This is a genomic window from Dorea sp. AM10-31, from assembly GCF_003435815.1.
Taxonomy (GTDB): Bacteria; Bacillota; Clostridia; order Lachnospirales; family Lachnospiraceae; genus Dorea_D; species Dorea_D hominis.
Genome location: NZ_QTUV01000002.1, coordinates 519043 through 576713, shown reverse-complemented (window position 1 = coordinate 576713; position 57671 = coordinate 519043). Strand labels below are relative to the sequence as shown.

Sequence of the window (57671 nt, the reverse complement as noted above, 5' to 3'; positions counted from 1 at the left end):
TTCTTTTTCAGAAGCTCCGGTGTGTTTAATTCATACGGACATTTCTTCCTGCACTGTCCGCAGTTCAGGCAGTTTTCAATTTTGCGCATCTCTTCCTGCATTTCCGGTGTCAGCCAGGCTTCGGATGGCGCACGGCGGAGCATCAAAGACATTCTGGCGCAATTGTTGATCTGGATACCGGCAGGACATGGCATACAATATCCACAGCCGCGGCAGAATTCTCCGGTCAATACTTTCTGCTCTTTTTCAATGTAAGCGGCCAGATCCGGTGTCATGGATGGCGTCTGCTCCATGTAGCTGAGCCATTCTTCCAGTTCGTCCTCTTTCTGGATTCCCCAGATTGGAAGCGCATTATCGTATTGCCTCATATAAGCCATGGCTACTTCGGAGCGGTTGATCAGACCGCCGGCAAGTCCCTTCATAGCGATAAATCCCATATTTTTTTCTTTACAGGCGTTCACCAGTGCGATTTCCCTTTTAGAAGAAAGATAACTGAACGGATACTGCAAAGTCTCGTACAGACCGCTTTCGACGATTTCTTCTGCTACACCCAGCTTATGTGCAGTAATTCCGATATGGCGGATCGTACCTTCTTCTTTTGCTTTTTGTAGGCATTCATACATTCCAGTGCCATCTCCTGGACGGTAACACTGTGGTACACAATGGAGCTGATAAATGTCAATATAGTCTGTACGGAGATTTTTTAAGGAAGTTTCCAGCTCTTTCCAGAAATCGTCCGGTGTCTTGGAGGCTGTTTTAGTGGCGATGTATACCTTGGCTCGCATACCATTAAAGGCTTCCCCAACCTTGATCTCACTGTCGCTGTAGGCTCTTGCCGTGTCGAAGAAACGCATGCCACCCTCATAGGCTCTGCGCAGCAATTTCACAGCATAGTCCTGACAGACGCGCTGGATTGGTAAAGCACCGAACGCATTCTGTGGAACAGTAATACCTGTTTTTCCTAATGTAACTTGTTTCATAGATTTTCCTCCTCATTATGGATTATCAAAGTGGAATTTATATTAAGTAATTATAATATAACACTTTTCTTTGATAGTTACATCTGAAAAAATTTCAAAAAATTGCACTCACTCTTGATAATGGAAGTCGATTTTTGTCCTGTCTTGTGTATCTCGAAAGTGGCTGCTTTACAGGCTTTCCGTTGCATCGGTTTTATAAAAATATATGGGCGAAAATATGGTGAGAGGTGAGAATATAGCGAATTGACAACATAGCATATATCGGGTACTATCAAATAACGCAATGCGTTATTTAGGTGGGAGAGTTTTATCATGAGTAGAGGAAAAGAAGTAAAAAAATTAAGAGAAAAAATGGGAATGAACAGACGTGAATTTAGTGACTACTATGGTATTCCGTATCGTACCGTTCAAGATTGGGAAGCAGAGAAAAGAGAACTTCCGGATTATCTGTTACGTTTATTAAAGTATAGAGCAGAGATAGAGCGTCGAATCAATAGTGAAGATAATTAAAAAGTGGTACTGATGATTTCTAGTCCAAGAATTAGTTCAAGGAAGGGTTATCAGGCATTATAGTAGTTTATGTATATTTTTTTACCATAAACATAACGCAATGCGTCAGGATGGAAAGGAGGATATTTAGTGGATAAGAAAATAAGCGTAATATCAGATTTGGATGGAAAGAAAATTGTTGTAATCAGTGATATTCGTTTTAAAGGAAAGAGGAATATCAATTGGGAAGAAGTTGAGCAGTATTTAAAAGAATACATAGGAGATTGCTATGAAGTAGTCGAAACCTCGGATCAAGTCTATATTGGTTCAGATTTTCCAGGAGAATTAAAAGGATCTGGAGATACCAAAAGATTATATGGAGCGAATGCGAAAGCAAAGGCTAATGCTACCCAGGGAATTCCTATGCTTCTTCAATGTGCTACGAATAAACGATGGCAGGAAAACTTTAAAGGAAAGCATAACGTTGATGCAAAGTTTGGCTGGTATAGATTTACGACAAGGTTTGCACTTCCAGTATATAACAATGATACTGGAGATCTTGAACGGTTTAATATATTCAGGATAGAAATGTTGATACGACATGCTGCAGACGGAAATTTATATCTGTATGACATGGTGAACATAAAAAAAGAAACGAGCACCCCGCTTGAGCAATAGCTGTACGGTAACAAACCCATTTCTTGATTATATGATACATTGAACAGTATTAAATGTCAACGAAAAAGCATAAGAAATTTCAATGAAAAGCCAGCCCAGCTATTCATCGGAAAGACCATGACAAATTCATCTTTGGTGAGTTTGCTATATTTGATTCCTAATTGTTTCAGGAACATGGCAACTTGGGCTTCTTCAGCAGATCCTTCAAAATGATTGGCTTGATCCAAAGCATTTTTTACAACATCGGCTCCGGTAGTATCAGCAGTTGTAATCCATTAGTTATGGACACGTTTGATGAGGCTGTTCGTCAGGAGCCAGATGCACACCCATTAGTTCATTCTGATCGAGGCTTTCAATATACAAGCGCACAGTTTTATACTAGATTAAAAAAACATCATATGAAGCAGAGTATGTCTAGAGTTGCCCACTGTATTGACAATGGACCAATGGAAGGGTTTTGGGGAATTCTAAAACGTATTATAAACAGCGTTTTAATGACAGAAGCTCTTTGATTACTGCGATAGCTAATTACATAGATTACTACAACAACCAACGACTTCAAAGGAAACTGCATGTAATGACACCAATGAAATATCATGAGCAATATACAAAAGCAGCATAAAATATCGCCAGCCATAACATGGCTGACGATACAAAAATTTATTATTGTCCTCTTGACGGGGAGCACACCAACTTGCAGAGCGTTATTTTTACCATTTTGCATGGCTTGTAGTGTTCACAAAATCTTCACAAAATAATTAGCACTCACCTCTTGACAGTGCTAATAGTAAATGTTATAGTACAACTAGAACAAAGGAAGAGGGGTAAAAAAGAAAGAACTTCTTAGAAATCCGGAATCCTGGATGTTCCAGATAACAACACATCAGATATTCCAGACGAATATTTCATATGTGCTTAATAATATTTATAAAGTATTGGAAGGAGATATGACTTATGATGATGCCTAGTATTTTTGGAGAAAACTTATTTGATGATTTTATGAATGATTTTACATTCCCGAAATTCCCGGATGTAGAGAAAGAACTCTATGGTAAACATGCAAAGAACTTAATGAAGACAGATGTAAAAGATACCAAAGAGGGTTATGAAGTAGATATTGATCTTCCTGGATTTAAGAAAGATGAGATCCAGATGGAACTGAAAGAAGGAGTTTTAACAGTCAGCGCAGCTAAAGGACTGGATAAGGATGAAGAGAAGAAGGATGGAACTTACATCAGAAAAGAACGTTATGCAGGAAGCATGAGCAGAAGCTTTTATGTAGGTAAACATGTAACGGAAGAAGATATCCATCCGAAATATGAGAATGGTATTCTTTCCTTCAGCGTTCCAAAAGAGGAAGCAAAACCGGCAGAAGAGAAAAAACATTATATCAGCATTGAGGGATAACAACAGAGCTGCAATGTAAAATTCGTATTACCTCGCGGGCATGATCCCGCGGGGTAATCTTCATATAGATGGTTTTCATAAAATGTTAAAACAAGATTACAATACACTCTGTGTGGGGTGTAAATAACAGCAATAAAGAAAAACGGGAGGGATTTTATGGCGGCGAAAAGAGATTATTACGATGTTCTTGGAGTTGCGCGTAACGCAGATACTGGAACAATAAAAAAAGCTTACCGTAAACTGGCGAAAAAGTACCACCCGGATACGAATGCAGGAAATGAGCAGGCAGCGGAGAAATTTAAGGAAGCTACCGAAGCATATAATATATTAAGTGATAAAGAAAAAAGAAAAATGTATGACCAGTATGGACATGCAGCATTTGACGGATCTATGGGAGCTGACGGTGCTTATGGAAATGGTAGTGCATCTGGTGGCGGCACTTACCGTTATGCAGGACCGGATGGTACATTTCATGAATATCATTTCGAAGGAAATGGAGATATGGATGATTTTCTAAAGCAGATGTTCGGTGGTGCGTTTCATGGTTTCGGCGGCGCACACAGTTCATTTGGAGGTTTCGGCAGACAAACAGGAAACCAGGGAGGAAATTCCTACAGAAATTATGGAAGGAGTTTTCAACAGGATGGTGCAGATGTGGAAGCGGATATTACAGTTTCCTTTGATGATGCGGCTTTCGGATGTGAAAAGCTGATCCATGTGACAGATGGAAGCGGAGAACGGAAGTCTCTGAAAGTGAAGATACCTGCCGGAATTGATACCGGACAGAGCATCCGGCTCCGTGGCAAAGGCAGTCCGGGATATGGCGGTGGAAAAGACGGTGATCTGTTCTTGAAAGTGACTGTCAGCATGAAACCGGGATATGAACGTAAAGGAAAAGACGTATACAGTACTGTTCAGATTCCATTTACAACAGCTGTGCTGGGAGGAGAAACAATCGTGCAGACGCTGACCGGTAAGGTTATGTGTAAAATCGCACCGGGTACACAGTCTGGAACGAAGATCAGACTTCGTGGCAAAGGAATCGTATCTATGAAAGATAAAAATATACGGGGAGATCAATATATAACTGTTCGAATCCAGGTACCGAAAAATCTGAGCGAAGATGCAAAGAGAAAATTAAAGGCTTTTGAAGAAGCCTGTGAAAAAAAAGGAAGAGGCGCTGCGTAAGTGCCTTTTTCTTTTTTTGTTGCCTGTATTGTTGACGGTCTGTCGTTCGCGCTTTATAATAAAAGGGTTAAGAAAAATACACTTTCCGTATGGAAATGTGTGAATGATATAGCGTAAGGAGAACAAGAATGAGCAAAATTATTTTAACAGGTGACCGTCCGACCGGTCGGCTTCACGTAGGACATTATGTAGGATCCCTGAAAGAGCGTGTAAAACTGCAGAATTCCGGTAAGTTTGACGAGATTTATATTATGATCGCGGATGCACAGGCACTGACAGATAATGCAGAGCATCCGGAGAAGGTACGCCAGAATATTATGAATGTAGCGCTGGATTATCTTGCTTGCGGAATCGATCCGGAGAAAGCGAATATTTTCATTCAGTCTATGGTTCCGGAACTGACAGAATTTACATTTTATTATATGAATCTTGTTACTGTATCCCGTGTACAGAGAAACCCTACAGTAAAAGCTGAGATCCAGCAACGTAATTTTGAAGCAAGTATTCCGGTTGGATTTTTTTGCTATCCGATCAGTCAGGCGGCAGATATTACCGCTTTCCGTGCAACAGCCGTTCCGGTTGGAGAAGACCAGCTTCCGATGTTAGAACAGTGCAAGGAAATCGTACACAAGTTCAACAGTGTATATGGCGAGACACTTACAGAGCCTGAGATCATTCTTCCGTCTAATAAAGCATGTCTGCGTTTGCCGGGTATTGATGGTAAAGCGAAGATGAGCAAGTCTCTTGGAAACTGCATTTATCTGTCTGATGAGCCGGAAGACATTAAGAAGAAAGTTATGTCCATGTTTACAGATCCGAATCATCTGCGTGTGGAAGATCCGGGACAGGTAGAAGGCAATCCGGTATTTATTTATCTGGATGCATTCTGTAAGGATGAGTATTTCGCAGAATTTTTACCGGATTATGCAAATCTGGATGAATTAAAGGCACATTATCAGCGTGGTGGTCTTGGTGATGTGAAAGTTAAGAAATTCCTGAATAATGTTATGCAGGCAGAACTGGAGCCAATCCGTGCAAGAAGAAAAGACTGGGAAAGCAGAAAGACAGATGTTTATGATATTCTGAAAGCCGGAACAGAAGTTGCCCGTGCAAAAGCAGCCCAGACACTGCATGATGTGAAAGATGCAATGCATATCAATTACTTTGACGATGCAGATTTGTTAAAATAATTGATATTCAAGGAATCTGCCAGAGATAGTTTCTGCCAGAGATTGTGATAATTATAATAATAGTAAAAAATAAAACGGCAGTTCGTGGATAGATATAATTGAGATGTTTTCAAAGATCTGATTCCATAAACTGCCGTTTTGCTGTAATAACTTTGTTATTACAGCAGAGATATCCTACCAGATTCCAAGTATATGCTGCATGCCAAGACTTGCAAGAGCAATTCCAACCCAGCAGCAGAAACCGAGCAGAAGTGGTTTTCCACCGGTTTTGATGAGCTTGATAATATTTGTATTCAGACCGACTGCGCTCATGGCTAGAACGATAAAGAATTTACTCAGTGTTTTCAGTGGAGTGAATACATCTGCGGAGATACCGCAGGAAGTCGCAATTGTTGTAATGACAGAAGCAAGTACAAAATAAAGAATGAACATTGGAAAGATTTTTTTCAGCTCTACTTTTTTGCCTTCAGCTTTCTGACTTCGTGTGCGGATGAATGCAAGTGCCAGAGTGATCGGAATGATCGCAAGTGTACGTGTTAGTTTAACGGTAACGGCTTTATCCAGTGTCGCAGAACCCAGGTGGTACAGAGAATCCCATGTAGATGCCGTTGCTGTTACAGAAGAGGTGTCGTTGACAGCCGTTCCGGCAAAGATTCCAAATGATTCGCCGCTTGTTGTGGAAAAGCCAAGAATTCCGCCCAGCGTTGGAAACAGTAAAGCTGCAATCATATTGAAAAAGAAGATTACAGAGATTGCCTGTGCGACTTCGTCATCATCTGCATCAATGACCGGTGCTGTAGCTGCAATTGCAGAACCACCACAGATGGAGGATCCGACGCCAACCAGAGTAGAGATGTTGCCTGGAATATGCATGATTTTATGCAATACATAGGCAAGAATCAGAGAAGTTGCGATTGTGGTTACAATGATCGGAAGTGATTGCTTCCCGGTTTCCAGAATAACAGTCAGGTTCAGCCCGAACCCAAGAAGGATGACAGCATACTGTAATACTTTCTTTGATACAAAAGTAACCCCGCTTTGGAAAGCGGATTTGTCTTTGATAAATAATGTCAGGATCATGCCGGCAAGAATACCGAATACCGGTCCGCCGATAATTGGAAAATGTTGTCCCAGTATCCAGCAGGGAATAGCGATGCAGAGGCATAATAAGATCCCTTTCACATTTTTCTTTAAAAACTCCATTTGATATACTCCTTTAGATTTTGTTATATTTCCGTCAGATATGATAGCACACAATGAAAAAAATGAAAAGAAAAACAGAACAGGGAGATTAGTTCGTAATATTTAAGCAAGCCAGTCACCGAGCCATACAATAATAGCAGTACAGATCAAAGTTTAGATCAATCGGAAAATTATTTCAAAACAGCTAGTGTATAAAAATCATTGCAGTGGTGAGAAAGCTTTGCTAGAATGTTGAAAGATGAAAAGGAGAACATGATGGCAAAGTATTACCTTGCCCCGATGGAGGGGATCACGACCTATATTTTCAGGAACGCGTATCATAAGTATTTTCGAAAAATGGATAAATATTATACACCTTTCTTCGTACCGCATAGTAAGCGCGGGCTGAATTTGAAAGAACAGGAAGAGATTCTGCCTGCGCATAATGCAGGACTTTTTGTTGTTCCACAGATTTTAAGCAACAATGGAAATGACTGTGTACAGACGATTGAAAAACTGAAACGATATGGATACGAAGAGATCAATCTGAATTTTGGCTGTCCGTCAAGGACGGTTGCATCAAAATACCGTGGCTCCGGATTCCTTGCAAAGACGGAAGAGCTGGATCGATTTCTGGATACCGTATTTTCGAATGAAAAAGATGTGAAAATCTCTGTGAAAACGAGGCTTGGAAGAGATGAACCAGAAGAATTTGAACAGATTCTTTCTATATATAATCAGTATCCGCTGGAAGAGTTGATCATTCATCCGCGAGTACAGAAGGATTACTATATGCATGAGGTAAGACTTTCCTGGTATGCATATGCTGAAGAACATAGCAGACACAGTCTTTGCTATAACGGAGAACTGAATACTGTAAAAAATATCCAGGAGATGCAGCAGAGATTTCCACAGACAGACTGCTGGATGATCGGACGAGGAATGATTGCTAATCCGGGACTTTTGATGGAACTGGAAGCAGAGAAATTAAAAAATGAAAAGAAAATACAAAGCTATGGTGGCTTTTCGATAGAAAAAGAGCGTATGGCAGCATTTCTGGAAGATATCTGCATTCATTATGAAGAAGCAAGTCCGAAAGAAATATATGTATTATTTAAAATGAAAGAAATCTGGACTTACTTGATGCGGTATTATCCAGATCATCTGGAAAAAATAAGAAAAATCAAGAAAACACAGACAATAGAGGAGTATAAGCGAGAAGTGCAAGAAATTTTCGCTTTACTTCGTTAAATAAATACCATATAATAAATAAAAAGTTTATTTGTAAATACAGACAGACTGTCTGAAATTGCAAAGAGAAGAAAGGGGCTTTTAATATGGAAGACCAGAAAAAACGCGTATATGATGCGCTTGATAAATTGAAAATTAAATATGAAGTTGTGGAACATGAACCGGTGCATACAATGGAAGATATGGATAGGCTAGGACTTCCCGAAAAAGGAACTTTATGTAAGAATCTTTTTCTGAGAGACTCTAAAGGAAAGAGACATTTCCTTGTTACCTGTGATGAGAAGAAGAAAGTAGATTTAAAATCTCTTGGAAGACAGCTCGGAGCAGGCAATTTAAGTTTTGCATCCGAAGAACGTCTGGAAAAATATCTGGGAGTAAAACAGGGAAGTGTGACACCGTTTGGACTGATGAATGATACCGATCACGCAGTAGAATTTTTCATTGATAAAGATCTCAGTAAATGCAAAAGCATGGGAATCCATCCGCTGGAGAATACAGCGACAGTATTTTTATCATTTAAGGATCTGGACAAATTCCTGTGGGATCTGGATGTGGATGTTGTAAAAGTACGATTATAAGAGAATTATAAAATATAAAGATATTTAATAGTTTTTTAATTGCATGTTCGTTGTGTTCGAAGTAGAATAGTACAGTGACAGAAGAAAGTGAGGAATACTATGGATCATTATCAATACAACGGACAACAGACACCCCCGGTGAATCGCAACAGTTACGGGAACCAGATCTGGTATATCTGGGGACCGATCGTAGTGAAAATAGTGATCGGTATGATTGTATCCGGTGTGGCATCGGCAGCGATCGGGGCAGCATATATGATCAGACATTATGGACTGTCGGCACAGATGACAGATTATGCACAGCAGATTGCAAACATATATCAGAAGGATTATGTACAGATTTTAAAAGCGGTGACAAAGGAAGCAGCAAGGCTTTCTTCCTATGTAGAAGGTGTGGCGGCATTTGTAACAATTCCGGTGTTGCTTATCATGTTCCACAAAGACAGGATCAGGGAGAAACTTACCGGATTTACACCGAATAAGAAAGCGCCGCTGTGGAAATACAGTGCAGTAGCGCTCTTAAGTGCAACATTATGCGTAGGAGTGAACAACTTGCTTATTATAGGCAACATTACAACTGTCAGCGAGGAGTATCAGACAGTAATGCAGGGATTCTATTCCGCACCGCTTCTGATACAGGGCATATCACTTGGCATATTAGTTCCAATCTGTGAGGAACTGGTATTTCGTGGACTCGTTTTTCAGAGGCTGCGTATGCGGAGCGGATTTTTATCTGCGGCATTGTATTCAGCAGTGATCTTCAGCTTGCTGCATGGCAATATGGTTCAGATGATATATGCACTTTTCCTTGGAGTGGTATATGCTTATATGTATGAAAAATACGGTTCTGTGAAAGCACCGATATTTGCACATATGGTTGCAAATCTGATTTCCGTATTTGCAACACATTACAACTGGTTTGAGTGGATGGCAAAAAATCCGATGCGGATTGGCATTATTACTGTTTTATGTGGAACGATCGGTTCCAGCATGTATGTATGGATGCAGCGGATCGATGAAAAGCCGGATCATCCGAATAAACCGGAACAGACTTTGCATCAGGAAAATCTGACTTCTCAAGAGTAGAGAAGTCAGATTTTTTGTATATATACGAGCAATTATCTGAATATCTGACAATTTAAGAAAAAAAGAGGTTTACAAGCTGGAAAAATTGTAGTATAGTAGGACAAAAATAAGAAAGGAAAGAAAAGGTATGTATGAGCAGAAGCAGAATCTGCATACCGGTTTGTATCGCACAGAGTTTGAACATGATAACTGTGGTATCGGTGCAATCGTTAATATCAAGGGCAGGAAATCCCATAACACGGTAGCAGATGCACTTAAGATTGTAGAAAATTTAGAACATAGAGCTGGCAAGGATGCCGAAGGTAAAACAGGTGATGGAGTTGGAATTCTATTACAGATTTCACATAAGTTTTTCTCCAAAGTCTGTGAACCTCTCGGCATCCTTTTACGTTCTGAGAGAGATTATGGTGTGGGAATGTTTTTCTTCCCGCAGGATGAACTGAAAAGAGAACAGGCAAAGAAGATTTTTGAAGTTATTGTCAGAAAGGAAGGAATGAATTTCCTGGGATGGAGACAGGTACCGGTAAAAGAGGAAGTACTTGGAAGCCGTGCAGCAGCTTGTATGCCATGCATTATGCAGGGATTTATTGAAAGACCGGAGCATATTGCGCAGGGAATTGATTTTGACAGACGTTTGTATGTTGTAAGAAGAGTCTTTGAGCAGAGCAGTGATGATACTTATGTAGCGTCTCTTTCAAGTAGGACAATTGCGTATAAGGGTATGTTCCTTGTCGGACAGCTTCGCTCTTTTTTTGCGGATCTGCAGGATAAAGACTATGAATCTGCAATTGCACTGGTACATTCCAGATTCAGTACAAACACAAATCCGAGCTGGGAGAGAGCACATCCGAACCGGTTCATCGTACATAATGGAGAGATCAATACAATTCGTGGTAATGCGGATAAGATGCGTGCCAGAGAAGAAAACATGGAATCTGAGTGCCTGAAAGGAGAATTGCATAAAGTTCTTCCGGCGATCAATACATCCGGATCCGATTCCGCGATGCTTGATAATGCCATCGAATTTATGGTAATGAGCGGAATGGAACTGCCACTGGCAGTGATGATCGCGATTCCGGAGCCATGGGCAAATACAAAAAATCTGTCACAGAAGAAAAAAGATTTCTATCAGTATTATGCAACAATGATGGAGCCATGGGACGGACCGGCATCTATTCTGTTCAGTGACGGCGACTGCATGGGAGCAGTACTGGACCGGAATGGATTACGTCCTTCCAGATATTATATTACGGAAGACGATACGTTGATCCTATCTTCTGAAGTAGGTGTACTTGATATTGATCCGTCTAAGATCATTGTTAAAGAGCGTCTGCATCCGGGCAAGATGCTTCTTGTGGATACAATAAAAGGTAAAGTGATTGATGACGATGAACTGAAAGAATCTTATGCAAGAAGACAGCCGTATGGAGAATGGCTGGACAGCAATTTGATCGAGTTAAAAGATTTAAAAATACCGAATCAGAAAATTGAGACATATTCAGAGGAGGAACTCGGAAGATTACAGAAAGCATTCGGTTACTCTTATGAAGATGTGAAGACTTCTATTTTAAATATGGCGAAAAATGGAACAGAAAGCACTGGAGCCATGGGAATGGATGCCCCACTTGCCGTTCTTTCACAGAAATCTCAGAATCTGTTCGGATATTTTAAACAGTTATTTGCACAGGTTACTAATCCACCGATTGATGCAATCCGTGAAGAAGTCGTAACATCTACAACCGTATATATTGGTGAGGATGGCAACCTGTTGGAAGAAAAAGCAGAAAACTGTAAAATGTTAAAGGTAAATAATCCAATTCTTACCGATACAGACCTGCTGAAAATTAAAAATATGAAAACAGAAGGTTTCCAGGTTACAGAGATCCCGATCACTTATTATAAAAATTCCAGTCTGGAAAAGGCGATGGATTACTTATTTATCGAAGTAGATCGTGCAATCCGTGAAGGAACCAATATTCTGATTCTTTCCGACCGTGGTGTGGACGAATATCATGTGGCAATGCCGTCACTTCTTGCATTGTCAGGACTTCAGCAGCATCTGGTACGGACAAAGAAGAGAACTTCCGTGGCTATTATTCTGGAAACAGGAGAACCGAGAGAAGTCCATCATTTTGCAACACTGCTTGGCTATGGTGCATGTGCGATCAATCCGTATCTTGCACATGAGACAATACGCCAGCTTATTGATACTGATATGTTGCAGAAAGATTATTATGCTGCAGTTGACGATTATAACCATGCGGTTATCAGCGGAATTGTAAAGATTGCCTCCAAGATGGGAATTTCCACCATTCAGTCTTATCAGGGTGCAAAAATCTTTGAAGCGATCGGTTTGAAAGAGTGTTTTATTGATAAATATTTTACAGATACGGTCAGCCGTGTCGGAGGAATCGGAATTGAAGAAATATCGGAAGATTACAGTGCGAGACATTCCCGTGCATTTGATCCGCTTGGACTGGAAGTGGAGCTGACACTGGATAGTGTCGGGCATCATAAATCCAAGAGCGGTGGCGAAGAACATCTGTACAATCCGCAGACAATCCACATGCTGCAACAGTCAACCAGACGTGGTGATTATGAAATGTTCCGGAAATATACGGAGATGGTCAATGCAGAAGGAGAAAAGATCAATTTGCGTGGACAACTCGACTTCAATTACCCGGAAGAAGGCGTTCCGATTGAAGAAGTTGAGAGCGTAGATGATATCGTAACAAGATTTAAGACAGGAGCAATGTCTTACGGTTCTATTTCCAAAGAGGCGCATGAGACACTGGCAATAGCTATGAATCAGCTCCATGGAAAATCAAACAGTGGTGAAGGTGGCGAAGAAATTGAACGTCTGGATACAAACCGTTGTTCTGCAATCAAGCAGGTAGCGTCTGGAAGATTTGGCGTAACATCCCGTTATCTAGTCAGCGCAAATGAAATCCAGATTAAAATGGCACAGGGCGCAAAACCGGGCGAAGGTGGACATCTTCCGGGAGGAAAAGTATATCCGTGGATCGCAAAGACCAGACATTCAACGCCGGGGGTAAGCCTGATTTCACCACCGCCACATCATGATATTTATTCTATCGAAGATCTGGCACAGTTGATCTACGATTGTAAAAATGCAAATAAAGATGCAAGAATTTCAGTAAAACTTGTATCCGAAGCCGGTGTTGGAACAGTCGCAGCCGGTGTTGCAAAAGCCGGTGCAGGTCTGATCCTGATCTCCGGATATGACGGAGGAACAGGTGCGGCGCCAAGAAGTTCGATTCATAATGCTGGACTTCCGTGGGAACTGGGACTTGCAGAAACGCATCAGACATTGATCGCCAATGGGTTAAGAGAGCGTGTGCGGATCGAGACAGATGGAAAATTAATGAGTGGGCGTGATGTTGCAATCGCAGCTATTTTAGGGGCAGAAGAATTTGGATTTGCCACAGCACCGCTGGTCACAATGGGATGCGTTATGATGCGTGTCTGCAATCTGGATACCTGCCCGGTAGGAGTAGCAACCCAGAATCCAGAGCTTCGTAAACGTTTTACCGGGAAACCGGAATATGTTGTGAACTTTATGCGTTTTATGGCGCAGAATCTGAGGGAATACATGGCAAAATTGGGTGTCCGTTCGATTGACGAACTGGTAGGAAGAACAGAACTCCTCAAAGTAAAAGATGTACCGGTGTCTGAACGTGCAGAAACCCTGGATTTAAGTAAAATTCTTTATAATCCGTATGATAAAAAGACAGTGCCAATGACCTTTAATCCAAAGAAAGTTTTCAATTTTGAGCTGGAAAAAACACTGGACGAGAAGGTACTTATAAAAGAATTACTTCCGGCACTGGAGAAAAAACAAAAACGGGTTCTCGAAATTGACGTTGCGAATACCAATCGAACATTTGGTACTATTTTCGGATCGGAGATTACAAGACGTTATCCGGAAGGACTGGATGAAGACAGCTATGTGATCAAGTGCAAAGGCGCAGGCGGTCAGTCTTTTGGCGCATTTATTCCAAAAGGACTGACACTGGAACTTACAGGTGACAGCAATGATTATTTTGGCAAAGGATTATCCGGCGGTAAACTGATCGTATATCCGCCGACAGGAGTGAAATACAAACACGAAGATAATATCATTATTGGAAACGTTGCACTTTACGGAGCCACAAGTGGTAAAGCATACATCAATGGTATGGCAGGCGAGCGTTTTGCAGTCCGCAATTCCGGTGCGACAGCAGTTGTGGAAGGTGTAGGCGACCATGGCTGTGAATATATGACCGGAGGACGTGTAGCAGTTCTTGGGAAAACTGGTAAAAACTTCGCGGCAGGTATGAGTGGCGGAGTTGCTTATGTGCTGGATGAAGATAATGACCTCTATCTGAGTGTAAATAAACAGCTTGTAAATATTGAACATGTTACAGCAAAGATGGATGTAGAAGAACTGAAAACAATGATTGAAGAACATGTTGCTTATACGAATTCAGAAATTGGTAAAAAAATTCTGGAACATTTCACAGATTATCTTCCAAAATTCAAAAAGATCATTCCTGCTGACTATGAGAAGATGATGACAACGATCCTCCAGTTAGAAGAGCAGGGAATGAGCAGTGAACAGGCAAAAATCGAAGCTTTTTACATGATCAAAGAAGGAAGATAAGGAGGCGCACAAAATGGGAAAAGCAACAGGATTTATGGAATATGACAGACAGGATAAGAAAGCAGAGGCGCCAAAGGAGCGAATCCGGAATTTTAAAGAGTTTTATAAACCATTATCGGAAGAAGAACAGAAAATTCAGGGAGCAAGATGTATGTCCTGTGGTGTACCATTCTGTCAGTTCGGTCAGATGATCATGGGAATGGCGAGTGGATGCCCGTTACATAATCTGATTCCGGAGTGGAATGATCTTTTGTATCACGGGAACTGGGAAGAAGCGTACTATAGATTAAAGAAAACAAATAATTTCCCGGAATTTACATCAAGAGTATGTCCGGCGCTTTGCGAGGCAGCCTGCACATGTGGATTGAACGGAGACGCAGTAGCGACAAAATCTAATGAATATGGCATCATAGAACATGCGTATAAAATGGGATATGCGGATGCAAGACTGGTGAAAGTACGCACCGGAAAAAAAGTTGCAATTGTTGGTTCCGGACCGTCCGGACTGGCGGCAGCAGATCTTCTGAACCGTCGCGGACATCATGTCACTGTTTTTGAAAGGGAAGACAAAGTTGGAGGACTTCTCCGCTATGGAATTCCGAATATGAAATTGGAAAAACAGATTATCGATCGGAAGATAAAGATTATGGAAGAGGAAGGTGTGATTTTTCAGACAAGTTGCAATATCGGAAAAGATAAACGGGCTTCTTCTATATTGAAGGAGTTTGACCGTGTAATCTTATGCTGTGGTGCGTCCAACCCAAGAGATATCAAAGTTCCGGGAAGAAAAGCCGATGGTATTTATTTTGCAGTGGATTTTCTTAAATCTACGACGAAAGCACTCTGGGCAAATCCTGAACATGAATTAAAAGAAGGCACTTATATTTCAGCCAAAGGAAGAAAAGTTATGGTTATCGGCGGTGGAGATACCGGAAATGACTGTGTTGGAACATCCATGCGCCATGGTGCGGCATCTGTTTTACAACTGGAAATGATGCCGAAAGCACCGGATCAGAGAACAGAGATGAATCCGTGGCCGGAGTGGCCGAGAGTCTGCAAGACCGATTATGGGCAGCAGGAGGCAGCAGCAGTATTCGGACAGGATCCGCGAGTATACCAGACAACCGTAAAAGAATTTGTCAAAGATAAAAACGGACGTGTCTGCAAGGCAATTCTGGTAAAGCTTGAATCAAAACAGGATGCAAAAACCGGAAGACGTATGATGGTGGAAATACCAGGCAGCGAATATGAGGTGGAGACCGATCTGGTGCTGATCGCAGCAGGATTTCTGGGAAGTGAATCTTATATTACGAAAGCATTTGGCGTAGAAGTAAATGCGAGAACGAATGTAAGTACGAATCCGGGAGAATATAAGACCAGTGCAGAACATGTATTTACAGCAGGCGATATGCACCGCGGACAATCACTTGTCGTATGGGCGATCCGTGAAGGAAGAGAAGTGGCTGAGGCTGTTGATAAGAGCCTGATGGGATATACAAATCTGAATATCCAGTAGGAGTGTATTCGATCTTCTTTTCAGATAAGAGTTCTGGTAAATGTTACAAAATTATTAAAAGTTATTGCAAAATTGTTTTTTATAGAGTATAATCGTCCCTAGATAGTGATACTATGTCAAATTGGAATTAAAGAAATGTAAAGAAAAAGGATGATATAATGAAAAAATTTGGAGTGAAACTATTATCAGTTGTAGTGACCAGTTCGATGATCGTGACACCTGTAATGGCAGCACCTTCGGTAAAAGATTTAAAACAGAATAAAAAGGCAGCACAGAAACAGGTTGATTCATTGCAGACACAGTTGACAGGCATTATTGAGAAAATCAATAATCTGGAAGATGAGCTGGTTGTAACAGGTGAGAAGATCGAGACAACATCAAAGGATCTGACGCAGGCTAAGAAAGATGAGAAGAAACAGTACGAGGATATGAAGCTTCGTATTAAGTATATGTATGAAGAGGGCGACAGTACATTTTTCGAGACACTGGTAAGCTCTACGAACTTCTCTGATATGGTAAACAAAGCCGAGTATGTTACGAATGTACATAATTATGACAGAAAGAAACTGGCTGAGTATGTTGCTACAAAGAAGAAAGTTGCAACTCTGAAGACGAACCTTGAGAAAGAACAGAAGAGTCTGGAGAAGAAGCAGACACAGTTCGAAACAAAACAGGATGATCTTGATAAAGTGCTGACTTCCAAGAAGTCAGAAGTTGCAGATTTGGATTCCGAGATTCAGAAAGCGGCTGAAGCGGCAGCGAAAGCAGCCGAAGCAAAACAGCGTCAGGAAGCAGCTGCAGCAGCGGCGGCTCAGAAGACAAGCGGCAGCAACAAGAACAATACAAGCAATAATAACAGTAACAGCGGTAATAAGAACAACGGTGGAAGCGGCAATAGCGGAAACAGCAACAGTGGCAACAAGAATAACGGTGGAAGCAACAATAATGGCGGAAGCAACAATAATGGCGGAAGCAATAACAGTGGTAATAATAGCGGTGGTAACAGCGGTGGACATTATTCTTCAGGAAGCGCAGTTGTAAGCCGTGCGTACGGAAAGCTTGGGTGCCCATATGTATGGGGCGCGTGCGGACCGAACACATTTGACTGTTCCGGTTTCGTAAGTTATTGTCTGACAGGACGGTATGCACGTATCGGTACATCAGGTACATTTGCAGGATGGCCACGTGTAAGCAATCCAAAGCCGGGAGACGTATGTGTACGTTCTGGCCATGTAGGAATTTATATTGGTGGAGGACAGATGATCCATGCACCACATACAGGAGACGTTGTTAAGGTATCCAGTGTACAGTCCGGAATGTGGTATGTACGCAGACCTTAAAGAGTCTGGATTGTAATATATATGAACATGTATAATAGAAAATGCTCATCACAACAGTTGTGGTGAGCATTTCTTTTGGCAGTAACTATTTGAAAAGTTTAATGCTTATGTTATAATATGGAAAGCTTGTGACAGAAGAAAGGAGCGCATCAATGAAGGCATATACGAATTTTGCAGAAGTTTATGATACATTCATGGATAATGTTCCATACGAAGAATGGGCAGAATATTTGCTGAAGGTATTAGAACAATATGGGATTAAAGACGGACTGGTACTGGAACTGGGATGTGGGACCGGAACAATGACTGAGATCCTGAATGACAGAGGATATGATATGATCGGTGTGGATAATTCCGAAGATATGTTGGAAATTGCGCTGGATAAAAGAGTAGAAAGTGGAAAAGATATCCTTTATCTGTTGCAGGATATGCGTGAGTTTGAATTATATGGAACGGTCCGCGCAGTTGTGAGTGTATGTGACAGTGTGAACTATATTACAGAGGAGAGCGAACTGGAAGAAGTTTTCCGGCTGGTAAATAATTATCTCGATCCAGGCGGAATTTTCGTGTTTGATTTTAATACAGAATACAAATATCAGAAGATCCTTGCGGATAATGTATTTGCAGAAGACCGGGATGAATGCAGTTTTATCTGGGATAATTATTATGATGAGGAAGACCGGATTAATGAATATGAACTGTCTTTATTTGTAAGAAGTGCAGAGGATCCGGAATTGTATCGCAAATATCAGGAAGTACATTATCAGAAAGCATATACATTGGAGAAGATAAAGACACTGCTTGAAAAAGCAGGACTGTCATATCTGGGCGCTTATGATGCATATACGCAGGATGCACCGCTTTATACAAGCCAGAGGATCTGTGTTGTAGCACAGGAATGTCAGAAGATGGTAAGATGATTCCATGAACGTGGAATGTCAGAGGATAATAAGAAAATCAAACGAGAAGGTAAGTTTAGAAGATAAGATTAGAAAAGGATGTTAAGTATGAAAGATTATATTGTAAGAGCAACAGCAGCAAACGGACAGGTACGTGCTTTTGCTGCAATTACGAGAGAGATAGTAGAAGAAGCCAGACAGCACCATGGAACAAGTCCGGTTGCGACAGCAGCGCTTGGACGTCTGCTGACAGCAGGTACGATGATGGGAAGTATGATGAAGAATGAGACAGACATGCTGACATTACAGGTACGCGGAGACGGACCAATCGGTGGGATTACCGTAACAGCAGACAGCAAGGGAGATGTAAAAGGATATGTTGAGAATCCGGATGTGATGCTTCCACCAAAGAATGGTAAACTGGATGTTGGCGGAGCAGTAGGTATCGGACTTTTGCAGGTTATTAAAGACATGGGACTGAAAGAACCATACTCCGGACAGACGATTCTGGTGAGCAGTGAGATCGCAGAAGATCTGACTTATTATTTTGCAAATTCGGAACAGGTACCGTCTTCAGTAGGTCTGGGAGTATTGATGAAAAAGGACAATACAGTTAAGACTGCAGGTGGATTTATTATCCAGATGATGCCATTTGCAGAGGATGCAACAATAAGCCAGATTGAAGAGAACTTAAAACATGTGACTTCCGTGACAGAACTTCTGGACAAAGGCTATACTCCGGAACAGCTGTTAGAAGAACTGCTTGGCAATGTCGGTCTGGAAATTACGGATACAATGCCGACACGATTTTATTGCAACTGTTCCAAGGAGCGTGTGGAGCAGGCTGTGGCAAGTGTAGGTAAAAAAGATATTCAGGAAATGATCAATGATGGCAAACCAATTGAAGTCAAATGTCATTTTTGTAATACCGCTTATCATTACAGTGTAGAGGAACTGAAAAATATTTTAAAGAGAAGTAAGTAAAGGCAGGCGAAAGAAAATGAAACATGGATTCGTGAAAGTTGCAGCAGCGACACCGGATATCCGGGTTGCAGATGTAGAGTATAATACAGAGCAGATCTGTCGACTGATCGATGAGACAGCAGAAGAGGAAGCAAAAGTAGTTGTATTTCCGGAATTATGTATTACCGGATATACGTGTGGAGATTTATTTACACAGGATCTGTTGCTGGAAAATGCAAAGAAAGGATTGCAGAAGATTGCGACACATACCGGTAATAAGGATGGTATATTCTTTATCGGAATGCCGTTAGCTGTAGACGGTGAGTTGTATAATGTTGCGGCGGCAGTGAACCATGGACATATTCTTGGATTTACGACGAAGACATTTCTGCCGAATTACGGTGAATTTTATGAGATGCGCCAGTTCTGCGCGGGTCCGAAGGAAGCAAGAATGATTTCTTTTGACGGTAAGATGATTCCGTTTGGACCACAGATCCTTTTTGTGGCAGAAGAGATGCAGTCGCTTGTGATTGCTGCAGAGATCTGTGAGGATGTATGGAGTACGGTTCCGCCAAGCATCCAGGCAGCAAGAGAAGGTGCCGTCCTGATCGTGAACTGCTCAGCAAGTGATGAGACGATCGGAAAGGCAACATACAGAAAGAATCTGATCGAGGGGCAGTCTGCAAGACTTTTGTGCGGTTATATTTATGCCAATGCCGGAGAAGGCGAATCTACGACAGATGTTGTGTTTGGCGGACATAATATTATCGCTGAGAACGGAACAACTCTTGCAATGGGACAACGTTTTGTAAATAATGTTATTTATACAGAGATAGATATAAAACGTCTGCTCAGTGAGAGACGGAAGAATACGACATTCCAGCTTGTGGAAGACAGAAAGCTTATGCGTGTTCCGTTTGATATGAAGATACAGGAGACAAAGCTTACGAGAACATTTTATTCCAGACCGTTTGTGCCGGGAGAAGAGGGCGAGAGAGCCAGAAGATGTGAAGAAATCCTTACCATTCAGGCGATGGGACTTAAGAAACGCCTGGCACATACACATGCAAAGAGTGCAGTAGTAGGTATTTCCGGAGGATTGGATTCGACACTGGCACTTCTTGTGACAGCGAAGGCATTTGATGCACTTGGCATGGACAGAAGTGGAATTACAGCGGTCACAATGCCATGCTTTGGTACAACAGACAGGACTTATCAGAATGCATGTAAGATGTCGAAGAAGCTTGGAGCGACACTTAAGGAAGTACCGATCGCAGCTTCGGTAGAACAGCATTTTAAAGATATCGGGCATGATCCGGAGGATCACAGTGTTACTTATGAGAATTCACAGGCACGTGAGCGTACACAGGTGTTGATGGATATTGCCAATGCGGCAGGAGGCATGGTAATAGGAACTGGAGATATGTCGGAGCTTGCTCTTGGATGGGCAACATATAATGGCGATCATATGTCCATGTATGGTGTCAACGCTTCCGTTCCAAAGACGTTAGTTCGTCATCTGGTTCATTATTATGCAGATACCTGTGAGGATCAGGAACTTAAAGAGATTCTGTATGATGTATTAGACACACCGGTAAGCCCGGAACTTCTGCCACCAAAAGACGGCGAGATTTCACAGAAAACAGAAGACCTGGTAGGTCCTTACGAACTGCATGATTTCTATCTTTATTATATGCTTCGGTTCGGATACGAACCGTCAAAAATCTACAGGATCGCCAAAGAAGCCTTTGCAGGAGAGTATGATAATGAGACGATTTATAAATGGCTTCGTACCTTCTGCTGGAGATTCTTTGCACAGCAGTTTAAGCGTTCTTGCCTGCCAGACGGACCGAAAGTTGGTACGGTTGCATTATCACCGAGAGGTGACTGGAGAATGCCAAGTGATGCGTGCGTAGCCGGATGGCTTAAAAATCTCGATGAGATGGAATAAACACATAGAGAAATATAATAAAAAAGGTTTCATTCACAGTTGTGAGCGAAACCTTTTTTGTACCTTATATAATGAGTCAGTCTATTCGATTGTAATTAGGAAACTGAATTTCATTAAAGAGCGTGGAGATGAGATTATAACTGGATATTCTTGAAGAGATCTCCAAGGCTTGTTCCAATCTCTTCCGCTTTTGGAATCTCGACTTTTTCAACCGGCTCTTCTTCAACTTCTTCCAGCGCTTTCATGCTGAGACTGATCTTACCATCTTTGATACCGATTACTTTGACCTGAACTTCATCCCCGACATTCAGGACATCTTTTGGAGATTTGATACGTTTCTGACTGATCTGAGAAATGTGAACCAATCCGGAAAGACCGTCCTCAAGCTGGATAAATGCACCGTAAGTCTGTAAACTGTCTACGGTACCTGTCATAACAGCGCCAACCTGCAGATTTGAAATCTTCTCTTCTTTTGCTTTGCGTTCTTTTTCTTTCAGAAGTTCGCGGGCAGAGAGGACTAATTTATTTTCAGCCTGGTCAACGTCAATGACTTGGACTTCAATATCTTTCAGAAGATAAGATTCCAGATCGTCAATGTAAGATAAAGATAATCTGGAAGCCGGAATGAATCCGCGCAGTCCTTCTACCATAGCAATTGCTCCACCGTTGACGATCCCCTCAATCTTAACAGGTAGTATAGTTTTCTTCTCGAGATATCTTTTTACGACATTCCAAGGATTGGCATCGTCAAAATGATCTTCCAGATCTGCCATTGTTAAGTTGTTGTCTTCTTTCATTAATTCTTCACTCATAGTTTTTTTGTTCCTTCCTGACATGATTTTGATAAACGTTTTTTCTATATGGCGATAGAAACTGTATACAGTATAACATAAAAATGACCGTTGTTTCAAAAAATGTGCAAGGATTTTGCGTCTGTATGCAAGAAATAGTTGACGAAACGAAAAAAAAATGGCAATCTAACTAGTGAACTTATGAAAAATATATGATATAAAAAGAAGCAAGGAATGCGCTAAAAATATCATAAAATATAATATTAACGAAAGTTTGGAGAGAGATAGATGGGAAAAAAGACTGGAAAAGTGTATGTGGTCGGACATAAGAATCCGGATACCGATTCCATTTGTTCCGCAATTGCATATGCAGAGTTGAAAAAGAAACTGACAGGGGATGAGTATGTTGCAAAACGTGCAGGTCAGGTGAACGAAGAAACACAGTATATATTGTCTAAATTTAATGTGAAAGCGCCGGATCTTTTGAAAAATGTCAAATTACAGGCGAAAGATCTTGATATTCATAAGATTGAAGGGGTTGCACCGAATGTTTCAATTAAAGATACATGGGCAAAGATGAAAGAAAATAATATCAAGACGGTTCCGGTATTGAAGGAAGACGAACTGGTAGGAGTGATCTCTACCGGAGATATTGCGACATCTTATATGGATGTTTATGACAGTAACATTTTGGCAAGAGCAAGGACGCAGTATAGGAATATTATCCGTACATTGGATGGTACATTACTTACGGGAAATGAACATGGACATTTTACCAAAGGAAAAGTAACGATCGGAGCATCGGATCCGAATTTGATGAAGGAGTTTATCGAACGGGATGATCTGGTAATCCTTGGAAACCGTGATGAAGCACAGGAGTGTGCGATCAATATTGATGCGAGCTGTATTGTTGTATGTCAGAACGCGAAAGTTTCTTCGGAGATGCTCCGCAGAGCAGAAGAACAGAGTATTGTGATTATCAGTACACCGCATGATACATTTACAACAGCCCGTCTGATCAATCAGAGTATACCGGTGAAGTTTTTTATGAGTAAAGGACCTCTGGTTGCATTTCATATGAATGATTATGTAGATGAGATTAAGGAAGTTATGACGAAGACAAAATTCCGTGATTTTCCGATCCTTGACAGACATGGCAGATTCCGTGGATTCATTTCCAGACGTCGTTTTATGGATGCAAGCAAGAAGAAAGTGATCCTTGTAGATCACAATGAGAAATCACAGGCTGTAGATGGGCTGGAAGAAGCAGAGATTGTAGAGATCATTGACCATCACAGACTGGGCAATATTGAGACAACAGGACCGGTATTTTTCCGGAATCAGCCGGTAGGCTGTACGGCGACGATCGTTTATCAGATGTACAGAGAGGAAGAAATCTCCATTTCACCGAAGATTGCAGGTCTTCTCTGTTCAGCGATTATTTCCGATACATTGCTGTTCCGTTCACCGACCTGCACATCCATTGATGAGAAAGCGGCGGCGAAACTTGCAAAGATCGCCGGAGTCGATATGGAAGAGCTTGCGAAAGAAATGTTTAATGCAGGTAGCAGCATGAAAGGCAAGACGCCGGAAGAGATCTGCTTCCAGGATTTCAAACAGTTTACGGTAAATGACGTCGTATTTGGTGTCGGACAGATCAATTCCATGAGCGGAGAAGAACTTAAGGAGATCAAAGAAGTGCTGGAACCGCATCTGGAACAGGTGCTGGAGAAGCAGAATCTCCATATGATCTACTATATGCTGACAGATATTTTGAATGAGTCAACAGAATTACTCTGTTGTGGAGCAAATGCAAAAGCACATATTACAGCAGCATTTGATCTGCCGGAGGATACACAGGATATTATCCTTCCGGGAGTTGTTTCCAGAAAGAAACAGCTGATCCCGGCACTGGTGGAGACATTACAACAATAAGATATATAGAAATGATCTGATACAGGAGGAGAAGATGGCAAAACAGATATGGAAACCGGGCAATATGGTTTACCCGCTTCCGGCAGTTATGGTTAGTACAGCAGATAAGAACGGAGAAGACAATATTATTACCGTTGCATGGACGGGAACGATCTGTACGAATCCGGCTATGCTCTATATATCCGTGCGTCCGGAGCGCTATTCTTATCATATGATTAAAGAAAGCGGAGAATTTGTTGTAAATCTGACGACGGAGGAACTGGCAAGGGCAACAGACTGGTGTGGTGTTCGTTCCGGCAGGGATGTAGATAAATGGAAAGAGATGGGACTTACCCGTGGCAAAAGCGAGACATTACAATATTCACCGTGTATTAAAGAAAGCCCGGTGAATATTGAGTGTAAGGTGGATCAGATACTGGAACTCGGTTCACATCACATGTTCACGGCGAAAGTACAGGCTGTTCAGGTAGATGACAGATATATGCAGGAGAATGGAAAATTTGATCTTGCCTCCAGCAGACTGCTGACATATTCCCATGGAGAGTATTATTCGCTGGGAAAGAAGCTTGGAACATTTGGCTATAGTGTGAAGAAGAAAAATAGAATAAAATAATATAATAAAAACAGATCCTTCTATCAGAGGGATCTGTTTTTACGTATGCTTCTAAAATTAAGCAAGGTCTTCACCTGTGAGCATCTTGTATGCCTGCAGATATTTCTCGATCGTTTTGTCAACGATCTCCTGAGGGAGTGTCCAGTCGTTGTTCGGATTTGCTTTCAGCCAGTCACGGGCAAACTGTTTGTCGAAAGACGGCTGCCCATGTCCCGGCTCATAACCGTCTGCCGGCCAGAAGCGGGAGCTGTCCGGTGTGAGCATCTCATCACCGATAACAAGGCTACCATTCTCGTCAAGACCAAATTCAAATTTGGTATCTGCAATGATGATTCCTTTACTTAATGCATATTCTGCACATTTTTTATATAACGCGATAGTGCTGTCACGAAGCAGTTCGGCATATTCACGACCTTTTCCTGGGAAATATTTTTCCAGGTGAGCAATACTCTGTTCAAAAGAAATATTCTCGTCGTGATCACCGATTTCAGCCTTGGTAGACGGAGTGTAGATTGGTTCCGGCAGTTTGTCGGATTCTTTTAATCCTTCCGGCAGCTTGATTCCGCAAACAGTTCCATTCTCCTGATAGCTTGCCCAGCCACTTCCTGTGATATATCCGCGGACGATACATTCAATCGGAAGCATGTGGAGCTTCTTGCACATCATGGATTTACCGGCATATTTCTCATTCTGGAAAAATTCCGGCATATCATTTACGTCAACTGAGATCATGTGGTTTGGAAGAATATCTTCTGTCATATCAAACCAGAATTTGGACATCTGTGTGAGAACAGATCCTTTCTTTGTAACCTCATTGTGTAAAATCACATCGAAACAACTGATGCGGTCTGTAGCAACCATGATCAGACTGTCTCCATTGTCATAAATCTCACGTACTTTACCTTCTTTGATTGGCTTTAATTCCTGCATTGTTTACACCTCGTTATTGAATTTTTTGAAAAATATCACAGTAACCGTATCACTCTTTGTAGTATAATGTCAAGTTATTTGATAATGAACTGTAAGAAAAACAATTCATGCACAAAAGTATCCGTATAAGGAAAAAGAAAGCACCTCTTTTAAAGAGGTGCGATTTTCAGACGGTAAATTCTTTTTAACAGAATCGTTGACGTGATGAGTGAGACAATCTCAGCGATAGGAATTGCCCACCAGACAGCATGCAGTCCAAACAGGATTGCGAAAATATAAGCAATCGGTAGAATCGCAAAAAGCTGTCTTGCCAGAGAAACGATCAGGCTGTAGACCCCATTTCCCAAAGCCTGGAATACAGAACCGACAATGATGTTATATCCGGCGAACAGGAAACTTAAGCTGATGATCCGAAGTGCCGGTACGCCGATAGCAAGCATCTGTTCTGATGCATCAAACAGTGTGAACAGGAAGAAACGAGGACAGGTCTGGAATAATACAAGACCGATCATCATAATCGTCACTGCAATCGCAACACTGAATTTAGCTGTCTGTATAATACGGTGTTTATTTCTGGAACCATAATTATAAGCAACGATCGGAATCATACCGTTGTTCAATCCGAATACCGGCATGAAGATAAAGCTCTGTAATTTAAAGTAGACACCAAATACAGCAGTTGCAGTTGAAGAGAACATTAGCAGGATTTTATTCATACCGAATGTCATGACGGAAGTGATTGCCTGCATGATGATCGATGGAACACCTACTTTGTAAATAGTGGCGATCGTGCGTCCGTGAGGGCGAAAACCTTTCATATTAATATCAATTTCATGATTTTTCGTATGATTAAAAAATGCTGCTAAAATAACACCGACAATCTGTCCGGTAATGGTGGCAAGTGCAGCTCCGGCAACTTCCAGTCGTGGAAATCCGAACAGACCGAAGATCATAATCGGATCAAGAATAATATTGATGATCGCTCCGGTTCCCTGTGTGATCATGTTGTAAATTGTTTTTCCGGTAGACTGCAGAAGACGTTCGAAGGTAATCTGCATGAAAATTCCGAAAGAACAGATTGTGATAATGCTTAAATATTCTGTACCGTAAGCAACGATCTCAGGATTTTTTGTCTGGACAGAAAAGAAAAAATGAGAACCGATGCCGCCGATAATTGCAAATATGATAAAACTTAAAACAGCAAGGAAAATACCATTTTTTGCAGCACGATTGGCACCTTTATAATCTTTTTCACCAAGATTACGGGACAGAAGTGCGTTGATACCAACGCCGGTTCCAGATGCGACAGCGATCATCAGCGTCTGGATTGGGAAAGCGAGTGATACGGCAGTCAGTGCGTCTTCACTTAGCTTGGCTACGAACATGCTGTCTACAATATTATACAATGCCTGGACGAGCATGGATAACATCATCGGTAGTGACATTGAGATAAGCAATTTTGGAACCGGCATGGTTCCCATTTTATTTTCATGGACAGGTGTTGTTTTTGGTTTTGTTTGTACCATAAAAATCCTCCTTTAGAATAAAAACATGTAAATGTACACGTAAATTTGATTATAGCATTTGCAGATGGAATTAACAATACATAATATGATAACATACTTTTTCTTTGTCTCTGATATGAGCATAAAAGTGGAGCGTAAGTTTTATGATATGTGAATACGGGACAGAATTGCGGGAGTATGAAGTACAGTACATTCGTATGGCATCTTTTGATTCGGACATCATAGTAGAAAACAGCACGATACAACATAACACGAAGTAATACATACAGGGTATTGCAGTGGGGACATAGGTTGTCAAGCATTAAATCTGCCGCATAGGATTTTGGGCAGATACATATATTTTTACAAAGTGCAAATCAAATGGTATGGGAGAACATGAAGAAAAGAGAGAAGAAAGAAATCAAAGTGATGTGTGCTTTGTTGTATATGATGGGACTTTGTCTGGCACTTGGAATTTCTCTGCGTCCGGTGGCGAAAGAAGCACATCCGGAAGACAGACTCATACAAAACAGTGATAAATCTGTTCCGGCAGACGGGAAGATGCAGGCCGGCAAAAAATCAGTTTCGTTAGATGGAAAGTTACAATTGGAAGATGGACAGCAGATGAGTGATTATGTAAGAAAAGATAACGAAGCAAAGAAAGTGGCACTTACATTTGACGATGGACCAAGTGGAAAATACACAAAAAAACTGCTGGATGGTCTGAAAAAGAGGAAAGTTAAGGCAACATTTTTCCTGATTGGGGAAAATGTGAAGCGCTATCCGGAAATTGTAAAGCGGATGAAAAAAGAAGGACATCTGATCGGGAATCATACCTATCATCATGTCGAGCTGACATCACTGCCGGAAGATAAGGCGAGGCAGGAAGTAGAGCAGACAGATCAGACGATCAGTAAGATCACAGGTGAACATGTGGCTTATATGCGACCACCGTTTGGGGCATGGAAGAAAGAGATGGAGACGGAACTGGAAGTGATGCCGGTGCTATGGACAGTAGATCCACTCGACTGGACGACGAAAAATGTGGATGAAATTGTGCGGAAAGTAGTGACGCGGACAAAGGAAAATGATATTATCTTATTGCATGACTGCTATGATTCCTCTGTGAAAGCTGCGTTTCGGATTATTGATCAGCTCAGGGACAGAGGATTTGCTTTTGTAACGGCAGAAGAACTGATTATTGATTAATCAACGGAAAAGCTTTTAACTGTATAGAAAGCAGAAAGTACAAAAAGTTAATCCGTACAGGAAGTAGAAAGTATAAATAGGAAATGTTAATCTGTACAGGATGTATAGATAGAAACATAAGATAGAGAGGCGATAAAGAATGGACTTATTTGATTATGTCAGAGAGAAAAATATGGATAAGGAAGCACCGCTCGCATCCAGACTCAGACCAACGACGTTGGAAGAAGTTGTCGGGCAGGAGCATATTATAGGAAAAGACAAACTTCTATACCGGGCGATCAAGGCGGATAAATTAAGTTCCGTCATTTTTTATGGACCGCCGGGAACCGGTAAGACAACACTGGCAAAAGTCATTGCCAATACGACAAGTGCAGAATTTACGCAGATCAATGCAACCGTTGCCGGTAAGAAAGATATGGAAACAGTGGTGCAGAAGGCAAAAGAACTGCTGGGAATGTATCAGAAGAAGACGATCCTTTTCGTAGATGAGATCCACCGTTTTAATAAGGGGCAGCAGGATTATCTGCTCCCGTTTGTGGAAGACGGTACGATCATCCTGGTCGGTGCGACAACGGAGAATCCATACTTTGAAGTAAATGGTGCGTTGATCTCCCGCTCCAGTATTTTCGAACTGAAACCGCTGAAAAAAGAAGACATTAAGAAATTATTGCAGAGAGCAGTCTATGATGTGGAAAAAGGAATGGGCAGCTACCGCGCAGAGATTGATGAAGATGCGCTGGATTTCCTTGCTGATATAGCCGGAGGAGATGCAAGAAGTGCACTTAATGCGATAGAACTTGGTATTCTGACCACCGAACGAAGTGAAGAAGACGGGAAAATACACATTACACTGGATGTGGCATCCGAGTGTATCCAGAAACGAGTCGTGCAATATGATAAGACGGGAGATAATCATTATGATACAATCTCGGCGTTCATTAAGAGTATGAGAGGATCTGATCCAGATGCGGCAGTCTATTATCTGGCGAAGATGTTATATGCCGGAGAGGACATCAAATTTATCGCAAGACGAATTATGATCTGCGCGTCAGAAGATGTCGGAAATGCAGATCCGATGGCTCTGACCGTAGCCGTGTCTGCCGCACAGGCAGTAGAACGGATCGGTATGCCGGAAGCACAGATTATTTTATCACAGGCGGTTTTGTATGTAGCTACTGCTCCAAAGAGCAATTCCGCATGCAATGCGGTATTTGCAGCAATGGATAATGTGAAACAGAAGAAGACAACAGTTCCTTCTTATTTACAGGATGCGCATTACAAGGGTTCTGTAAATTTAGGACATGGCGTTGGTTACAAATATGCACACGATTATCCGAAACATTATGTGAAACAGCAGTATCTGCCGGATGAGATTAAAGATGAGAAGTTTTATGTGCCAAGTGATAATGGACATGAAAAAGACATACAGGCGTGGATGAAATATATTCGCGAATAAATTTGGGACGGGGATTTTCTGGAAAATCCCCGTCCCAAATTAAAATCCCCCTGTCCCTTTTTAATTATTTCTGTAAAGAACCGTCAATATTTACAGTGACAACCTGCCAGGGAATGAATTTCCCGCTTGCTTTTAAAGCTTCTTTTGCGGCATACTCCAGACCGCCGCAGCAAGGCACTTCCATGCGGACAATGGTAACGCTCTTGATGTCGTTTCCGGCAATGATCGAGGTCAGTTTTTCAGTGTAATCGACAGCATCCAGCTTCGGACATCCGATGAGAGTAATGCGGTTGCGGATGAAACGGTTGTGGAAATCAGCGTAAGCGTATGCAGTACAGTCGGCTGCGATCAGCAGGTTTGCACCGTCAAAATAAGGAGCATTGATCGGAGCAAGCTTGATCTGTACAGGCCACTGGCTGAGCTGGCTTACCGGAGCCGTTCCATTATCAGCAGAGGTAGCTGATTCTTCATTACGGTGCATGATGGAGCGGATGCGCTGTCCCGGACAGCCTGTGAAAGTAGATGGTTTCTCTTTGTGGGAAGATTTTTCGACAGGAGTGTCATGTTTATGAGCCTCTTTTGCATCCAGGTGTCTTTTAAGCGCGTCGCCGCCTTTTTTCTTCAAATGTTCTTTCACAGCATCATCGTCATATGCTGCAGCTTCTCTTTCTATAAAATGGATGGCATCGGTCGGACAGGCAGGAAGGCAATCGCCCAGTCCGTCACAATAATCGTCACGAATCAGCCGTGCTTTCCCATCGATCATCTGGATTGCACCTTCATGGCATGCGTTTGCACAGGCACCGCATCCGTTACATTTTTCTTCGTCTATTTGAATAATTTTTCTGATCATGTAAAATTCTCCTTTTCATATAATAAAAATTAAATGGTTTACTTGTTTTGTCTTGCTTAGTCTACTACAATAAAAATAAAAAAGATGTTGTATTTCCAACAAAAGGAGATTTTTTATGAAAATAAATGAAATTCCATTATTTGGAGGAATCCGGGAGGAAAATCTGACAGAAATGTTAAAATGTCTGGATGGAAGAGAAAAAAGTTACAGAAAAGGAGAGATGATCCTTACGGAAGAAGAATCATCTGCAGGTGCGGGATTAGTATTGGAAGGGATGGTGCAGGTTGCCGAAGAGGATGTGTTTGGCAACCGTAATATTCTGGAGCATGTAAAAACGGGACAGTTATACGGGGCTGCATTTTCCTGCGCGGGAATTAAGAAGAGTCCGGTCAGTGTAATGGCGGTGACAGATTGCAGAATACTTCTTATTAATATGAATAAAGTGATCGAGACATGTCCGATGTCGTGTACATTTCACCAGCGGCTCATCAGCAACCTTGTCCGGATCATGGCAATAAAAAATGTTGCATTGAATGAAAAAATCAGCCATATTTCCAGACGGAGTACAAAAGAAAAACTGTTATCGTATCTTTCGGATTGTGCAAAGAAGGCACAGAGTATGCATTTTACGATTCCTTTCGACAGACAGGAACTTGCCGATTATCTCTGCGTGGAGAGAAGTGCCATGTCTGCGGAACTTGGTAAATTAAAAAAAACAGGCATACTGGACTGCCGGAAGAATGAATTCTGGTTAAAAGAAATGTGACCGGAAGACACTATGATTTCAGAGGGAGTATTTTATACTGAAAACAGAACAAATTGGAGGATTGTCGCATGAAGGAACGAAAAGACAAGAAAATGCAGCATATTTTGGAATCACTGTTTTTAGATACAGCGCTTCCGTTTCGTGTAAGGCTGTTTAATATACTGGCGATCGTGGGAGTACTGATCAGTGTGATGAATGGTATTTTTTCTTATATGAACAGTGGAAATCCGGTGTTGTTATTTACCAATGGGGTGACAGCGGTCTTATCTTTTTCACTTTTATATTATGCATATAAAAGCCGAAATTATCAGTTCTGTTATTTTATAACAATTATAGCGATCTTCATGATCCTGTTTCCAATTCTGTTTTTTAAAGGCGGCGGTTACAAAAGTGGCATGCCATGTTTTTATGTCTTTGGAATTTTATTTACTGTATTTATGCTGGAACGTTTGCAGATGATCTGCTGTGTATTGATTGAACTGATAATCTATATTGCAACAATAGGAATTGCCTATGCATACCCGCAGACGGTTATCTGGTTTCTGTCGGAGAAAGAGATCGTTATTGATACCATCGTAGGCGTTGCAGTATCGAGTCTTGCTATCGGTACAGTTACTTACCTGCATTTCCGTCTGTATAACAGGCAGCAGATCTATCTGACAGAAGCGAGAGAAGAAGCTATGAAAGCAAATCAGGCGAAAAGTGTTTTCCTTGCAAATATGAGTCATGAAATACGGACACCGATCAATGTGATGCTTGGAATGAATGAAATGATACTCAGGGAATGTGATTCGGAGGATATCAGGCAATACGCACAGGGAATTGAAAAATCCGGAAATTATCTGTTATCATTGATCAATAACGTGCTGGATATTTCCCAAATTGAATCCGGAAAAATAAAGATTACAAAAGAACCATTTTCTATTTCGGCACTTGTACAGGAAATCTGGCTGTTAGGATCCGGACAGGCGGAAAATAAAAATCTGGAGTTTCAGGTGAAAATAGATGAAACGCTGCCGGAATATATAAACGGGGATGCTTTACATATGAAACAGATTATGCTGAATCTGATCAGTAACGCTGTGAAATACACGGAGAACGGTTCTATTGTATTCCAGGTGGAAAGATGTGGCGAAAAGATCCGTTTTTCTGTGAAAGATACCGGATATGGCATAGAGAAAGAAGCAATGAATACGTTATTTGATGCATTTACCAGAGTGGATGTGAAAAAATACAGAAATATTGAAGGAAGCGGTCTGGGGCTGGCAATTGTCAGAGAACTCTGCCGGGAGATGGATGGAAAGGTTGAAGTACAAAGTGAAGTCGGGACAGGGAGCAGATTTACGGTAACATTTCCTCTGGAAGAGGCAGGAAAACAAAAATCCGGAGAATGGCATCCAAGGAAAGAAATAGAAGAAAAGCATGCGCGCACTTTTGTTGCACCGGATGCAAAGGTTCTTATTGTGGATGACAGGGAAGAGAACCTGCGAGTGATTTGTTCACTGTTAAAACATACCAAGATCCGCACAGATACAGCAGTGAGTGGCTTGGAATGTATCGAGAAAGTCAGAAAAGGAAATTATCATATGATATTTCTTGATTATATGATGCCGGAAATGGATGGGCTGGAAACATTTCGGCGTATGAAGGAGATGGAAATCCGTGTTCCGGTGATCGCACTGACGGCAGATGTTACAAGTGGAATCCAGCAGATGTTTGAAAAAGAAGGATTTGCCGCTTATTTATCAAAACCGATTCGCTGGGAGAGAATGGAAGAGCTGCTTCTGGCTTATCTGCCGGATATACTGGTTACAAAAAGCAGCCGAAAAGAATGGAAAATATCAGGAAAAGATTACAACCGGCTGAAAGCACAGCTGCAAGTCTGTGAGATCCAGATGGAAAAAGGACTGCATTTACTGGATGGAAATATATATCAATATGCAAAATTGATAGAATTTTTTACAGATTATTATGAACCGAATCGCAGGCAGATGGAGAAAATGGAAAAAGCACTGGAATATGCAGATACAGAAAAGAAAAGGACTGAGATCCTGATGGCACTGACCGGTGAAATGCATACACTGAAAAGCAATGCAAAAGCAATTGGCGCAGGAGAACTCTCAGAGCTGGCACAGGCGATGGAAGTGCATGGCAAAGAAATGGATGCGGATTATTTCAAATATGCAATGCCGCTTCTTTATCTGGAATGGGAGAGAACGGTAAAAGGAGCCAGACAGTTCCGGAAAGAAATAGTGCAGCTCATACCGCAGAGAGAAAACGAAGAAGCAGAGAGTACCATAGCAGATATAAACCTGAAAGAAACCTATGAAAAAGCATTACGGGAAGCATTGATGCGTTATCAGGGGAAGGAAGCTTCCACCTGGAATCAAAAGCTGCTGGACACAGAAAATGATCCGGAGAGAAGAAAGCTGTTGGAACAGATCGGACAGAAAATCCGCGAGCTGGATTTTGAAGAAGCAGAGAGTATTTTCAGAAAGTGGAAGGAGGAACACTGATGGAGAAAAAACATGTATTGATCGTGGATGACGATCTGATTTTATTAAAGACAGCAGAAGAGATTCTGTCAGAATTTTACAGTGTCAGTGTAGCCAAAGCCGGGAGCCAGGCGATTGCACTTCTGGAAAAAGGCGTGATCCCGGATCTGATCCTTCTGGATATTGCTATGTCTGGAATGGATGGATATGAGACACTAAATGAGATGAAGAAGATTCCGGCGGCAGGCAGTGTGCCGATTATTTTCCTGACCGGATTTTCCGATGCAGATTATGAAGTGCGAGGATTAAAATCCGGCGCGGTAGATTATATTGTGAAACCATTTGTGAAAGAAGTACTGCTTGCAAGAGTGGAACGCCATTTACAATATGAAGAAGGACGGGCCAGAGAAGAACGAACGGAAGAAATAAAGGAGAATGAAACGTATAAAAAGATGCAGGAAGTGTTAAGCCCAATCGAGTGGAAGATTGCGCAGGCAGTTGCAAAAGGGATGGACAACCGGGAGATCGCGGCGGAATATCATTATTCTTATGGTTATGTGAAAAATGTAATTACTCGCATATTTTCAAAACTTGAGGTGGAGAAAAGAAGAGATCTGCGGAAAATGTTTGAAGGATAGGGGATGTTCGGTTGTGTTTTACATAGAAAAAGGCTATAATAGAGGAAATATATAACCACGCAGGAGGAATGCAAAATGAAAATTTTTGACACAGTAAACAAAGCAGAAGTAGAAGTAAATGGAACAGACGGACTGGTTCAGCTTATGAAAGACGGCCGTCAGGTAGATCTTTATCTGAAAGAGAAGAAATCTGATGAAGACGGATACATGAGCTGGGATGTAGAACACTGGTCAAGTGTAGATGGTAAAAGATTTATCCGCTGCTATTCATTAGAGGGACGTGTATTAAGTGAGTCTACAGGACATAATATCTATGATTTGGCAAATGATTTCAAACCGGAAGAGGCTGCAAAAGTAGAACTGAGCTAGACTGTTTTAAAGCGTTTGAAAAGAATCTAAAAAAATAATAAATACTGTTGACAAACAGAAAAAGGAGTGCTACATTAATAGTCGAAAGATGTTAGCACTCCTTTTTAATGAGTGCTAACAAAGAAAAATCCGAAAGGAGGAGAGCTGATGTTAGAAGAACATGGACTGAGTGATCGTAAGCTTAAGATTTTACATGCGATTATACAGACTTATCTAGAGAGTGGCGAGCCGGTCGGATCGAGAACTATTTCCAAATATACGGATTTGAATTTAAGTTCAGCAACGATTCGTAATGAGATGGCGGATCTGGAAGAACTTGGTTATATCATACAGCCACATACATCGGCAGGTCGTATTCCTTCGGATAAAGGCTACAGATTATATGTAGATATGCTGATGCAGGAGAAGGAGCAGGAACTGAATGATATGCAGGATCAGATGCTTCAGAAAGCAGATAAGATGGATCAGCTTCTGAAACAGGCAGCCAAAGTTTTAGCGAACAATACGAATTACGCAACGATGGTTTCCACTCCGATGAACAATTCCAATAAGATCAAGTTCCTCCAGTTGTCTATGGTGGATGAAGAACAGGTGATCGCGGTAATTGTTCTCGGCGGCAATGTGATTAAGAACAAGCTCATTCATCTGGAAGAACCGCTCAGCAATGAGAACCTGCTGAAGCTGAATATGCTTTTGAATACAACACTCAATGGTATGTCCATTGAGGAGATCAATTTAGGACTGATCGCAAGACTCAAAGAGCAGGCAGGTATTCACAGCGTGGTGATTGGCAACGTACTGGATGCAGTCGCAGATACGATACAGGTCGATGAAGATATGCAGATCTATACAAGTGGTGCGACGAACATTTTCAAATATCCGGAGCTCAGCGATAAGCAGAGCGCTCAGGATATCATCAGTGCATTTGAAGAAAAACAACAGCTTACAGAGCTTGTAACCCAGACACTTTCTCATGAAGAGAATACAGGAATCCAGGTTTATATCGGTGATGAAGCACCGGTACAGAACATGAAGGACTGCAGTGTCGTGACCGCAACCTATGAATTAGGCGAGGGCATGAAGGGAACGATAGGCATTATCGGACCGAAGCGGATGGATTATGAGCATGTTTTAAAATCTATGAAGCGTCTCCAGACAGAACTGGATCAGATGTTTCATAAGAATGAATAAGAAAGGTGGAAGTACCCTTGGAAGATAACAAAGAAAAGAGCCAGGAAGAGATGGTAAAGGAAGCTGTGGAGGAAGCAAAGAAGACAGCTGAAGCCACTAAAGAAGAGGCAGCCGAAGACGAAGCGAAGGAAGCAGAGAAAGAGGACAGCAAAGAATCCGATACAGAAGAGAAGAAATCCGGCAAGAAGTTATTTGGCAAGAAGGATAAGAAAGATAAAAAAGACGAGAAGATTGAGGAACTGACTGACAGACTCACTCGTCAGATGGCAGAGTTTGATAACTTCCGCAAACGTACAGAGAAGGAGAAATCCCAAATGTACGAAGTTGGTGCGAAAGATATCATAGAGAAGATTCTTCCGGTTGTAGACAATTTCGAAAGAGGTCTGGATGCAGTGAAGGAAGAAGACAAAGAGGATCCATTTATCCAGGGAATGGAGAAGGTTTACAAACAACTGATGACAACACTGGAAGGAATCGAGGTGAAACCTATCGAAGCGGTAGGTCAGGAATTTGACCCGAATCTTCACAATGCGGTTATGCATGTGGAAGATGAGAATCTCGGTGAGAATATCATTGCCGAAGAATTCCAAAAAGGTTATATGTATCGTGACTCTGTAGTGAGACACAGTATGGTAAAAGTAGCAAATTAGAATTTATTTAGAAATAGAACAGGAGGACAATTATTATGGGTAAAATCATTGGTATTGACTTAGGTACAACAAACAGCTGTGTAGCCGTAATGGAAGGTGGACAGCCAACAGTTATCGCTAACACAGAAGGTGCAAGAACTACACCGTCAGTAGTAGCATTTACAAAAACAGGAGAGCGTCTTGTAGGTGAACCTGCAAAACGTCAGGCAGTTACAAACGCAGAGAGAACAATCTCTTCTATCAAGAGAGAGATGGGATCTGATTATAAAGTAACTGTAGATGAGAAGAAATATTCTCCGCAGGAGATTTCAGCAATGATCCTTCAGAAATTAAAAGCAGATGCAGAAGGATATCTTGGAGAAAAAGTAACAGAAGCTGTTATCACAGTACCTGCTTACTTCAACGATGCTCAGCGTCAGGCTACAAAAGATGCCGGTAAGATCGCAGGACTTGATGTAAAACGTATCATCAACGAGCCTACGGCAGCAGCACTTGCTTACGGACTTGACAATGAGAATGAACAGAAGATTATGGTATATGACCTTGGTGGTGGTACATTCGATGTATCCGTAATCGAGATTGGTGACGGTGTTATCGAGGTATTATCTACAGCAGGTAACAACAGACTTGGTGGAGATGACTTTGACCAGAAGATCACAGATTACATGATCGCCGAATTCAAGAAACAGGAAGGTGTAGACTTATCTACAGATAAGATGGCACTGCAGAGATTAAAAGAAGCAGCTGAGAAAGCGAAGAAAGAACTTTCTTCTGCAACAACCACAAATATCAACCTGCCATTCATCACAGCTACAGCAGAGGGACCAAAACATTTTGATATGAACCTCACAAGAGCTAAATTTGATGAACTGACACACGACCTTGTGATGAAGACATCTGAGCCGGTTCAGAGAGCATTATCTGATGCTGGTATCACAGCTTCTGAGCTTGGTCAGGTACTGCTGGTTGGTGGATCTACACGTATCCCGGCTGTACAGGAAGAAGTAAAACGTCTGACAGGTAAAGAGCCTAGCAAATCTCTGAACCCAGATGAGTGTGTAGCACTTGGTGCTTCTGTTCAGGGTGGTAAACTTGCAGGAGATACAGGCGCAGGCGACATCCTTCTCCTGGATGTAACTCCACTGTCACTGTCTATCGAGACAATGGGTGGTGTAGCCACAAGACTGATCGAGAGAAATACAACAATCCCGACAAAGAAGAGCCAGATCTTCTCTACAGCAGCAGATAACCAGACAGCCGTTGATATCAACGTTGTACAGGGTGAGAGACAGTTTGCTAAAGACAACAAGTCCCTCGGACAGTTCAGACTGGATGGAATCGCACCGGCTCCGCGTGGAGTACCGCAGATCGAAGTTACATTCGATATCGATGCAAATGGTATCGTAAATGTATCTGCAAAAGATCTTGGAACAGGAAAAGAGCAGCATATCACAATCACAGCAGGATCTAACATGTCTGATGAAGATATTGATAAAGCTGTAAAAGAAGCTGCTGCATTTGAAGCACAGGATAAGAAACGTAAAGAAGGAATCGATACAAAGAACGAAGCAGATGCATTCGTATTCCAGACAGAGAAAGCATTGTCTGAAGCTGGAGACAAACTGGATGCAGCTGACAAAGCAGCAGTAGAAGCTGACTGCAAAGCACTGAAAGATCTGCTTGAGAAGGCAAATACAGAAGAGATGACAGATGCTCAGATCGCTGAGATTAAAGCAGCAAAAGAAAAACTGACAGAGAGTGCTCAGAAACTCTTCACAAAGATGTATGAGCAGGCAGGAGCTGCAGCTGGCGCACAGGGAGCTGATCCGAACATGGGAACAGGTGCACAGGGAGCAGGTCCGGCACCGGAAGGATTCCAGGGAGACGACGTAGTAGACGGAGATTATAAAGAAGTATAAGACCTGGTAAGATAGGTTGTTCTGTGTGTCCGGTGTAAGCCGGGCACACAGAACTTCTTTCTGTTTCACAGTATCCGTAAGAAGCTGTCAGTGGCAGGTGCTTACAGATACAGGAAAGGCAGATTAGATTTACAGTGGAAAGGGATAAGAGATGGCAGAATCAAAGAGAGATTATTATGAAGTGCTTGGCGTAAGCAGAGATGCAGATGAAGCCACAATTAAAAAAGCATACAGAAAAGTCGCTAAAAAATACCATCCTGATATGAATCCTGGTGATGCAGAGGCGGAAAAGAAATTCAAAGAAGCATCGGAAGCCTATGCGGTACTGAGCGATGCAGACAAACGTCGTCAGTACGACCAGTACGGTCATGCAGCCTTTGAAGGTGGCGCAGGCGGAGCCGGTGGATTCGGCGGATTTGATTTTAACGGCGCAGATTTCAGTGACATTTTCGGAGATATGTTTGGTGATCTGTTTGGAGGCGGCCGAAGAGGCGGTCGTGCCAGTCAGGGACCTATGAAAGGTGCAAACATCCGCAAGAGTGTCAGAATTACATTTGAAGAAGCAGTGTTTGGCTGTGAAAAAGAGTTGGATGTTGTATTAAAAGATTCATGTCCGAAATGTAATGGAACAGGTGCAAAACCGGGAACATCCCCGGAGACATGTTCAAAATGTGGAGGAAAAGGTCAGGTTGTTTATACACAACAGTCCTTCTTCGGAACAGTACAGAATGTACAGACCTGTCCGGACTGTCACGGAACCGGTAAAATCATCCGTGAGAAGTGTTCAGGCTGCGGTGGAACCGGTTATGTTTCCAACAGAAAGAAAATATCTGTATCCATTCCGGCAGGTATTGACAATGGACAGAGTGTAAGAATCCGTGAAAAAGGAGAACCGGGCGTGAACGGCGGACCAAGAGGAGATCTTCTGGTAGAAGTGGTTGTATCCAGACATCCGATCTTCCAGCGGCAGGATATGCATATTTTTTCTACGGTACCGATTTCATTCGCACAGGCAGCACTTGGTGCAGATGTGAAGATCAAGACCGTAGACGGAGATGTGATCTACACTGTAAAACCGGGAACCAAGACCGGTACAAAAGTACGTCTCAAAGGCAAGGGAGTTCCTTCTATCCGAAGTGCAAGCATCCGTGGCGATCATTATGTAACACTGGTGATCCAGACACCGGAACATTTAAGTGCAGAAGCGAAAGAAGCACTCCGCAAGTTCGATGAGCTTTCCGGCAATACTTTGCATACACCGGAATCATCCGAACCAAAGGATTCTGCAAAAGGCGGAAAGAAGAAAAAAGGCTTTATGGATAAAGTGAAAGAAGCTTTTGAGGATTAGAAGAGATTTATTAGCCATAGATGAATAATGAACAGAAAGAGAATGTGAATTGGATATAGAGATATATCGATGCATATTCTCTTTCTGTTTTTAAAAATTGCTTATTAGCGATAGAAAACAGATGATGAAATTGTGCAATTGTGCTTGTCTGTGTGGCAGGACCGTTAAAAGAAGCAAAAATATTTAGTAATTTTCTTTTGTCTTCTGCAAAGAATGACTCCTATAAGTAGCAACACTGGAAAAATAATTCCTGCCAAAATTCCCATCTTTAGGTTATCCCCAAAAGCTCCTGATACCATTCCAACCAATGTAGGACCTCCTGAACAACCTATATCTCCACCTAATGCCAGCAATGCAAACATGGCTGTTCCCCCTTTGGGCAAAGCTGCCGATGCCTTGCTGAAAGTTCCAGGCCACATGATTCCCACTGAAAGCCCACAGACAGCGCAGGCAATCAGATTTAATAGCGGAATCGAGAATAATGAAATCCCTAAATAGGATAAAATACATAAAAAACTACTATAAATCATAAAGTGTTCCAAATTGATACGGTCACCATACTTACCATAAAACAATCTTGATATTCCCATTAGAACCGCAAATGCCATCGGCCCTGCTAAGTCGCCGGCTGCCTTTGAAATTCCAAGACCTTTTTCTGCAAAAGCAGAGGCCCATTGACTTACTGCTTGCTCACTTGCTCCTGCACATATCATCATAATCAACAAAATCCAAAAAATTTTCATCCGAAACAATTCCTTTAATCCAAGTCCGGTATTTCCATTCTCAAGCAATGGTGCAATGGGAACCTTTGAAAAAACAAAAGCATTTCCAATTGGAATAACCGCCCAAATAATGGCTAATATTTTCCAGTTATTTATACCGACTACATAAAAGAACACGGTTGATATGAGTACAACTCCGGCGTGTCCCCAGCAATAAAAAGAATGCAACAGGCTCATTGCTTTTTCTTTATTGTCGGATGGGCAAGCCTCAACAACTGGACTGACTAGGACTTCCAAAAGTCCACCACCTACCGCATAGATCATTACAGCAATCAAAATTCCAATAAAGGAAACTGGTAAAATCTCTGGTAAAACTGTAAGAAGGAATAATCCTGCCGCTGCTAGAACATGAGCTATAATCATTGATATCCGATATCCTATTTTATCAACAAATCTGACAGAAAGAAAATCAACCAGTAGTTGTATCCCAAAATTAAAAGTCACTAACAATGTAATTTGGGAAATTGGAATATGATAGCATTTCTGAAAAAACAAAAAAAGCAGTGGTGTAAAATTATTAACGATAGCTTGTACAATATAACCTACAAAACAGGCTGTAATTGTCTTATTATATTGGTTTTTCATTTTGTCCTCCTCTAATAAATGTGATTATATCGTAAACTTTATATCTAGTCATTGTATAAAATCATATATTTATGGTACAATATAACAAATTTTATTATTTATGAGGAAATATAGCATGGAGACTTTTGAGATAACTACAGATGAAACACTACGAGAAACCATCCAGCATGGCAACAATCGTTATCCATTTGCATACTATCCTGATAATATTTGGAAATTTGACTTCCATCGCATTGACTGGCATTGGCATCATGAATTAGAATTTCTTTATACTGCTGAAGGTACTGCGCTCTGCCTTATAGGTACAAGTAAAATAGAACTACATAAAGGTTGCGGCATATTTATCAATAGCGGTGTCCTGCATCGTTTTGAAGCACAAAGCAGTACATTTGCACCTAATATTGTTTTTTCGCCAACCCTATTAGCACCCGAAAACAGCCTCATTTACGAAAAATATATTCTTCCTGTGATAAGCTCGTCTGTTCCATATCAAGTTTTCAGTCCATCCAACACATTTGGAAAACAGGTGCTACAACTTTTGTCGCAAATTTGTACTATTCAGGAAACTAAGCCGGATAATGAATTATGTACTATACAACTTTTATTTCAGCTTTGGAACATATTGCAAAAAAATATGGACTGGACTTCTGATTCTAACAGTATTCATCGATTAAATCACAAACAAGCAAGATTACAAGCTATGATGCAGTATATTCATGATCACTACATGGAAGAGATTACATTGGAGACGATTGCGGCATCGGCATCTATCAGCAAAAGTGGAGCTTTACACATTTTTAAAACTGGCATCCACTGTTCTCCGGTAGCATATCTAATTCAATACAGACTAGCACAGGCTGCTGAACAACTTTATATCACTCAAAAATCGGTTTCTTCCATTGCAGAAGAAACCGGATTTACAAGTTCCGGCTATTTCTGCCGGAAGTTTAGACAATATTATCATATGAGTCCAAATGAATACAGAAAGAAGAAAACAGAGGAAATTTCTTAATTTCTACTTTCTGTAATCATACAATATTTGGAGATGATGTTGTTTTTCGTTATATTATCTGTATCAATTATGCTGACAATATACTATTTATGCATCATATTTACAATGTTCAAAAGATAAAAGTATTCTATATGCAAATGGATAGATTTATATATTTTATCTATCTGTTTGCAATTTTAATAATAACTCCTTGTATCCCGCCAGCCTTTTATATACCACCTGATTGCAACATATACCAGTTGCACGAATAATAAGAGAAATAGCAGATTACCATAGATTCCAGTAAAGGAGATGTGTCCGTTTGGTAATCCGGTTGCCAGATCACAGGCAAGACGTATATTGAGACGTCTGGAAGAATTTCAAGAGATTATTTTTGATTTTCGAGATGTGGAAATTCTCGGACAGGGATTTGCAGATGAAGTATTCCGTGTGTTCCAAAACAGATATCCGGAGATTGTACTGACCATGCGGAATGCAAATAAGTCCGTACAGGGAATGATTCGACATGTAAGCGGTGGACGGAACAAGACTTATCCGTTATAATAAAAGATACGGATTTGGAAACGGAAAGGAGAAAAATCATGCATAGTTTTGAACAATATATGCCAACGAAGATTGTGTTTGGCAAAGAGGCAGAGCTGAAAGCAGGAACACTTGCAAAGGAATGGCAGGCAAAGAAAGTTCTGCTTGTTTATGGTGGTGGAAGTGTCGTTCGAAGTGGGCTGCTCGGACGGGTTGAAGCGGTTTTAAAAGCAGAAGGAATCGAAGTGGAAGAACTTGGAGGCGTGAAGCCGAATCCAAGAATGTCCCTTGCAAAAGAAGGCGTGAAAAAGGCAATCAATTCTGGCGCTGATCTGGTTATGGCAGTTGGAGGAGGAAGCTGTATTGATACTGCTAAAGCAATTGCAATCGCAGCAGCAAAACCGGGAACAGATCTGGAAGAATTCTGGAGTGGTAAAATTCCAATTGAGAAGGCACTTCCGGTTGGAGTTGTACTTACGATTGCGGCAGCAGGAAGTGAGATGAGTGATTCTGCTGTATTGACAAATGAGGAGACCGGAAAGAAAGCAGGTGCACACAGTGATCTTGTGCGTCCGAAGTTTGCAATGATGAATCCGGAACTGATGTATACGTTGCCGAAGTATCAGCTTACATGTGGAATTGTAGATATTATGATGCATACAATGGAGCGTTATTTCACACCGGTAGATGGTAATGAACTGACAGATGAGATTGCAGAAGGTGTTCTCCGCACAGTGATCCGCAATGGATTAAAAGCATATGAAGACCAGCAGAATTATGATGCATTAAGTGAAATCATGTGGTGCGGAAGCATTTCGCATAATAATATGACAGGACTTGGAAGACCAAAAGATTTTGCATGTCACAAGCTGGGGCATGAGATCGGTGGCATGTTTGATGAAGCACACGGAGCAACACTTTCCGCAGTATGGGGAAGCTGGGCACGGTATGTTTACCAGATTGACATCCCAAGATTTGCACATTTCGGAAGAAAAGTCTGGGGGATTGAAGAAGTGGATGATATAAAGGCTGCACTGGCAGCGATTGAAGAGACAGAGAAGTTCTTTGAACGAATCGAGATGCCAGTATGTATTGGACAGATGAAGACCGGCGTACTGGAAGATGATGTTCTTATGCAGATGGCAGATAGTGCGACAAAAGGAGATACTGTAGAACTTGGAAGCTTTAAGAAACTGAAGAAGCAGGATATGTACGAAATCTACAAAGCAGCAAATCATGAATAAGACGAAGAACTTAAATATCGACTGGAAACTTTTTTATAAGAGCGTATTTGCACTGGTAATCCCGATGGCATTACAGAATCTGATTAATGTCGGTGTGACGGCAACGGATGTGATCATGCTTGGAAAAGTCGGAGAAAAGGTACTGTCAGGAGCATCACTTGCTGGACAGGTGCAGTTTATTATGACACTGATTTTCTATGGTACGACATCCGGAGCAACGGTGCTGACCGCACAGTATTGGGGAAAGAAAGACACAAGAACGATAGAAAAGATACTTGGTATCGGGCTTCGTACCGGACTGACAACGGCGGTTGTATTTGCAGTGGCGGCACTTGGCATACCGGGGCTGCTGATGCGGATCTATACTTCTGATCCGGTTGTCATAGCAGAAGGTGTGAAATATTTAAGAATCGTGGCACTTTCTTACATATTTATGGCAGTAACACAGGTATATCTGAATATTATCCGCAGTATGGAGAAGGTTGTCATAGCAACATTTATCTATGCAGTGTCGCTGGGTCTGAATATTATTATCAATGCTGTGTTAATCTTTGGGATGTTTGGATTTCCGAAACTAGGCATTGCGGGTGCGGCAATCGGAACATTGTGTGCAAGAGGTGCCGAGACGATTATGGTACTGTTCTATGCATTCTTGAAAAATAAAATCGTACGGATCCGGTTGCAGGATATGCTGCACATTGATCCGGTTTTGTGGAAAGACTTTCTTGTTTATGCACTTCCGGTTGTATTAAACGAATTAATGTGGGGACTTGGAAGCTCTGCGAATACAGCAGTGATCGGTCATCTTGGAAGCGCGGCAGTTGCGGCTAATTCTGTGGCACAGGTGGCAAGACAGCTTGCAACGGTTGTAGCTTTTGGTATTTCAAATGCAGCGGCTATTTATCTAGGCAAGACAATTGGTGAGAAGAAGATGGAACATGCGAAAGCGTACGCAGTCCGCTTTATCTGGTTGAGCCTGTTGCTCGGAGGACTTGGAGGACTTCTGATCCTACTGGCGGCACCGCTTGCAAGAGCGAATTTGGCACTTACGGCACAGGCGGGAAGTTATTTAAGCTTTATGTTTTTTGTCATGTCGTATTTTACTGTGGCGCAGGCATTTAATACGACAATGGTGATCGGAATTTTCCGGTCAGGAGGAGATACCAAATTTGGAATGATCATGGATGTATCAACGATGTGGGGCTGCTCAATCTTATTGGGAGCGGCAGCAGCATTTATCTTCCATGCCGGTGTTCCGGTTGTTTATATGATATTGATGAGTGATGAATTGATCAAGATACCGATTACGATTAAGCGGTATTTAAGCTATAAGTGGTTGAAAGATGTCACAAGAGAAAGAGAAGAATTGGAAGGAGAAGTAGTATGATAGTTTTAGACAGTGAACAGATTGATAAGCTGATCGACAGAAATGAGATGATGAATCAGATTGAAGAAGCCTATAAGATTTTTAAAGCAGGTGATTATTATATGCCGCCGCGTCCGTGTGTAGAAGATGCGAACAAGACAATGATGTATATGCCATGTTATACGAAGGAAGTTATTGGAACAAAAATTTTAAGTATTTTTCCAGATAACGCAGAACTTGGTTTGCCATCTATCGATGGAATCATGTATCTGAATGATTATAAGACAGGGAAACCGCTGGCAGTAATGGACGGCCAGAGGGTAACTGCATGGAGAACAGGAGCAGTCGGAGGTGTCGGCATCCGGCATTTATCCAGAAAAGACTGTCATACAGTCGGAATCGCAGGAGCCGGTGTACAGGGATTCTATCAGGCATTGTATGCATGTGTGGCAAGACCGATTGATACGGTTTATGTGTATAATCACAGTGACAGAGATCTGACAGATTATCTGGCAAGACTGGAAAAAGCTATTGATAACCCGGATGTAAAGGTAGTACAATGTAAGACAGCGGAGGAGATGGTTAAAAACAGTGAGATCATTTGTACAACAACACCTTCCACGCAGCCGGTATTACCGGATGACAAGGATTTGTTAGAAGGAAAATGTATCATTGCAATCGGTTCTTACACGCCTGAGATGCGTGAGATTCCGGATGCGATCTGGGATTTGACAAATGAAGTCTACATTGAGCTCCCATATGCATGCGAAGAGAGTGGAGACTTAAGTCAGCCGATAAAAGATGGACGTCTGAAAGAAGAGCAGACAATTTTAATGAGTGATTATCTGGCAGGAAATCCGCAGGAAATTACCGACCCAAAAAAGACCACCTATTTTAAATCCGTAGGTATGGGACTTTTTGATGTGTGTATTGCACAGAAAATATTAGAAAAAGCAAAGGAGAACTAATTATGAAAGTAGTAGCAACAGAAAAAGCACCAAAAGCATTAGGACCTTATTCACAGGGATATGTTCATGGAGGAATGTTTTACTCTGCAGGTCAGATTCCAATCAATCCGGCTGTAGATGCAGTAGAAGCGGAGACAATCGAAGAGCAGACAGAACAGGTATGCAAGAACCTGGCAGCAGTTCTGGAAGCAGCAGGAACATCTTTTGACAAAGTAGTTAAGACAACATGCTTCCTTGCAGATATGAATGATTTCGCAGCATTTAACGAAGTATATGCAAAATATTTTACATCTAAACCGGCAAGAAGCTGTGTTGCTGTAAAGACACTTCCGAAGAATGTCAAATGCGAAGTAGAACTGATCGCAGCAGTAGAAGAATAAGAAAGAGCTGTTTCACAGAGCAGTGAAATAAAAAGTATCAAGAAAAGAGGACAGTTAGAATGGCAGAAGAACAAAATGGATGTAAGCCGTCAGATTGTGCCGGATGCGCACATGCAGATTCCTGCGGAAGCAAACCGCAGAGCCTTTTGAAACCGGCAAATCCACATTCACATGTGAATAAAGTAATTGCAGTTGTAAGTGGAAAAGGCGGGGTTGGCAAATCTATGGTAACAGCCTCTCTTGCTCGTATTATGAGAGAACAAGGATTTAATGTCGGAATCATGGATGCGGACATTACAGGTCCATCTATTCCGAAGATGTATGGAATCCACAAACAGGCAATGGGAACAGAAGAAGGAATCATTCCGGAAGAGGCAAAAGACGGAACAAAGATCATGTCTGTCAATTTACTTTTGCCGAATGAATCCGATCCGGTTATATGGAGAGGTCCGGTCATTGCAAATGTTGTAACACAGTTCTGGACAGATGTTATGTGGGGAGAACTGGATTATCTCTTTGTAGATATGCCACCGGGAACCGGTGACGTTCCGCTTACAGTATTCCAGTCATTGCCGGTTGATGGAATCGTGATTGTAACATCTCCACAGGATCTGGTACAGATGATCGTTAAGAAAGCATACAATATGGCATGTCAGATGGATATTCCGGTACTTGGAATTGTAGAGAACTACAGCTATCTTGTCTGTCCGGATTGCGGAAAGAAGATTTCTGTATTTGGTGAGAGCCATGTAGATGAGACGGCAAAAGAACTGGATATTCCGGTAATTGGAAAGATGCCGATCGATGCAGGACTGGCAGAAGCAGTAGAAGAAGAGCGTTTCTACGAGATCAGCAATGATTATTTGACCGATGCTGTAAATAAATTGTAAATGTCAAAGAGGAGAACAACCATGGAAGTAATTAAAGAACTGCCGGAGGTTTTTGAAGAATTTGCAGAACAGAGAAAGAACTCTTTCCTTGCAGTAAAACAGTTAAAAGATCAGGGGATACCGGTAGTAGGATCTTATTGTACTTATTTTCCGCAGGAGATTGCAATGGCAATGGGAGCTGCAACAGTCAGTCTCTGTTCGACATCGGATGAGACAATTGCAGAAGCGGAAAAGGATCTTCCAAAGAACTTATGTCCGCTGATCAAATCCAGCTACGGATTTGCGAAGACAGACAAATGTCCGTTTTTTTATTTTTCCGATGTTGTAGTCGGAGAGACAACCTGTGACGGAAAGAAGAAGATGTACGAATTAATGTCCGAATTTAAGGATACATTCGTAATGGAGCTTCCTAATTCGCAGAGTGAAAACTCTTTAAAACTCTGGAAGAAAGAGATCATCCGTTTCAAAGAATATCTGGAGAAAAAGTTTGATGTAGAGATTACAGAAGAACAGATCAGAGAAGCAGTTAAAGTAAATAATGAAGCGAGAAGATCTTTGAAGAAGCTTTATGAGGTTATGCGCCATGATCCGGCGCCGATTTCCGGTTATGATTTGTTCAAAGTTTTATACGGAAGTACATTTAAATTTGATCGCAAACAGATTCCTGATGAGGTAAATGCACTTGTAGATAAGATCGAGAAAGAGTATGCCGAAGGTAAGATGCAGGAGAAGAAACCAAGAATCCTGATCACGGGATGTCCGATCGGAGGTGCAACGGAGAAGGTCATCCGTGCGGTTGAGGATAACGGTGGAATCGTTGTAACTTACGAGAACTGCTCCGGTGCAAAATCTATCGATAAGCTGGTAGATGAGAACAATCCGGATGTGTATGATGCAATTGCAAGAAGATATCTGAACATCGGATGTTCGGTTATGACTCCGAATCCGAATCGTTTTGAACTGTTAGGCAGACTGATTGACGAATATCAGGTAGACGGTGTTGTAGAGATGACTTTACAGGCATGTCATACATACAATGTAGAGACATTATCTGTACGCAGATTTGTAAATGAAGAGAAACATATTCCGTATATCAATGTTGAGACAGATTATTCGCAAGCAGATATTGGACAGCTTAATACAAGAATTACTGCATTTATTGAGATGCTGTAAGATAGAAATATCGGAAGAGAGCCTCTGGGTTTTGAACATCAAAATCCGGGGGCAATTTTAATCATCATAAGTAGAGTAGTGTTATGGAGTAAGAGATGGATAAGAACATGGAAGTGGCAGAGGAACAGGTGCATATCTCTGTCCGGAATCTGGTAGAATTTATTTTAAGAAGCGGAGATATTGATAACCGGGTGGCGGGAGCGGACAAAGATGCCATGCTTCTTGGTGGCAAGATGCACCGGAAGATCCAGAGAAGAATGGGGGCAGATTACCATGCAGAAGTTCCACTTAAGATTGAGATTCCGTGTAATGGATTCACGCTGGTAATAGATGGACGTGCGGATGGAATTATCGAGAATGCATCCGGTATAGTGATTGATGAGATCAAAGGAGTTATGCGGGATCTGGAGCAGATTGAGGAACCGGTTTCTGTTCATCTGGCGCAGGCAAAGTGTTATGCATACATTTATGCCACACAGAAGAATCTGGATGAGATCGGAGTGCAGATGACTTATTGCAATCTGGAGACAGAAGACATCCGGCGCTTTCAGAGTGTATATGCGTATGAAGATCTGAAAAGATGGTTTCTGGATGTAGCCGGACAATACGAAAAATGGGCAAGATACCAGGTGCGATGGAAGCAAAAGAGAAACGCTTCTATTAAGGAAATTGAATTTCCATTTGCTTACCGGGAAGGACAGAAGAACCTTGCGGCATCGGTTTACCGGACGATCGCAAGGAAGAAGAAACTCTTCATTCAGGCGCCGACAGGAGTCGGCAAGACAATGGCAACGGTGTTTCCGGCGGTGAAGGCAGTTGGAGAAGGACTGGGAGAGAAGATTTTCTATCTGACAGCAAAGACGATTACAAGAACAGTTGCATGGCAGGCATTTGATACGTTAAAGGAGCAGGCATTGCGGATGAAAGTCCTTGTTCTCACAGCAAAAGAAAAGACGTGTTTTTGCGAAGAGACTGTGTGCAATCCGGATGCATGTCCATACGCCAAAGGACATTTTGACCGGGTAAATGATGCAGTATATGAACTTCTGACAACTTCCGATGAAATGAGCAGAGAGATTCTGGAAGAGCAGGCGAAAAAATGGAATGTCTGTCCTTACGAGATGAGTCTGGATGTATCAAACTGGGTGGATGCGATCATCTGTGACTATAATTATGCATTTGATCCGAATGCACATCTGCGCCGCTTTTTTGGAGAAGGCAATTCGGGAGAGTATCTGTTTCTGATCGATGAAGCACACAATCTGGTGGAGCGTGCAAGGACAATGTACAGCGCAGATCTATACAAAGAAGATGTTCTGGCAGTGAAGAAGAAAGTGAAGAGTACCGCACCGAAGCTTGCAAAGAAGCTGGAAGAATGCAATAAGCAGTTCCTTGCATTAAAACGGGAATGTGAAGACTGCCAGATCCTGAACAGTGTGTCACACGTTTATCTGAAGTTACTGAACCTGGTGACAGAGATGGATCATTTTCTGGAAGACTGCAGAGATGAAACATTAAAGGAAGAAGTATTGGAGTTTTATTTTAAAGTGCGGATGTTTCTCTATATTCATGACCGGCTGGATGAGAATTACCTGATCTATTCGGAGATAACGGATGATGGGAGATTCCGAATCCATCTCTTCTGTGTGAATCCGGCAGCAAATCTTAAAGAATATCTGGATAAGGGGAATAGTACGATTTTTTTCTCAGCTACACTGCTTCCCATCCAGTACTATAAGAAACTTTTAAGTACAGGGAAAGAAGACTATGCAGTCTATGCAGAATCACCGTTTGATACGAAGAACCGGCTGCTTTTGATAGGAAATGATGTAAGTACCAAATACACAAAGCGTGGAGAAGACATGTACGAGCGCTACGCAAGATATATCCGGCAGACCGCTCTGGCGAAGCGTGGCAATTATATTGCATTTTTCCCTTCGTATCGTTTTATGGAAAATGTCTGTGATGCGTTTATGAAATTACCGGGAGAGCAGATACCGGCAGTTATGCAGGCGCCGTATATGTCAGAAGAAGAACGGGAGATTTTTCTGGAAAATTTTGAAGAAAATACAGAAGAAGGTCTGGTTGGTTTCTGCGTGATGGGTGGAATTTTCTCGGAAGGAATTGACCTGACAGCGGACCGCCTGATCGGTGTGCTGATTGCTGGACCGGGAATTCCACAGGTGTGCAGAGAGCGGGAACTTTTAAGAGCTTATTTTGACGGGCAGGGAATTTCAGGATATGACTATGCGTATCTCTATCCTGGGATGAATAAAGTCCTGCAGTCTGCGGGACGTGTGATCCGGACAGAGGAAGATGAAGGACTCATCCTGCTGTTAGATGATCGCTTTCTGGATTACAGATACAGAAAAGTCTTCCCACGTGAATGGAAAGACTTTCAAATCTGCAATCTGAACAGTGCTGCAGAAAATGTGAAAAATTTTTGGTCTGTGAGAGAAGCTTCGAAAACTTCCGGGATAAATCCTGAAATTATGAGAGAATCGTAAATTACGATAATTCTTTAAGTACCGGTAAATCTTTAAGTTCCGGGAATGGAATAACCGGTGGCTGTTCGGTGAGATGTTCGCCGATGTGCTTCTCCATCCAGACCATGTTGTACCAGCGGCCAAATTTATAACCGCATTTTTCAAACTCACCGACAAAACGATAACCTAGATGTTCATGGAAATTGATGCTGTTGCGGGTTAAGTATTCGTCATCAATCTTCGGGCAGGCAATGCATGCATTCAGATTCAGAAAGCCCTGCTTTTTCAGAATGCTTTCCAGAACGGCATATAATTTCTTGCCCAGTCCCATCTTTCTGGCATCTTTCTTCACATAGATAGAAGTCTCAATTGCCCAGCCATAGGCAGCCCGCGGATGGAAAGCAGAAGCGTATGCATAACCTACGATACTGCCGTTATGAACAGCTTTGATATACGGATATTTTGTCAGCGTATTTCGGATGCGTTCACGAAATTCGTCTACAGAAGGAATCGTATATTCAAAAGTAATTGCGGTTTCCAGAATGTATGGTGCATAAATATCGAGAAGTTCTTTTGCATCATCTTCGGAAGCGGTTTCAATTTTGACGTCAGTTTCTTTGAGGTTTTCGTTCATAGTAGTTTCCATAGTGGCAGTTCTCCCGTTTCAGTTATTTTTCCGCATCGCGCAGAATCTGTTCCTGTACATCTGGGTTGAAATGATTTTCTTTCAACATCTCAATCTCATATTTGTACGGTGCGTAAGATTTCTTCTCCTTGACTTGTGAAGGGATATAAGGCGTCTCCAGTATCTTTGGGACATCAGCAAAATCCGGATGATGCACGATATAGGATAATGCATCAAAACCAATCTCGCCGAAGCCGATATTAGCATGGCGGTCTTTGGCAGCACCGCAGACATTTTTGCTGTCGTTAATATGAAAAACGGCAATACGTTCTTTCCCGATAATATGGTCAAATTTCTGTATTACACCGTCAAAATCATGTGCGATATCATAACCGCTGTCGTGCGTGTGACAGGTATCAAAACATACACTTAATTTTTCATTGTAAGTAACCCCATCGATAATACGTGCGAGCTCTTCAAAATTTCTGCCGATTTCAGATCCTTTTCCAGCCATTGTTTCCAGTGCGATCTGAAGATCCATGTCAGGTGTAAGTACTTCATTTAATCCTTTGATAATCTGTGAAATACCGACATCTGTACCGGCACCGACATGAGCGCCCGGATGCAGGATCAGCACATGGCTTTTGCAGGCCCTCGTCCGTTCGATCTCTGTCCGTAGAAAATTGACAGCCAGTTCAAAAGTTTCCGGCTTTACGGAATTGCCAAGATTAATAATATATGGTGCATGAACAACGATCTGTTCAATGCCCTGTGCATGCATATATTCCCATGCAGCATCAATATTTAATTCGGAAATGTCTTTGCGGCGGGTATTCTGTGGTGCACCTGTATAGAACATAAATGTATTCGCTCCGTAGGAGACTGCTTCTTTCGCAGAACCTAAGAGCATTGCCTTGCCGGACATGCCGACATGTGAACCTAGTAACATAATCATACTCCTTTTGTATTTATTTATATTGAGGACCATTAAGCCATAAAACTACTCCTGCGCAAGCACATCGCGATTTCAGGCTTTTTGACCCTGGCATCAAATTCTTGATATCGTAACACAAATTGTATTTTTTTACAAGAAGAGAGAGGATTGAGGTTGTTGAGGGGATTGTCTTGTGTTAGAATACATATTATGTTCAGAAGTCTGTCTGGACGTAGATATATTAAAAAAGGAAGACTTCTGAAATGGCAAGGAAGAATGAGTAGGAGGAAAAACATGGATAAAATTATTAATCTTGTGGAACAGGAAATTGCCGCAGCCTTTGACAAGGCAGGATATGATTGTGCACTGGCAAAAGTAACGCTTTCCAACCGTCCGGATCTCTGTGAATATCAGTGTAACGGAGCAATGGCTGGAGCGAAGAAATATAAAAAAGCACCGTTTATGATCGCAGAGGATGTTCTTGCAAATTTAACAGATAAAACATATATTGGAGAGATCGAGGTTGTAAAACCAGGATTTATCAATATTAAGTTAAATGAAGATGCAGTTGCTGCATACTTAAATGACATGAAAAAAGATGAGAATCTTGGACTGGAACAGGCAAAAGAACCAAAGACGATCGTAATCGATTACGGCGGACCGAATGTAGCAAAACCGTTACATGTCGGACATCTTCGTTCTGCAGTTATCGGCGAGAGTGTGAAGCGTATCGCAAGAAAAGCAGGACATAAAGTATTAGGAGATATTCATCTCGGCGACTGGGGATACCAGATGGGACTGATTATCACAGAGCTTCGCAAGAGACAGCCGGATCTGCCATATTTTGATGATGCATTTGAAGGAGAGTATCCGGAAGAAGCACCATTTACCATCGGAGAACTGGAAGAGATTTATCCGACTGCAAGCGGTAAAGCCAAAGAAGATGATGCATACCGTGAAGAAGCATTGCATGCAACATATTTATTACAGAATGGTCATCGCGGATATACAGCAATCTGGAATCATATCATGCATATTTCTGTAGCTGACCTTAAGAAAAATTATGCGAATCTGAATGTAGAATTTGATCTCTGGAAGGGTGAGTCTGATGCACAGGCATACATCCCGGATATGATCGAGCGCCTGAAAAAAGAAGGATATGCCCACATTGATGATGGAGCACTTGTTATCGATGTACAGGAAGAGTCCGATACAAAAGAGATTCCACCATGTATGATCCAGAAATCAGATGGCGCTTCTTTATATGGAACAACGGATCTTGCAACATTAGTACAGAGAACACAGGATTACCATCCGGATCAGGTTGTTTATGTAGTAGATAAACGTCAGGAACTGCACTTTGTACAGGTATTCCGCGCTGCCAAGAAGACTGGAATCGTACCGGAAGAGACAAAACTGTCATTCTTAGGTTTTGGAACGATGAATGGCAAAGACGGTAAACCGTTTAAGACAAGAGAAGGTGGCGTTATGCGTCTGGAGAATCTGATCGCAGAGATCGATGAAGAGATGTATAAGAAAATTACAGATAATCGTACAGTGTCAGAAGAAGAAGCAAAAGAGACAGCGAAGATTGTCGGACTTTCCGCGATCAAATACGGAGACCTGTCCAACCAGGCAGCCAAAGACTATGTATTCGATGTAGACCGTTTCACTTCCTTTGAAGGAAATACAGGACCGTACATTCTGTACACGATCGTGCGAATCAAGTCTATCCTGAACAAGTACAAAGAGCAGGGCGGTAATGTAGAAGATATTACACTTCTTCCGGCAACATCAGACAGTGAGAAAGCACTGATGTTGGAAGTCGCAAAATACAACGAAGTGCTGGAGAATGCATTTGAAGAACTGGCACCGCACAAGATTTGTGCATATATTTACGATCTTTCCAATGCATTTAACCGTTTCTATCACGGAACGAAGATCCTTGCAGAAGAAGACGCGAAGAAGAAAGAAAGCTACATCTCACTTCTGATCCTTACAAAAGAAGTACTGGAAGCATGCATTGACGTATTAGGATTTGAAGCACCGGAGAGAATGTAATCATCTGATATAGCCTCCGGCAGGATTGCAGAGATGCACAGAAGAATATGTCATGCGTTGCATGACGTGCATCTCGCAGCAAGAATGCCGAGGGCATTCTTGAATACACAAGTGAGGAAAAATATGGAGACAGAGAAATTATTTTACGAAGACAGTCATCTGAAGGAGTTTACAGCAAAAGTCATCTCCTGCGAACCATATAAAGAACAGTATAAGGTTGTATTAGATCGCACCGCCTTCTTCCCGGAAGGCGGCGGTCAGTATGCAGACACCGGAATGCTGGATGATGTACGTGTGCTAGATGTACATGAGAAGGAAGGCATCATCTATCATACGACAGAGAAGGCACTGGAAGCCGGTAAAACTGTAACCGGTAAGATCAACTGGGAAGAACGTTTTGAGAAGATGCAGCAGCATACCGGAGAACATATCGTATCCGGGCTGGTGCATGAAAGATTCGGTTATAACAATGTCGGATTTCATCTTGGGAGTGATTACTGCACGATGGATTTTGATGGAACACTGACAAAAGAGCAATTAAGAGAGATTGAGCTGGCAGCGAACCAGGCAGTCTGGAAGAACATAGACATTGTAGTGACCTATCCGTCCAAAGAAGAGCTGGCAAATATGGATTATCGGAGCAAGATCGAGATTGAAGGACAGGTAAGGATCGTAACGGTTCCGGGGTATGATGTATGTGCCTGCTGTGCTCCGCACGTAAAGAAGACCGGCGAGATCGGGATGCTCAAGCTGGTAAATATGGTAAATTATAAAGGCGGCGAACGTATCACAATGTTATGTGGTGTGCGTGCGCTGAAAGATTACGAAGCAAAAGATGCAAATGGAAAAGAGATCTCCGCACTGCTCTGTGCGAAGGAACTGGAGATTGCAGATGCAGTCCACCATATGAAGGAAGAGCAGACAGCATTAAAAAGCAAAGTGGCAGATCTGTCAGGAAAGCTTCTTGCTTACCGTGCAAAAGAGATTCCGGTGGACGTACCGATTGTGACAGTATTTGACGCCGATCTTTCAGGTAATGGACCGCGGGAGCTGATGAATCAGCTTCTGGAAAGAGGAGCGAAGATTGTTGCGGTATTTGCGGGAAATGATGCAGACGGTTATCGTTACGTCATCGGAAGCAGGGAGACGGATGTCCGTCCGATGAGTAAGAACCTTAATGCTTCCTTCCAGGGAAGAGGCGGCGGAAAACCGGAGATGACGCAGGGTTCCCTGAAAGGAAAAGAAGTCGAAATAAGAACATTTATACAGGCTGAAGCAGATGCATAAATTCTACGGCGGCTTTGGAGACTGGTACATGGCTGTTATAAGCCAGTGCCAGTTTTCTTTTTGGAAGTTCCTCTTTCATTTCCAGAAGAAAGAGATCTTCCGGCATTTTGGTCAGGCAGTAATCCGGGATAAATGCAATCCCAAGACCGATGCGGGCAAGGTCGATGAGCAGGTCGTTGCTGCTTAATTCCACTTCCGGAACAAGATCCAGTTGATGCTGCTGGAACAATGCATGCAGATATTCGCTGGTCGTGCTGTTCTTATCCAGCATGAGGATTGGATACTTCAGCAGTTCCTGATAGGACATTTTCCGGCCGCGCAGTTCCTTGAAAGTTTCATCTGCAATAAATACATCCTGAAAGTCATGTATGGTTGTGGACGTGAACATAGAGTCCAGATGACTGTTCGGAAAATTCACTACAATCAGATCGACCTGCCCGCTCCGCAGAAGTTCTACACAGCGGATGGAAGTAGCATTGGTAACTTTGATGTGCGTCCCAGGAAAAGCCTTGTGAAACTGTTCCAGATAAGGAACGAGGAAATACCGGCAGATCGTATCGCTTGCGCCGATGCGGAGCTGACCGATTCCGGAGGAGGCTTCCAATAATTGCGATTCTCCGCGCACGATCAACTGTACGGCAGGCTCAATGTGGCGCAGGAGGATCTCCCCTTCCGGAGTGAGACGGACTTTTTTTGTACTGCGAATAAACAGCGTCTGATTCAGTTTCTTTTCCAGTGTCTTGATGGACTGACTGACTGCAGACTGGGAGATAAAAAGCTTACCGGCAGCTTCGGAGAAGCTTAAGGTAGTCGCTACATAATAAAAAACTTTGTACAACTCAAAATTAATATCTGTTTTGTTATTCATAGATTTTATAAGACCTCCTTATAAATATTGGAATTATTATAAGTGAAAAACAAGTGAATTACAAGAATGGATATGCTAGAATAAGAATAGAGTGTGAAAATACAGATTATTAGAAGAATCAGGTATCAGGCAGGAAGAATCGAAAAAATAAACGGAGAAAACAAGAAATATGAAACGAAATATGATATATACTGTATTAGCGGCAATGTCTATGTTTGCTCTGCTTATCATCATACTGGTGACAAGTATTCAAATTGCCATATACGGTGATTCGGAGTATCATTTTTATCAAAAAGAATATGAGAAATATACGGTCGCGAAAGCACTGGATATGAAAATATCTGATCTGATGGAAGTTACGGAACATATGATGGCATATCTGGATGGAAAGGAAGAAAAACTCTCTGTGGAAGTTCCGGTGGAGGGTAAAATGCAGGATTTCTTCAACAGACAGGACCG

General features: G+C 41.9%; 51 protein-coding genes (2 of these 51 only partly in view). 40 read left to right on the top strand and 11 right to left on the bottom strand.

Annotation, left to right across the window (positions count from 1 at the left end):
• Nucleotides 1-980, bottom strand: partial view of an aldo/keto reductase gene (locus DW125_RS05870; RefSeq protein ID WP_117537383.1) — the 5' portion only. The gene continues 49 nt to the left of window position 1, outside the view; only the first 980 of its 1029 coding nucleotides appear in the window; it begins with the start codon at nt 978-980; its stop codon lies off the left edge, out of view.
• Nucleotides 981-1292: 312 nt separating this feature from the next.
• Between DW125_RS05870 and DW125_RS05865 the strand changes: the two genes are divergently transcribed.
• The 7 genes from DW125_RS05865 to trpS all read left to right on the top strand — a co-directional run bounded on the left by DW125_RS05865 (nt 1293) and on the right by trpS (nt 5932).
• Complete coding sequence (locus DW125_RS05865; RefSeq protein ID WP_021861414.1) at nt 1293-1490, top strand: helix-turn-helix domain-containing protein; 198 nt, start codon at nt 1293-1295, stop codon at nt 1488-1490.
• 129 nt (nt 1491-1619) lie between these two features.
• Entirely contained in the window at nt 1620-2147 is a 528-nt protein-coding gene (locus DW125_RS05860) for a hypothetical protein (RefSeq protein WP_117537382.1), read from the top strand.
• Between the two features lie 209 nt (nt 2148-2356).
• Nucleotides 2357-2659: a DDE-type integrase/transposase/recombinase gene (locus DW125_RS14080; protein WP_199537822.1), complete on the top strand. Its 303-nt coding sequence runs from the start codon at nt 2357-2359 to the stop codon at nt 2657-2659.
• A complete protein-coding gene (locus tag DW125_RS14570; protein ID WP_442873172.1) occupies nt 2605-2769 on the top strand; it encodes an IS3 family transposase in 165 nt (54 codons plus the stop codon). Before DW125_RS14080 ends, DW125_RS14570 begins: the two co-directional genes overlap by 55 nt.
• 332 nt (nt 2770-3101) lie before the next feature.
• Complete coding sequence (locus tag DW125_RS05850) at nt 3102-3554, top strand: Hsp20/alpha crystallin family protein (RefSeq protein ID WP_117537381.1); 453 nt, start codon at nt 3102-3104, stop codon at nt 3552-3554.
• 156 nt (nt 3555-3710) lie between these two features.
• On the top strand, nt 3711-4742 hold the full coding sequence (locus tag DW125_RS05845) for a DnaJ C-terminal domain-containing protein (RefSeq protein ID WP_117537380.1): 1032 nt from the start codon (nt 3711-3713) through the stop codon (nt 4740-4742).
• Between the two features lie 128 nt (nt 4743-4870).
• Nucleotides 4871-5932 carry a tryptophan--tRNA ligase gene (gene trpS, locus DW125_RS05840; protein WP_117537379.1) on the top strand — a complete coding sequence of 354 codons (1062 nt, stop codon included), beginning with the start codon at nt 4871-4873 and terminating at the stop codon, nt 5930-5932.
• A gap of 174 nt (nt 5933-6106) precedes the next feature.
• On the opposite strand, the gene DW125_RS05835 is transcribed toward trpS, so the two are convergent.
• Nucleotides 6107-7135: a YeiH family protein gene (locus tag DW125_RS05835; RefSeq protein WP_021861409.1), complete on the bottom strand. Its 1029-nt coding sequence runs from the start codon at nt 7133-7135 to the stop codon at nt 6107-6109.
• Nucleotides 7136-7363: 228 nt separating this feature from the next.
• Between DW125_RS05835 and DW125_RS05830 the strand changes: the two genes are divergently transcribed.
• From DW125_RS05830 to DW125_RS05790, 9 genes are all read left to right on the top strand, one after another.
• On the top strand, nt 7364-8365 hold the full coding sequence (locus DW125_RS05830) for a tRNA-dihydrouridine synthase family protein (protein ID WP_242992898.1): 1002 nt from the start codon (nt 7364-7366) through the stop codon (nt 8363-8365).
• Between the two features lie 86 nt (nt 8366-8451).
• Nucleotides 8452-8943: a prolyl-tRNA synthetase associated domain-containing protein gene (locus DW125_RS05825; protein WP_021861407.1), complete on the top strand. Its 492-nt coding sequence runs from the start codon at nt 8452-8454 to the stop codon at nt 8941-8943.
• Nucleotides 8944-9042: 99 nt separating this feature from the next.
• A complete protein-coding gene (locus DW125_RS05820) occupies nt 9043-10029 on the top strand; it encodes a CPBP family intramembrane glutamic endopeptidase (protein ID WP_117537378.1) in 987 nt (328 codons plus the stop codon).
• Nucleotides 10030-10156: 127 nt separating this feature from the next.
• Entirely contained in the window at nt 10157-14692 is a 4536-nt protein-coding gene (gene gltB, locus DW125_RS05815; RefSeq protein ID WP_117537377.1) for a glutamate synthase large subunit, read from the top strand.
• Nucleotides 14693-14705: 13 nt separating this feature from the next.
• Nucleotides 14706-16208 carry a glutamate synthase subunit beta gene (locus DW125_RS05810; protein ID WP_117537376.1) on the top strand — a complete coding sequence of 501 codons (1503 nt, stop codon included), beginning with the start codon at nt 14706-14708 and terminating at the stop codon, nt 16206-16208.
• A gap of 158 nt (nt 16209-16366) precedes the next feature.
• Nucleotides 16367-17548 (top strand): coiled-coil domain-containing protein, encoded by a 1182-nt coding sequence (locus DW125_RS05805; RefSeq protein WP_117537375.1) that lies wholly within the window; start codon nt 16367-16369, stop codon nt 17546-17548.
• Nucleotides 17549-17700: 152 nt separating this feature from the next.
• Complete coding sequence (locus DW125_RS05800) at nt 17701-18468, top strand: class I SAM-dependent DNA methyltransferase (RefSeq protein ID WP_021861402.1); 768 nt, start codon at nt 17701-17703, stop codon at nt 18466-18468.
• 87 nt (nt 18469-18555) lie between these two features.
• The gene (gene hslO / locus DW125_RS05795; RefSeq protein ID WP_117537374.1) at nt 18556-19431 is read left to right on the top strand and encodes an Hsp33 family molecular chaperone HslO; all 876 of its coding nucleotides are present in this window, start codon (nt 18556-18558) and stop codon (nt 19429-19431) included.
• A 16-nt stretch (nt 19432-19447) separates the two neighbouring features.
• Nucleotides 19448-21361: an NAD(+) synthase gene (locus DW125_RS05790; RefSeq protein WP_117537373.1), complete on the top strand. Its 1914-nt coding sequence runs from the start codon at nt 19448-19450 to the stop codon at nt 21359-21361.
• Between the two features lie 134 nt (nt 21362-21495).
• On the opposite strand, the gene DW125_RS05785 is transcribed toward DW125_RS05790, so the two are convergent.
• Nucleotides 21496-22173: a S1 RNA-binding domain-containing protein gene (locus DW125_RS05785; protein WP_021861399.1), complete on the bottom strand. Its 678-nt coding sequence runs from the start codon at nt 22171-22173 to the stop codon at nt 21496-21498.
• A 267-nt stretch (nt 22174-22440) separates the two neighbouring features.
• On the opposite strand from DW125_RS05785, the gene DW125_RS05780 reads away from it, so the two are divergent.
• Together DW125_RS05780 and DW125_RS05775 are read left to right on the top strand one after the other, a co-directional pair.
• Complete coding sequence (locus tag DW125_RS05780) at nt 22441-24087, top strand: putative manganese-dependent inorganic diphosphatase (RefSeq protein ID WP_117537372.1); 1647 nt, start codon at nt 22441-22443, stop codon at nt 24085-24087.
• A 34-nt stretch (nt 24088-24121) separates the two neighbouring features.
• The gene (locus tag DW125_RS05775) at nt 24122-24700 is read left to right on the top strand and encodes a flavin reductase family protein (protein WP_117537371.1); all 579 of its coding nucleotides are present in this window, start codon (nt 24122-24124) and stop codon (nt 24698-24700) included.
• 57 nt (nt 24701-24757) lie between these two features.
• Here the strand turns inward: DW125_RS05775 and DW125_RS05770 are convergent, their stop codons facing one another.
• Nucleotides 24758-25630: a phosphoribosylaminoimidazolesuccinocarboxamide synthase gene (locus DW125_RS05770; RefSeq protein WP_117537370.1), complete on the bottom strand. Its 873-nt coding sequence runs from the start codon at nt 25628-25630 to the stop codon at nt 24758-24760.
• A gap of 149 nt (nt 25631-25779) precedes the next feature.
• The gene (locus DW125_RS05765) at nt 25780-27156 is read right to left on the bottom strand and encodes an MATE family efflux transporter (protein WP_117537369.1); all 1377 of its coding nucleotides are present in this window, start codon (nt 27154-27156) and stop codon (nt 25780-25782) included.
• Nucleotides 27157-27531: 375 nt separating this feature from the next.
• On the opposite strand from DW125_RS05765, the gene DW125_RS05755 reads away from it, so the two are divergent.
• Together DW125_RS05755 and DW125_RS05750 are read left to right on the top strand one after the other, a co-directional pair.
• A complete protein-coding gene (locus tag DW125_RS05755; protein ID WP_117537367.1) occupies nt 27532-28344 on the top strand; it encodes a polysaccharide deacetylase family protein in 813 nt (270 codons plus the stop codon).
• Between the two features lie 139 nt (nt 28345-28483).
• The gene (locus DW125_RS05750) at nt 28484-29800 is read left to right on the top strand and encodes a replication-associated recombination protein A (RefSeq protein ID WP_021861393.1); all 1317 of its coding nucleotides are present in this window, start codon (nt 28484-28486) and stop codon (nt 29798-29800) included.
• Between the two features lie 64 nt (nt 29801-29864).
• On the opposite strand, the gene DW125_RS05745 is transcribed toward DW125_RS05750, so the two are convergent.
• Complete coding sequence (locus DW125_RS05745) at nt 29865-30653, bottom strand: ATP-binding protein (protein ID WP_117537366.1); 789 nt, start codon at nt 30651-30653, stop codon at nt 29865-29867.
• A 115-nt stretch (nt 30654-30768) separates the two neighbouring features.
• Between DW125_RS05745 and DW125_RS05740 the strand changes: the two genes are divergently transcribed.
• The 8 genes from DW125_RS05740 (at nt 30769) to dnaJ (ending at nt 40029) form a co-directional block, all read left to right on the top strand.
• Complete coding sequence (locus DW125_RS05740; RefSeq protein WP_117537365.1) at nt 30769-31419, top strand: Crp/Fnr family transcriptional regulator; 651 nt, start codon at nt 30769-30771, stop codon at nt 31417-31419.
• Nucleotides 31420-31487: 68 nt separating this feature from the next.
• Nucleotides 31488-33935 (top strand): ATP-binding protein, encoded by a 2448-nt coding sequence (locus DW125_RS05735; protein WP_117537364.1) that lies wholly within the window; start codon nt 31488-31490, stop codon nt 33933-33935.
• The gene (locus tag DW125_RS05730; RefSeq protein WP_117537363.1) at nt 33935-34552 is read left to right on the top strand and encodes a response regulator transcription factor; all 618 of its coding nucleotides are present in this window, start codon (nt 33935-33937) and stop codon (nt 34550-34552) included. Before DW125_RS05735 ends, DW125_RS05730 begins: the two co-directional genes overlap by 1 nt.
• Nucleotides 34553-34627: 75 nt before the next feature.
• Entirely contained in the window at nt 34628-34921 is a 294-nt protein-coding gene (locus tag DW125_RS05725) for a hypothetical protein (RefSeq protein ID WP_021861388.1), read from the top strand.
• Between the two features lie 147 nt (nt 34922-35068).
• Nucleotides 35069-36112, top strand: a complete 1044-nt coding sequence (gene hrcA / locus DW125_RS05720) for a heat-inducible transcriptional repressor HrcA (RefSeq protein WP_021861387.1) — start codon at nt 35069-35071, stop codon at nt 36110-36112.
• Nucleotides 36113-36162: 50 nt separating this feature from the next.
• Entirely contained in the window at nt 36163-36762 is a 600-nt protein-coding gene (grpE, locus tag DW125_RS05715) for a nucleotide exchange factor GrpE (protein ID WP_199537825.1), read from the top strand.
• Between the two features lie 35 nt (nt 36763-36797).
• Nucleotides 36798-38681 carry a molecular chaperone DnaK gene (gene dnaK / locus DW125_RS05710; protein WP_021861385.1) on the top strand — a complete coding sequence of 628 codons (1884 nt, stop codon included), beginning with the start codon at nt 36798-36800 and terminating at the stop codon, nt 38679-38681.
• 151 nt (nt 38682-38832) lie between these two features.
• Entirely contained in the window at nt 38833-40029 is a 1197-nt protein-coding gene (gene dnaJ, locus DW125_RS05705; protein ID WP_117537361.1) for a molecular chaperone DnaJ, read from the top strand.
• 164 nt (nt 40030-40193) lie between these two features.
• Here the strand turns inward: dnaJ and DW125_RS05700 are convergent, their stop codons facing one another.
• Nucleotides 40194-41396 (bottom strand): MFS transporter, encoded by a 1203-nt coding sequence (locus DW125_RS05700; RefSeq protein WP_117537360.1) that lies wholly within the window; start codon nt 41394-41396, stop codon nt 40194-40196.
• Nucleotides 41397-41511: 115 nt separating this feature from the next.
• Between DW125_RS05700 and DW125_RS05695 the strand changes: the two genes are divergently transcribed.
• Complete coding sequence (locus tag DW125_RS05695; protein ID WP_242992897.1) at nt 41512-42408, top strand: AraC family transcriptional regulator; 897 nt, start codon at nt 41512-41514, stop codon at nt 42406-42408.
• A gap of 176 nt (nt 42409-42584) precedes the next feature.
• On the opposite strand, the gene DW125_RS14205 is transcribed toward DW125_RS05695, so the two are convergent.
• Complete coding sequence (locus tag DW125_RS14205) at nt 42585-42674, bottom strand: DUF6040 family protein (RefSeq protein WP_278336569.1); 90 nt, start codon at nt 42672-42674, stop codon at nt 42585-42587.
• A gap of 25 nt (nt 42675-42699) precedes the next feature.
• On the opposite strand from DW125_RS14205, the gene DW125_RS05690 reads away from it, so the two are divergent.
• From DW125_RS05690 to DW125_RS05655, 8 genes are all read left to right on the top strand, one after another.
• Nucleotides 42700-42951 carry an STAS-like domain-containing protein gene (locus DW125_RS05690; protein WP_117537358.1) on the top strand — a complete coding sequence of 84 codons (252 nt, stop codon included), beginning with the start codon at nt 42700-42702 and terminating at the stop codon, nt 42949-42951.
• Nucleotides 42952-42989: 38 nt separating this feature from the next.
• On the top strand, nt 42990-44174 hold the full coding sequence (locus DW125_RS05685; RefSeq protein WP_199537821.1) for an iron-containing alcohol dehydrogenase: 1185 nt from the start codon (nt 42990-42992) through the stop codon (nt 44172-44174).
• Nucleotides 44167-45561: an MATE family efflux transporter gene (locus tag DW125_RS05680; RefSeq protein ID WP_117537356.1), complete on the top strand. Its 1395-nt coding sequence runs from the start codon at nt 44167-44169 to the stop codon at nt 45559-45561. Before DW125_RS05685 ends, DW125_RS05680 begins: the two co-directional genes overlap by 8 nt.
• Nucleotides 45558-46508 carry an ornithine cyclodeaminase family protein gene (locus DW125_RS05675; RefSeq protein WP_117537355.1) on the top strand — a complete coding sequence of 317 codons (951 nt, stop codon included), beginning with the start codon at nt 45558-45560 and terminating at the stop codon, nt 46506-46508. Before DW125_RS05680 ends, DW125_RS05675 begins: the two co-directional genes overlap by 4 nt.
• A gap of 2 nt (nt 46509-46510) precedes the next feature.
• Complete coding sequence (locus DW125_RS05670) at nt 46511-46888, top strand: RidA family protein (protein WP_021861380.1); 378 nt, start codon at nt 46511-46513, stop codon at nt 46886-46888.
• Between the two features lie 59 nt (nt 46889-46947).
• Nucleotides 46948-47778 carry an Mrp/NBP35 family ATP-binding protein gene (locus DW125_RS05665; RefSeq protein ID WP_021861379.1) on the top strand — a complete coding sequence of 277 codons (831 nt, stop codon included), beginning with the start codon at nt 46948-46950 and terminating at the stop codon, nt 47776-47778.
• A gap of 21 nt (nt 47779-47799) precedes the next feature.
• Entirely contained in the window at nt 47800-48951 is a 1152-nt protein-coding gene (locus DW125_RS05660; RefSeq protein WP_117537354.1) for a double-cubane-cluster-containing anaerobic reductase, read from the top strand.
• Between the two features lie 107 nt (nt 48952-49058).
• A complete protein-coding gene (locus tag DW125_RS05655; RefSeq protein ID WP_117537425.1) occupies nt 49059-51458 on the top strand; it encodes an ATP-dependent DNA helicase in 2400 nt (799 codons plus the stop codon).
• A 1-nt stretch (nt 51459) separates the two neighbouring features.
• On the opposite strand, the gene DW125_RS05650 is transcribed toward DW125_RS05655, so the two are convergent.
• Nucleotides 51460-52083 (bottom strand): GNAT family N-acetyltransferase, encoded by a 624-nt coding sequence (locus DW125_RS05650; protein WP_226976963.1) that lies wholly within the window; start codon nt 52081-52083, stop codon nt 51460-51462.
• A gap of 22 nt (nt 52084-52105) precedes the next feature.
• A complete protein-coding gene (locus DW125_RS05645) occupies nt 52106-53011 on the bottom strand; it encodes a deoxyribonuclease IV (RefSeq protein ID WP_117537353.1) in 906 nt (301 codons plus the stop codon).
• A gap of 279 nt (nt 53012-53290) precedes the next feature.
• On the opposite strand from DW125_RS05645, the gene argS reads away from it, so the two are divergent.
• Nucleotides 53291-55057 (top strand): arginine--tRNA ligase, encoded by a 1767-nt coding sequence (gene argS / locus DW125_RS05640; RefSeq protein WP_117537352.1) that lies wholly within the window; start codon nt 53291-53293, stop codon nt 55055-55057.
• Nucleotides 55058-55180: 123 nt separating this feature from the next.
• A complete protein-coding gene (locus DW125_RS05635; protein WP_117537351.1) occupies nt 55181-56344 on the top strand; it encodes an alanyl-tRNA editing protein in 1164 nt (387 codons plus the stop codon).
• On the opposite strand, the gene DW125_RS05630 is transcribed toward DW125_RS05635, so the two are convergent.
• Nucleotides 56319-57212, bottom strand: coding sequence for a LysR family transcriptional regulator (locus DW125_RS05630; protein WP_021861369.1), 894 nt, complete (start codon nt 57210-57212; stop codon nt 56319-56321). The two genes, DW125_RS05635 and DW125_RS05630, sit on opposite strands and share 26 nt — an antisense overlap.
• Before the next feature lie 169 nt (nt 57213-57381).
• Between DW125_RS05630 and DW125_RS05625 the strand changes: the two genes are divergently transcribed.
• Nucleotides 57382-57671, top strand: the 5' portion of a protein-coding gene (locus tag DW125_RS05625; protein WP_117537350.1) for a TIGR01906 family membrane protein. 484 nt of this gene lie beyond the right edge of the window; only the first 290 of its 774 coding nucleotides appear in the window; it begins with the start codon at nt 57382-57384; its stop codon lies off the right edge, out of view.

Excerpts from the sequence above, each read along its gene's own strand:
- DW125_RS05820 (WP_117537378.1), top strand. The coding sequence starts at position 9,043 with ATGGATCATTATCAATACAACGGACAACAGACACCCCCGGTGAATCGC.
- DW125_RS05650 (WP_226976963.1), bottom strand. The coding sequence starts at position 52,083 with ATGGAAACTACTATGAACGAAAACCTCAAAGAAACTGACGTCAAAATT.
- DW125_RS05730 (WP_117537363.1), top strand. The coding sequence starts at position 33,935 with ATGGAGAAAAAACATGTATTGATCGTGGATGACGATCTGATTTTATTA.
- DW125_RS05675 (WP_117537355.1), top strand. The coding sequence starts at position 45,558 with ATGATAGTTTTAGACAGTGAACAGATTGATAAGCTGATCGACAGAAAT.
- DW125_RS05690 (WP_117537358.1), top strand. The coding sequence starts at position 42,700 with ATGTGTCCGTTTGGTAATCCGGTTGCCAGATCACAGGCAAGACGTATA.
- argS (WP_117537352.1), top strand. The coding sequence starts at position 53,291 with ATGGATAAAATTATTAATCTTGTGGAACAGGAAATTGCCGCAGCCTTT.
- DW125_RS05680 (WP_117537356.1), top strand. The coding sequence starts at position 44,167 with ATGAATAAGACGAAGAACTTAAATATCGACTGGAAACTTTTTTATAAG.
- DW125_RS05850 (WP_117537381.1), top strand. The coding sequence starts at position 3,102 with ATGATGATGCCTAGTATTTTTGGAGAAAACTTATTTGATGATTTTATG.
- DW125_RS05655 (WP_117537425.1), top strand. The coding sequence starts at position 49,059 with ATGGAAGTGGCAGAGGAACAGGTGCATATCTCTGTCCGGAATCTGGTA.
- DW125_RS05790 (WP_117537373.1), top strand. The coding sequence starts at position 19,448 with ATGAAACATGGATTCGTGAAAGTTGCAGCAGCGACACCGGATATCCGG.
- DW125_RS05665 (WP_021861379.1), top strand. The coding sequence starts at position 46,948 with ATGGCAGAAGAACAAAATGGATGTAAGCCGTCAGATTGTGCCGGATGC.
- DW125_RS05670 (WP_021861380.1), top strand. The coding sequence starts at position 46,511 with ATGAAAGTAGTAGCAACAGAAAAAGCACCAAAAGCATTAGGACCTTAT.
- DW125_RS05635 (WP_117537351.1), top strand. The coding sequence starts at position 55,181 with ATGGAGACAGAGAAATTATTTTACGAAGACAGTCATCTGAAGGAGTTT.
- DW125_RS05775 (WP_117537371.1), top strand. The coding sequence starts at position 24,122 with ATGGCAAAACAGATATGGAAACCGGGCAATATGGTTTACCCGCTTCCG.
- grpE (WP_199537825.1), top strand. The coding sequence starts at position 36,163 with ATGGTAAAGGAAGCTGTGGAGGAAGCAAAGAAGACAGCTGAAGCCACT.
- DW125_RS05770 (WP_117537370.1), bottom strand. The coding sequence starts at position 25,630 with ATGCAGGAATTAAAGCCAATCAAAGAAGGTAAAGTACGTGAGATTTAT.
- DW125_RS14080 (WP_199537822.1), top strand. The coding sequence starts at position 2,357 with ATGATTGGCTTGATCCAAAGCATTTTTTACAACATCGGCTCCGGTAGT.
- DW125_RS05780 (WP_117537372.1), top strand. The coding sequence starts at position 22,441 with ATGGGAAAAAAGACTGGAAAAGTGTATGTGGTCGGACATAAGAATCCG.
- DW125_RS05745 (WP_117537366.1), bottom strand. The coding sequence starts at position 30,653 with ATGATCAGAAAAATTATTCAAATAGACGAAGAAAAATGTAACGGATGC.
- trpS (WP_117537379.1), top strand. The coding sequence starts at position 4,871 with ATGAGCAAAATTATTTTAACAGGTGACCGTCCGACCGGTCGGCTTCAC.
- DW125_RS05725 (WP_021861388.1), top strand. The coding sequence starts at position 34,628 with ATGAAAATTTTTGACACAGTAAACAAAGCAGAAGTAGAAGTAAATGGA.
- DW125_RS05810 (WP_117537376.1), top strand. The coding sequence starts at position 14,706 with ATGGGAAAAGCAACAGGATTTATGGAATATGACAGACAGGATAAGAAA.
- DW125_RS05740 (WP_117537365.1), top strand. The coding sequence starts at position 30,769 with ATGAAAATAAATGAAATTCCATTATTTGGAGGAATCCGGGAGGAAAAT.
- DW125_RS05830 (WP_242992898.1), top strand. The coding sequence starts at position 7,364 with ATGTTGAAAGATGAAAAGGAGAACATGATGGCAAAGTATTACCTTGCC.
- DW125_RS05695 (WP_242992897.1), top strand. The coding sequence starts at position 41,512 with ATGGAGACTTTTGAGATAACTACAGATGAAACACTACGAGAAACCATC.
- dnaK (WP_021861385.1), top strand. The coding sequence starts at position 36,798 with ATGGGTAAAATCATTGGTATTGACTTAGGTACAACAAACAGCTGTGTA.
- DW125_RS05765 (WP_117537369.1), bottom strand. The coding sequence starts at position 27,156 with ATGGTACAAACAAAACCAAAAACAACACCTGTCCATGAAAATAAAATG.
- DW125_RS05865 (WP_021861414.1), top strand. The coding sequence starts at position 1,293 with ATGAGTAGAGGAAAAGAAGTAAAAAAATTAAGAGAAAAAATGGGAATG.
- DW125_RS05755 (WP_117537367.1), top strand. The coding sequence starts at position 27,532 with ATGAAGAAAAGAGAGAAGAAAGAAATCAAAGTGATGTGTGCTTTGTTG.
- hrcA (WP_021861387.1), top strand. The coding sequence starts at position 35,069 with ATGTTAGAAGAACATGGACTGAGTGATCGTAAGCTTAAGATTTTACAT.
- DW125_RS05845 (WP_117537380.1), top strand. The coding sequence starts at position 3,711 with ATGGCGGCGAAAAGAGATTATTACGATGTTCTTGGAGTTGCGCGTAAC.
- DW125_RS05805 (WP_117537375.1), top strand. The coding sequence starts at position 16,367 with ATGAAAAAATTTGGAGTGAAACTATTATCAGTTGTAGTGACCAGTTCG.
- DW125_RS05700 (WP_117537360.1), bottom strand. The coding sequence starts at position 41,396 with ATGAAAAACCAATATAATAAGACAATTACAGCCTGTTTTGTAGGTTAT.
- DW125_RS05750 (WP_021861393.1), top strand. The coding sequence starts at position 28,484 with ATGGACTTATTTGATTATGTCAGAGAGAAAAATATGGATAAGGAAGCA.
- DW125_RS05685 (WP_199537821.1), top strand. The coding sequence starts at position 42,990 with ATGCATAGTTTTGAACAATATATGCCAACGAAGATTGTGTTTGGCAAA.
- dnaJ (WP_117537361.1), top strand. The coding sequence starts at position 38,833 with ATGGCAGAATCAAAGAGAGATTATTATGAAGTGCTTGGCGTAAGCAGA.
- hslO (WP_117537374.1), top strand. The coding sequence starts at position 18,556 with ATGAAAGATTATATTGTAAGAGCAACAGCAGCAAACGGACAGGTACGT.
- DW125_RS05735 (WP_117537364.1), top strand. The coding sequence starts at position 31,488 with ATGAAGGAACGAAAAGACAAGAAAATGCAGCATATTTTGGAATCACTG.
- DW125_RS05825 (WP_021861407.1), top strand. The coding sequence starts at position 8,452 with ATGGAAGACCAGAAAAAACGCGTATATGATGCGCTTGATAAATTGAAA.
- gltB (WP_117537377.1), top strand. The coding sequence starts at position 10,157 with ATGTATGAGCAGAAGCAGAATCTGCATACCGGTTTGTATCGCACAGAG.
- DW125_RS05660 (WP_117537354.1), top strand. The coding sequence starts at position 47,800 with ATGGAAGTAATTAAAGAACTGCCGGAGGTTTTTGAAGAATTTGCAGAA.
- DW125_RS05800 (WP_021861402.1), top strand. The coding sequence starts at position 17,701 with ATGAAGGCATATACGAATTTTGCAGAAGTTTATGATACATTCATGGAT.
- DW125_RS05785 (WP_021861399.1), bottom strand. The coding sequence starts at position 22,173 with ATGAGTGAAGAATTAATGAAAGAAGACAACAACTTAACAATGGCAGAT.
- DW125_RS05645 (WP_117537353.1), bottom strand. The coding sequence starts at position 53,011 with ATGTTACTAGGTTCACATGTCGGCATGTCCGGCAAGGCAATGCTCTTA.
- DW125_RS05630 (WP_021861369.1), bottom strand. The coding sequence starts at position 57,212 with ATGAATAACAAAACAGATATTAATTTTGAGTTGTACAAAGTTTTTTAT.
- DW125_RS05835 (WP_021861409.1), bottom strand. The coding sequence starts at position 7,135 with ATGGAGTTTTTAAAGAAAAATGTGAAAGGGATCTTATTATGCCTCTGC.